Source organism: Pseudomonas sp. MSSRFD41 (genome assembly GCF_014230245.1).
Taxonomy (GTDB): Bacteria; Pseudomonadota; Gammaproteobacteria; order Pseudomonadales; family Pseudomonadaceae; genus Aquipseudomonas; species Aquipseudomonas piscis.
Map to the genome: position 1 here is coordinate 1 of NZ_JACKZK010000004.1, position 55,395 is coordinate 55,395.

The window sequence follows — 55,395 nt, forward strand, 5'->3', positions numbered from 1 at the left end:
TTTGTCTTTGCGCGGACGAAAAACCATAGCGGCCCGATATTTACCGGGGCTGACCTGGTTCGGGGTAAGTGTCCGGCTCTGACGTGCATTTTGTCCCGCAATCCCGTGGTCGTGGCCAGCAGGGTTCTCCACGGCGATTTCTATGCAATGAACCTGAGCATGGCTATGATGCCTGCCTCACTATGAGGCGGAACCTGATGTCAACGTTGTTAGAGCTTCTTAAAGATGGACGCTTTCACTCGGGGCAAGCCCTTGGGGAAGCACTGGGCGTTAGCCGTAGTGCTATCTGGAAACAGTTGCAGCTTCTTGAGGTCGAGTTGGGCCTTGTCATTCATAAGGTGCGAGGCCGGGGGTATCAATTGGCCTCTCCAATTGCCTTGCTTAGTTCTTCAGAGATTATCCGGCACTCTTCGGGCGATGCCTGGTGTATTCAGATCCACGACTCAATCGACTCTACGAATGCCGAGGCCTTGCGCTCTATCGAGCGCGGAATTCCAGCGCCACTCCTTGTATTGGCAGAACGCCAGACTGCAGGGCGTGGTCGGCGAGGTCGTAAGTGGGTGAGTCCCTTTGCTGAAAACATCTATTACAGCCTTGTGCTGCGTATTGAGCGAGGCATGCGTCAGCTTGAAGGGCTTAGCCTAGTTGTCGGGCTGGCTGTTATGCATACCCTCAAAGAGTGTGGAGTACCAGGGGCTGGATTGAAGTGGCCAAATGACATTCTGGTTGGTCAAAAGAAGATTGCCGGAGTTCTTTTGGAGTTGGTTGGAGATCCGGCAGACGTGTGTCATGTGGTTCTAGGGGTCGGGATTAATGTGAATATGCAGTTGACCGAGGAGGTTGATCAAGAGTGGACCTCGGTCCGGCTTCAGTCTGGCAAGCTGGTCGATCGCAACCATCTGATTGCCCGTTTGAATGAGGTTTTAGCAGGTTACCTGGAGCGCCACCGTTCTGAAGGCTTCTCTGCTATCCAGGAAGAGTGGGAAAGGCACCATCTTTGGCAGGGGCGCTCAGTGACTCTCATTGCGGGGGTGCACAGTGTTACCGGCACTGTACTGGGTATCGATCGACAGGGTGCCTTGCGCTTGAATGTTGCTGATGAAGAGAAGGTGTTCAGTGGTGGTGAGCTCAGTTTGAGGCTGCGCGACGAATCCTGATCGCCAGGCTATAAGAAGGAAGCTGTCGAGCCGAGTCGCTCTGTTCAGTGGAGGTATCCAGGATGCGGGCTTTGGGGCGCCGATTCGTTGGGGCTTGAGAGAGCGGTATGCAGCGCGGTCCTCTGGTTAAGGCTGGAGGCATTTGGCTCAGGGTATGCTCAAGTATTAGTCGGAACGGTTCTCCATAGTGGTGAAATGCTGTCCCGAGAGCGCTTTTGTCTGATCTATGTTGGGGGCAAATCTTGCTCCTTCTCTTGAGGTTTTTATGCGCTGGCTGTTTCTTTTGTTGTTGGTCCTCAATGGTTTTTACTACATCTGGCATCAGCAGGAAGCGCCGCTTCGTGCAAAAGAAGTCATGCCTTTGTCGTTGTATCGGGGGGACCAGCAGGATATTCGCTTGCTGAGCGAGTCTGCGGCCTCAATGGAGAGGCGGGATAGAGGAAAAGAAGTGCAGGTTGATGCGGGGTGTCTCTACCTTGGTGGCTTCGCTCGTCGAGAGCTTGCATTTTCTCTTGAGCAGCGTCTGGTAGGGTTGGGAGTGGAGGCACGGGTGCAGTCTTTGAATATTGCTACAGCGCCGGGGTTCTGGGTGCGTATTGCCCCTGAAAGCAAGCATTTGCTGGATGATTCCCAGCTTCAGAACCTTGCTAAGGAATTCAATGAGTTAAAACATAAAATAATGCCCTGCGAGGGGGTTGCAACTGTCGAATAGGTTGCATAGAATGGCGCCCGCTCCGCAGCGAAGACCTCTAGAGGTTGAAGCAGTAGGGCAGCGTCAACGCAGCTAACCTCAAGATTTTATTGAGAAAATGCTTGACAGAAGGGTGGCATGATGTAGAATGTCGCCTCGCTTAGGAGGGGTTCCCGAGCGGCCAAAGGGATCAGACTGTAAATCTGACGTCTACGACTTCGAAGGTTCGAATCCTTCCCCCTCCACCAGATTTAGCGAGAGCTGCAGGCTCCGCGGGTATAGTTTAGTGGTAGAACCTCAGCCTTCCAAGCTGATGATGCGGGTTCGATTCCCGCTACCCGCTCCAAGTTTGCAGGTTTTGCAAAGTGTTACGCTCTTGTAGCTCAGTTGGTAGAGCACACCCTTGGTAAGGGTGAGGTCAGCGGTTCAAATCCGCTCAAGAGCTCCATATGACAAGGCAGATATGAAAATATCTGCCTTTGTTTTAATGGCTTGGGTGACTTGCTTAATTCTTCTCCTAGGGGTGACTTCGATGGCTAAGGAAAAGTTCGAACGTAATAAGCCGCACGTTAACGTGGGTACTATTGGTCACGTTGACCACGGTAAAACCACTTTGACTGCTGCTCTGACTCGCGTTTGCTCCGAAGTTTTCGGTTCGGCTCGTGTTGACTTCGACAAGATCGACAGCGCTCCAGAAGAAAAAGCTCGTGGTATCACCATCAACACTGCGCACGTAGAGTACGACTCGAACATTCGTCACTACGCGCACGTTGACTGCCCAGGTCACGCCGACTACGTCAAAAACATGATCACCGGTGCTGCCCAGATGGACGGCGCGATCCTGGTTTGCTCGGCTGCCGATGGTCCGATGCCGCAAACTCGTGAGCACATCCTGCTGTCCCGTCAGGTAGGTGTTCCGTACATCGTTGTCTTCCTGAACAAGGCTGACATGGTGGACGACGCTGAGCTGCTGGAACTGGTTGAGATGGAAGTGCGCGATCTGCTGAGCACTTACGACTTCCCAGGTGATGACACTCCGATCATCATCGGTTCGGCTCTGATGGCTCTGAGCGGCCAAGACGACAACGAAATGGGTACCACCGCTGTTAAGCGTCTGGTAGAAACTCTGGATACCTACATCCCAGAGCCAGAGCGTGCTATCGACAAGCCGTTCCTGATGCCAATCGAAGACGTGTTCTCGATCTCCGGTCGTGGCACTGTGGTAACTGGCCGTGTTGAGCGTGGTATCGTTCGCATCCAGGAAGAAGTTGAGATCGTGGGGCTGCGCGAGACTCAGAAGACTACCTGCACCGGCGTTGAAATGTTCCGCAAGCTGCTGGACGAAGGTCGTGCTGGTGAGAACTGCGGCGTTCTGCTGCGTGGCACCAAGCGTGACGACGTTGAGCGTGGCCAGGTTCTGGTTAAGCCAGGTACCGTTAAGCCGCACACCAAGTTCACCGCTGAAGTTTACGTTCTGAGCAAAGAAGAAGGTGGTCGTCATACTCCGTTCTTCAAAGGCTACCGTCCACAGTTCTACTTCCGTACTACTGACGTGACTGGTAACTGCGAACTGCCAGAAGGCGTTGAAATGGTAATGCCAGGTGACAACATCCAGATGACTGTCACTCTGATCAAGACCATCGCGATGGAAGATGGCCTGCGTTTCGCTATCCGTGAAGGCGGTCGTACCGTCGGCGCTGGCGTCGTAGCCAAAGTCATCGAGTAATTTCTTGCAAAGTCCCTGTCAGGCCGATATAGTGGTCGGCCTGATTTTGTTTTTAGGTCAGTAGCTCAATTGGCAGAGCGACGGTCTCCAAAACCGTAGGTTGGGGGTTCGATTCCCTCCTGACCTGCCAGATTCACTCGGTGTGTCTGGCTTTCTTTTCACAGGATCTTCATAGATGACTCCTAAGGCTGAAGCTCAAGGTTCTCGCTTCGATCTGCTGAAGTGGCTCGTTGTTGTCGCTTTGGTGGTCGTTGGTGTTGTTGGTAATCAGTATTACTCTGGTCTGCCGATCCTGTACCGCGTCTTGGCGCTGCTTGTCATCGCTGCTGTCGCTGCCTTTGTGGGCTTGCAGACTGCAAAGGGCAAGTCGTTCTTTGTCCTGGTTAAGGAAGCTCGCACAGAGATTCGTAAAGTCGTATGGCCAACCCGTCAAGAAACCACTCAGACCACGCTGATTGTCGTGGCTGTAGTTTTGGTTATGGCGTTGCTCTTGTGGGGGCTTGACTCCCTGCTGGGTTGGATCGTTTCCTTGATTGTTGGCTAAGGGTGTCCCGTGGCTAAGCGTTGGTACGTTGTGCATGCTTACTCGGGTTACGAGAAGCATGTAATGCGCTCGCTGATCGAGCGTGTAAAACTGGCTGGCATGGAAGATGGCTTCGGCGAAATTCTGGTCCCCACTGAAGAAGTGGTTGAGATGCGTAATGGCCAGAAGCGCAAGAGTGAGCGTAAATTCTTCCCTGGTTATGTGCTGGTCCAGATGGATATGAATGAGGGGACTTGGCACTTGGTCAAGGATACCCCTCGTGTAATGGGCTTTATTGGTGGTACCGCTGACAAGCCGGCGCCGATCACTGATAAGGAGGCAGAAGCAATTCTGCGTCGCGTCGCTGATGGTAGCGACAAGCCCAAGCCCAAGACCTTGTTTGAGCCAGGTGAGGTGGTCCGGGTTACTGACGGTCCATTCGCTGATTTCAATGGTACGGTCGAAGAGGTTAATTACGAAAAGAGCCGGATCCAGGTGGCCGTGCTCATTTTCGGTCGCTCTACTCCGGTAGAGTTGGAGTTCAGTCAGGTCGAGAAGGCATAACTGAACGAGAATCCCATACCCCGCAGCCCTAGGCTGTGGGGTTTTGTCGTCACTGGGATAAACGCGCAAGTAACCGGGGAGCCTTTATAGGCGTCTGAACCCGTAATTGGAGTGCCTCATGGCTAAGAAGATTACTGCTTACATCAAGCTGCAAGTTAAGGCCGCTCAGGCCAACCCAAGCCCGCCCGTTGGCCCTGCTCTGGGTCAGCATGGCGTGAACATCATGGAATTCTGCAAGGCCTTCAACGCCCGTACTCAGGGTCTTGAGCCAGGTCTGCCGACTCCAGTGATCATCACTGTGTACAGTGACCGTAGCTTTACTTTCGAAACCAAGAGCACGCCTGCTTCGGTTCTGCTGAAGAAGGCTGCTGGTTTGACTAGCGGCTCCGCTCGTCCGAACACCGTTAAGGTTGGCACTGTTACCCGTGCTCAGCTGGAAGAGATCGCGAAAACCAAAAACGCTGATCTGACCGCAGCTGATATGGATGCAGCCGTGCGTACTATCGCCGGTTCTGCTCGTAGCATGGGCCTTAACGTGGAGGGTGTGTAATGGCTAAGCTGACCAAGCGCCAAAAGGCTATCGCCGGCAAGATTGAAGCAGGCAAAGCCTACAATTTCGTAGATGCCGCCGCTCTCCTGACCGAACTGTCGACCGTTAAGTTCAACGAGTCCGTAGACGTCGCTGTGAACCTGGGCGTAGACCCACGTAAGTCTGATCAGGTTGTTCGCAGCGCTACTGTGCTGCCACACGGCACTGGCAAGACCGTTCGTGTTGCTGTGTTTACCCAGGGGCCAGCTGCTGAAGCTGCTCTGGCTGCCGGTGCTGACCGTGTAGGTATGGATGAGCTGGCTGCCGAAATGAAAGGCGGCGACCTGAACTACGACGTGGTTATCGCTTCTCCGGACGCGATGCGCGTTGTAGGTCAGCTGGGTCAGGTTCTGGGTCCTCGTGGTCTGATGCCTAACCCGAAGGTAGGTACCGTGACTCCAGACGTCGCTTCGGCTGTTAAAAACGCCAAGGCTGGTCAGGTTCGCTATCGTACCGACAAGAACGGCATTATCCACACCTCCGTTGGCAAGGTCGGCTTCGACGCCGTCAAGCTGAAGGAGAACGTTGAAGCTCTGATCGCTGACCTGAAGCGTATCAAGCCAGCTTCTTCGAAAGGTATCTACGTCAAGCGCGTTACCCTGAGCACTACCATGGGCCCAGGCCTGGTCATCGACCAAAGCTCGCTGGACGTATAAGGCACGAACTGACGCGAGCGATTGCGTCAGTTGTAAAAATTGGGGTCCCTGCCTGGCGGGGGCTATCCAAGACCGTAGGCGACGCAAGTCTTAAACCACAAGCCTACGCAGATGGTGCTCCCGGTTCCTTACCGAATCAGACACCAAAACGACATCCAGCCCAGGTTGGATGAAACGGTAACAAGCAGGAGTTAAACCCGTGGCAATTAAACTCGAAGACAAGAAGGCCATCGTCGCTGAAGTCAACGAGGCTGCCAAAGTTGCCCTGTCCGCTGTCGTGGCTGATGCCCGTGGTGTGACAGTAGGCGCTATGACCGGACTCCGTAAAGAGGCCCGCGAAGCTGGTGTTTATGTACGCGTTGTACGTAACACCTTGCTCAAGCGCGCTGTTGAAGGCACTCAATATGACGTGCTCAACGACGCGTTCGTCGGCCCTACCCTGATTGCATTCTCCAAGGAACATCCGGGCGCTGCTGCTCGTATTTTCAAAGAGTTCGCAAAGGGTCAGGAAAAGTTCGAGATCAAGGCAGCTGCGTTCGAGGGCAAGTACCTCGCAGCAAACGAGATCGACGTGTTGGCTTCTCTGCCAACTCGCGACGAGGCTATTGCGAAGCTGATGAGCGTGATCCAAGGCGCTACCAGCAAGCTGGCTCGTACTCTGGCGGCTATTCGCGACCAGAAAGAAGCTGCTGCAGCCTAAGGCTCGGCAAGCTCTTTCTAAATCATACGTTTAATTTGATGGCTGCGTAGGCTGTCACCCCAATACAGGAATCTATAGTCATGTCTCTGACTAACGAGCAAATCATCGAAGCGATCGGCCAGAAAACCGTTCTGGAAGTTGTTGAGCTGATCAAAGCGATGGAAGAAACCTTCGGCGTTACTGCTGCTGTTGCCGCTGCCGGCCCAGCTGTTGCCGCTGCCGTTGTTGAAGAGCAAACCGAGTTCAACGTTATCCTGGCTGACGCTGGCGATAAGAAAGTGAACGTGATCAAGGCTGTACGTGAGCTGACCGGTCTGGGCCTGAAAGAAGCCAAGGCTGTAGTTGACGGTGCTCCTGCCATGGTTCTGGAAGGCGTTGCTAAAGAAGCCGCTGACAAAGCCAAAGCAGCTCTGGAAGAAGCAGGCGCTAAAGTCGAGCTCAAGTAAGCATCGACTTTGTGTCTCCAGCCCGAGCGTTGAGCGAACGGCTGATGGCTGGTGGCTTTTGCCACCGGCCTTTTTCCGTTATTGGCTACCGACTGGGTCGGTGCCTTTAACGTGCTGTAACCACCCTGTGCGGTGGCGCAAACCAAAGGGTTTGCACGATTTTCTGGCTGTCCCCGTCGGGGGCAGCCGAATAAGCAGGTGACCAAGCTGGGGAACGCTGATGGCTTACTCATACACTGAGAAAAAACGTATCCGCAAGGACTTTAGCAAGTTGCCGGACGTCATGGATGTGCCTTACCTCCTGGCCATCCAGCTGGATTCGTATCGTGAATTCTTGCAAGCGGGAGCGACTAAAGATCAGTTCCGCGACGTGGGCCTGCATGCGGCCTTCAAATCCGTTTTCCCGATCATCAGCTACTCCGGCAATGCTGCGTTGGAGTATGTCGGTTATCGCTTGGGCGAACCGGCGTTTGATGTCAAAGAATGCGTGTTGCGTGGCGTAACTTACGCCGTACCTTTGCGGGTAAAAGTTCGTCTGATCATTTTCGACAAAGAATCGTCGAACAAAGCGATCAAGGACATCAAAGAGCAAGAAGTCTACATGGGTGAAATTCCCCTGATGACTGAGAACGGTACCTTCGTTATTAACGGTACCGAGCGTGTGATCGTTTCCCAGTTGCACCGTTCCCCTGGCGTATTCTTCGACCACGACCGTGGCAAGACGCACAGCTCCGGTAAGCTCCTGTACTCCGCGCGAATCATTCCTTACCGCGGTTCGTGGTTGGACTTCGAGTTCGACCCGAAAGACTGCGTGTTCGTACGTATCGACCGTCGTCGCAAACTGCCTGCGTCGGTACTGCTGCGTGCGCTGGGCTACACCACTGAAGAAGTGCTGGACGCGTTCTACACCACCAACGTATTCCACGTGAAAGGCGAGAGCCTGAGCCTGGAGCTGGTGCCTCAGCGCCTGCGTGGTGAAGTAGCGGTTCTGGACATTCAGGACGACAAAGGCAAGGTTATTGTCGAGCAAGGTCGTCGTATCACCGCTCGCCATATCAACCAGCTGGAAAAGGCCGGTATCAAGGAACTCGACGTGCCTCTGGACTACGTCCTGGGTCGTACCACCGCCAAGGCCATCGTGCACCCGGCTACCGGCGAGATCCTGGCAGAGTGCAACACCGAGCTGAACACCGAACTGCTGGCGAAGATCGCCAAGGCTCAGGTCGTTCGCATCGAGACCCTGTACACCAACGATATCGACTGCGGTCCGTTCATTTCCGACACGTTGAAGATCGACTCCACTGGCAACCAACTGGAAGCGCTGGTCGAGATTTATCGCATGATGCGTCCTGGTGAGCCGCCAACCAAGGATGCCGCCGAGACGCTGTTCAACAACCTGTTCTTCAGCCCAGAGCGCTATGACCTCTCCGCCGTTGGTCGGATGAAGTTCAACCGTCGTATCGGTCGTACCGAGATCGAAGGTTCGGGCGTACTGTGCAAGGAAGACATCGTTGCTGTTCTGAAGACCCTGGTCGACATCCGTAACGGTAAAGGCATCGTCGACGACATCGACCACCTGGGTAACCGCCGCGTGCGTTGTGTAGGCGAGATGGCCGAGAACCAGTTCCGCGTAGGCCTGGTGCGTGTTGAGCGTGCGGTCAAGGAACGTCTGTCGATGGCCGAAAGCGAAGGCCTGATGCCGCAGGACCTGATCAATGCCAAGCCTGTGGCTGCGGCTGTGAAGGAGTTCTTCGGTTCCAGCCAGCTGTCGCAGTTCATGGACCAGAACAACCCGCTGTCGGAGATCACCCACAAGCGCCGTGTTTCTGCACTCGGCCCAGGCGGTTTGACCCGTGAGCGTGCAGGCTTCGAAGTCCGTGACGTACACCCGACCCACTACGGTCGCGTATGCCCGATCGAAACGCCTGAAGGTCCGAACATCGGTCTGATCAACTCCCTGGCAGCCTATGCCCGCACCAACCAGTATGGCTTCCTGGAAAGCCCGTACCGCGTGGTGAAGGAAGGTCTGGTAACCGACGAGATCGTGTTCCTGTCTGCCATTGAAGAGGCCGATCATGTGATCGCCCAGGCTTCGGCGACCATGAACGAAAAAGGCCAATTGGTCGATGAACTGGTAGCTGTTCGTCACCTGAACGAATTCACCGTCAAGGCGCCGGAAGACGTCACCCTGATGGACGTTTCGCCTAAGCAGGTAGTTTCGGTCGCAGCATCGCTGATTCCGTTCCTCGAGCACGACGACGCCAACCGTGCATTGATGGGTTCCAACATGCAGCGTCAAGCTGTGCCAACCCTGCGTGCCGACAAGCCGCTGGTAGGTACCGGTATGGAGCGCAACGTTGCCCGTGACTCCGGCGTTTGCGTGGTTGCTCGCCGCGGCGGCGTGATCGACTCGGTCGATGCCAGCCGTATCGTTGTTCGCGTAGCTGATGATGAAGTCGAAACCGGTGAAGCTGGTGTGGATATCTACAACCTCACCAAGTACACCCGGTCGAACCAGAACACCTGCATCAACCAGCGTCCGCTGGTGAGCAAGGGTGACAAGGTCCAGCGTGGCGACATCATGGCCGACGGCCCGTCCACCGACATGGGTGAACTGGCTCTGGGTCAGAACATGCGCATCGCGTTCATGGCATGGAACGGCTTCAACTTCGAAGACTCCATCTGTCTCTCCGAGCGCGTGGTTCAAGAAGACCGCTTCACCACGATCCACATCCAGGAACTGACCTGCGTGGCGCGTGACACCAAGCTTGGTCCAGAGGAAATCACCGCGGACATCCCGAACGTGGGTGAGGCTGCGCTGAACAAGCTGGACGAGGCCGGTATCGTTTATGTGGGTGCTGAAGTCGGCGCCGGCGACATCCTGGTTGGTAAGGTCACTCCGAAAGGCGAGACCCAGCTGACTCCGGAAGAGAAGCTGCTGCGTGCGATCTTCGGTGAAAAGGCCAGCGACGTTAAAGACACCTCCCTGCGCGTGCCTACCGGTACCAAAGGTACTGTCATCGACGTTCAGGTCTTCACTCGTGACGGCGTTGAGCGTGACTCGCGTGCGCTGTCGATCGAGAAGAGCCAGCTGGACGAGATCCGTAAGGATCTGAACGAAGAGTTCCGCATCGTTGAGGGCGCGACCTTCGAACGTTTGCGTGCAGCCCTGGTCGGCCATAAGGCCGAAGGTGGTGCAGGCCTGAAGAAAGGCCAGGACATCACTGATGAAGTGCTCGATGGTCTTGAGCGCGGCCAGTGGTTCAAGCTGCGTATGGCGGAAGATGCTCTGAACGAGCAGCTCGAGAAGGCGCAGGCCTACATCGTCGATCGCCGTCGCTTGCTGGACGACAAGTTCGAAGACAAGAAACGCAAGCTGCAGCAGGGCGATGACCTGGCTCCGGGCGTGCTGAAAATCGTCAAGGTCTACCTGGCAATCCGTCGTCGCATCCAGCCTGGCGACAAGATGGCCGGTCGCCACGGTAACAAGGGTGTGGTCTCCGTGATCATGCCGGTCGAAGATATGCCGCACGACGCCAACGGTACTCCGGTCGATGTCGTACTGAACCCTCTGGGCGTACCTTCGCGTATGAACGTTGGTCAGATTCTCGAAACTCACCTTGGCCTGGCGGCCAAAGGGCTGGGCGAGAAGATCAACCGCATGGTCGAAGAGCAGCGTAAGGTCGCAGAACTGCGTACTTTCCTGGACGAGATCTACAACCAGATCGGTGGTCGCAACGAAGACCTGGACAGCTTCTCGGATCAGGAGATCCTGGACCTGGCGAACAACCTGCGCGGCGGTGTGCCGATGGCCACTCCGGTGTTCGACGGTGCCAAGGAAAGCGAAATCAAGGCCATGCTGAAACTGGCGGACCTGCCAGAAAGCGGCCAGATGCAGCTGACCGACGGCCGTACCGGCAACAAGTTCGAGCGTCCAGTTACCGTTGGCTACATGTACATGCTGAAACTGAACCACTTGGTAGACGACAAGATGCACGCTCGTTCTACCGGTTCGTACAGCCTGGTTACCCAGCAGCCGCTGGGTGGTAAGGCGCAGTTCGGTGGTCAGCGTTTCGGGGAGATGGAGGTCTGGGCACTGGAAGCATACGGTGCTGCATACACTCTGCAAGAAATGCTCACAGTGAAGTCGGACGATGTGAACGGCCGTACCAAGATGTACAAGAACATCGTGGATGGCGATCACCGTATGGAGCCGGGCATGCCCGAGTCCTTCAACGTGTTGATCAAGGAAATTCGTTCCCTCGGCATCGATATCGATCTGGAAACCGAATAACACGTGACGCGAAGGGGAGCGGGGCAGGTATTGCCCGCTTCCTGCTCCGCCAGGAGGAAAGGCCTTGAAAGACCTACTGAATTTGCTGAAAAACCAGGGTCAAGTCGAAGAGTTCGACGCCATCCGTATCGGATTGGCCTCGCCTGAGATGATCCGTTCGTGGTCGTTCGGTGAAGTTAAAAAGCCGGAAACCATCAACTACCGTACGTTCAAACCTGAGCGCGACGGCCTGTTCTGCGCCAAGATTTTTGGTCCAGTGAAGGATTACGAGTGCCTGTGCGGTAAGTACAAGCGCTTGAAGCATCGTGGTGTGATCTGCGAGAAGTGCGGCGTTGAAGTCGCGCTGGCCAAGGTTCGTCGTGAGCGCATGGCGCACATCGAACTGGCCTCTCCAGTCGCCCACATCTGGTTCCTGAAGTCGCTGCCGTCCCGTATCGGCCTGCTGATGGACATGACCCTGCGTGATATCGAGCGCGTGCTCTACTTCGAGAGCTACGTCGTTATCGACCCGGGCATGACCACCCTGGAGAAGGGCCAGCTGCTGAACGACGAGCAGTACTTCGAGGCGTTGGAAGAGTTCGGTGATGACTTCGATGCCCGCATGGGTGCCGAAGCTGTCCGCGAACTGCTGCACGCTATCGACCTGGAGCACGAGATTGGCCGCCTGCGTGAAGAGATTCCGCAAACCAACTCGGAAACCAAGATCAAGAAGCTGTCCAAGCGCCTGAAGTTGATGGAAGCCTTCCAGGGCTCCGGCAACCTGCCTGAGTGGATGGTGCTGACCGTTCTGCCGGTTCTGCCGCCAGATCTGCGTCCACTGGTTCCGCTGGATGGCGGTCGCTTCGCGACTTCCGACCTCAACGATCTGTATCGTCGAGTGATCAACCGTAACAACCGTCTGAAGCGCCTGCTGGATCTGTCGGCACCTGACATCATCGTGCGCAACGAAAAGCGCATGCTGCAGGAAGCGGTCGATGCACTGCTCGACAACGGTCGTCGCGGTCGCGCCATTACCGGTTCGAACAAGCGTCCTCTGAAATCCCTGGCCGACATGATCAAGGGTAAGCAAGGTCGTTTCCGTCAGAACCTGCTCGGCAAGCGTGTTGACTACTCCGGCCGTTCGGTAATTACCGTAGGCCCGACCCTGCGTCTGCACCAGTGCGGCCTGCCGAAGAAGATGGCTCTCGAGCTGTTCAAGCCGTTCATTTTCGGCAAGCTGGAAATGCGTGGTCTGGCGACCACCATCAAGGCCGCCAAGAAGATGGTCGAGCGCGAGCTGCCAGAGGTCTGGGACGTTCTCGCCGAAGTGATTCGCGAACACCCCGTGCTGCTCAACCGTGCACCGACCCTGCACCGTCTGGGTATCCAAGCCTTTGAGCCGGTACTGATCGAAGGCAAGGCTATCCAACTGCACCCGCTGGTCTGCGCCGCGTACAACGCCGACTTCGACGGAGACCAAATGGCTGTGCACGTACCGCTGACGCTGGAAGCCCAGCTTGAAGCGCGTGCGCTGATGATGTCGACCAACAACATCCTGTCGCCAGCCAACGGTGAGCCAATCATCGTTCCGTCGCAGGACGTGGTACTGGGTCTGTACTACATGACCCGTGAAGCCATCAACGCCAAGGGCGAAGGTCGTGTATTCGCGGACCTGCAGGAAGTCGACCGCGTATTCCGCGCTGGTGAAGCCGCGTTGCATGCGAAGATCAAGGTGCGTATCACTGAAACCGTCAATGATCGTGACGGCAGCAGTGTGACCAACACTCGTATCGTAGACACCACTGTCGGTCGTGCGCTGTTGTTCCAGGTTGTGCCAAAAGGCCTGTCGTTCGATGTCGTCAACCTGCCGATGAAGAAGAAGGCGATCTCCAAGCTGATCAACCAGTGCTACCGCGTGGTTGGTCTGAAAGAGACCGTGATCTTCGCTGACCAGTTGATGTACACCGGTTTTGCCTACTCGACCATTTCCGGCGTTTCCATCGGTGTTAACGACTTCGTTATCCCTGAGGAAAAAGCCCGCATCATCGGTGCAGCCACTGATGAAGTGAAGGAGATCGAGAGCCAGTACGCTTCCGGCCTGGTAACCCAGGGTGAGAAGTACAACAAGGTGATCGACCTGTGGTCGAAGGCCAACGACGAGGTTTCCAAGGCGATGATGGCCAACCTCTCGAAGGAGAAGGTCGTCGACCGGAATGGCGATGAAGTCGAGCAAGAATCGTTCAACTCGATGTACATGATGGCCGACTCGGGGGCGCGGGGCTCCGCGGCTCAGATCCGTCAGCTGGCCGGTATGCGTGGCCTGATGGCCAAGCCCGACGGCTCCATCATTGAAACGCCGATCACTGCGAACTTCCGTGAAGGTCTGAGCGTACTCCAGTACTTCATCTCGACCCACGGTGCTCGTAAAGGTCTGGCGGATACCGCGTTGAAAACTGCGAACTCCGGTTACCTGACTCGTCGTCTGGTAGACGTAGCGCAAGACCTGGTTGTAACCGAGATCGATTGCGGCACCGAACACGGTCTGCTGATGACTCCGCACATTGAAGGCGGTGACGTAGTAGAACCTCTGGGTGAGCGCGTATTGGGTCGTGTTATCGCCCGTGACGTATTCAAGCCAGGGACCGAGGACGTCATCGTTCCTGCCGGCACCCTGGTAGACGAGAAGTGGGTCGAGTTCATCGAACTCAACAGCATCGACGAAGTGGTTGTACGTTCGCCGATCAGCTGCGAAACCCGTTACGGTATCTGCGCCAAGTGCTACGGTCGCGACCTGGCCCGTGGTCACCTGGTGAACATTGGTGAGGCGGTCGGTGTTATCGCTGCCCAGTCCATCGGTGAGCCGGGTACCCAGCTGACCATGCGTACGTTCCACATCGGTGGTGCGGCAAGCCGGACCTCGGCAGCCGACAGCGTCCAGGTGAAGAACGGCGGTACCGTGCGTCTGCATAACCTGAAGCACGTAGAGCGTGTCGACGGTCACCTGGTGGCCGTGTCTCGTTCCGGTGAGCTGGCGATTGCCGACGACTTCGGTCGTGAGCGCGAGCGCTACAAGCTGCCTTACGGTGCGGTGATTTCGGTGAAGGAAGGCGACAAGGTCGACGCTGGCGCCATCGTGGCCAAGTGGGACCCGCACACCCACCCGATCGTTACCGAAATGAAAGGTACCGTGACCTACGTGGGCATGGAAGAAGGCATCACCATCAAGCGTCAGACCGACGAATTGACCGGTATGACCAACATCGAAGTGCTTGATGTGAAAGACCGTCCAGCGGCCGGTAAGGACATCCGTCCTGCCGTGAAGATGGTGGGTATGGATGGTAAGGATCTACTGCTGCCAGGTACCGATGTACCGGCCCAGTATTTCCTGCCGGCTAACGCCCTGGTTGGTGTTGCTGACGGTGCGCAGATTGCGATCGGTGATGTTATCGCTCGTATTCCGCAGGAAACCTCGAAGACTCGTGACATCACCGGTGGTCTGCCGCGTGTTGCCGACTTGTTCGAGGCTCGTCGTCCGAAAGAGGCGTCGATCCTGGCAGAAGTCAGCGGCACTATTGCGTTTGGTAAAGAAACCAAGGGCAAGCGCCGCCTGGTCATTACCCCGAACGACGGTAGCGATCCGTATGAAGAGCTGATTCCAAAGTGGCGTCACCTGAACGTCTTCGAAGGCGAACAAGTGAACCGCGGCGAAGTCATCTCCGACGGTCCGAGCGATCCGCACGACATCCTGCGTCTGCTGGGTGTGAGTGCGCTGGCCAAGTACATTGTCAACGAGATCCAGGACGTTTACCGTCTGCAGGGCGTGAAGATCAACGACAAGCACATCGAGACGATCCTGCGTCAGATGCTGCGTAAGGTCGAGATCTCCGAGTCCGGTGATTCCAGCTTCATCAAGGGTGACCAGATGGAATTGACTCACGTGCTGGTGGAAAACGAGCGCCTGAGTACCGAGGACAAGTTCATCGCCAAGTTCACCCGCGTGCTGCTGGGTATCACCAAGGCGTCCTTGTCTACCGAGTCGTTCATTTCGGCGGCCTCTTTCCAAGAGACCACTCGCGTACTGACCGAAGCGGCGGTAACCGGCAAGCGCGACTACCTGCGCGGCCTGAAAGAAAACGTGGTCGTGGGTCGTCTGATCCCGGCCGGTACTGGCCTGGCTTACCACAACGAGCGTAAGCGTCGTCGTGATGCCGACAAACCTCTGCGTGTGAGCGCAAGTGAAGTCGAAGCAGCACTGACCGAAGCGCTGAACTCCAGCGGTAGCTGATGCCTGCAGTAGATTGAGATCGAGGCCCCGACCTTTCCGATTGAGAAACGAGACAAATATGTCGAGTTTCACTGATCGGGGAGGTCGGGGCCTTGTCTTGACTGGGGCCAAGATCCTCTTTAGACTCTTGTACCCCTAAAATTGGTAGAGCGTGTGCTTTGCCATTTTGTTTATGTCGAAAGACAACAGTGGAGCTAGTAGATGGCAACTATCAACCAGCTGGTACGTCAGCCGCGCAAGCGTATCGTCGAGAAATCCGACGTGCCTGCGCTGCAGAACTGCCCGCAACGTCGTGGCGTGTGCACTCGCGTGTACACCACTACGCCGAAAAAACCTAACTCGGCACTGCGTAAAGTATGCCGTGTGCGCCTGACCAACGGTTTCGAGGTTTCCTCGTACATCGGTGGTGAAGGCCACAACCTGCAAGAGCACAGCGTCGTCCTGATCCGTGGCGGCCGTGTAAAAGACTTGCCAGGTGTTCGTTACCACACCGTTCGCGGCTCCCTGGATACTTCCGGCGTTAAAGGTCGTAACCAAGGTCGTTCGAAGTACGGTACCAAACGTCCGAAGTAATCGGTCGTTTTGCAGATTTTATTTATATTGAGTCGATAAGAGTAAGGTCGGGCACGTTTCCTTCTGGATCAACTGTCCCGAGCTAACCTGAAGACCGTTTGAGGGCTTATCAATGCCAAGACGTCGCGTAGCAGCCAAGCGTGAGATTCTGGACGATCCAAAATACGGAAGCCAGATCCTCGCCAAGTTCATGAACCACGTTATGGAGAGCGGCAAGAAAGCCGTTGCCGAGCGTATCGTTTATGGCGCGCTGGAAAAAGTTAAAGAACGCAAGAACAGCGATCCCCTGGAAATCTTCGAGAAAGCTCTCGACGCCATCGCTCCGCTGGTCGAAGTGAAGTCGCGCCGTGTAGGCGGTGCTACTTACCAGGTTCCGGTCGAAGTTCGTCCGTCCCGTCGTAACGCTCTGGCAATGCGCTGGTTGGTAGACTTCGCGCGCAAGCGCGGCGAGAAGTCTATGGCTCTGCGTTTGGCTGGCGAACTGCTGGACGCTGCCGAAGGCAAAGGTGCTGCAGTTAAGAAGCGTGAAGACGTACACCGTATGGCTGAGGCCAACAAGGCTTTCTCGCACTACCGCTTCTAATATCGGCATCATTCAATTTGCGAGGGCTTTATGGCTCGTACTACAGCAATCAACCGCTACCGTAACATCGGTATCTGTGCCCACGTTGACGCGGGCAAGACTACCACCACTGAGCGGATCCTGTTCTACACAGGTCTCAGCCACAAGATGGGTGAGGTGCATGACGGCGCTGCTACCACCGACTGGATGGTGCAGGAGCAGGAGCGTGGGATTACCATTACCTCCGCTGCTGTAACTACCTTCTGGAAAGGTTCGCGCGGTCAATACGATAACTATCGTGTAAACGTTATCGATACCCCTGGTCACGTAGACTTCACCATTGAAGTAGAGCGTTCTCTGCGTGTGCTTGACGGCGCGGTCGTGGTGTTCTGCGGTACTTCCGGTGTTGAGCCACAGTCCGAAACCGTATGGCGTCAAGCCAACAAGTACGGCGTTCCACGTGTTGTTTACGTGAACAAGATGGACCGTGCTGGTGCCAACTTCCTGCGTGTTGTTGGTCAGATCAAGAACCGCCTGGGTCACACTCCGGTTCCGGTTCAGTTGGCTATCGGCTCGGAAGATAACTTCCAGGGTCAGGTCGATCTGATCAAGATGAAGGCTATCTACTGGAACGACGACGACAAGGGTACTACCTATCGCGAGGAAGAAATTCCTGCCGATATGCTGGACCTGGCTAACGAGTGGCGCTCCAACATGGTTGAAGCTGCTGCCGAAGCCAACGAAGAGCTGATGAACAAGTACCTTGAAGAAGGTGACTTGACTCCTGAGGAGATCAAGGCTGGTCTGCGTGCACGCACCCTGGCTAGCGAGATCGTTCCAGCTGTCTGCGGTTCTTCGTTCAAGAACAAGGGCGTTCCCCTGGTTCTCGACGCCGTTATCGACTTCCTGCCTGCTCCAACCGAGATCCCTGCGATCAAGGGTATCCATCCGGACCTCATCGAGAAGCCGAAGGATGAGCTGGTAGAAGCGGATTACGATGAGCGTCATGCGGACGATGCTGAGCCGTTCTCGGCTCTGGCGTTCAAGATCGCTACCGACCCGTTCGTTGGTACTCTGACCTTCGTTCGCGTTTACTCGGGTTTCCTGACCTCCGGCGACTCCGTGATCAACTCGGTCAAGGGTAAGAAGGAGCGTGTTGGTCGTATGGTGCAAATGCACGCGAACCAGCGCGAAGAAATCAAAGAAGTGCGTGCAGGTGATATCGCTGCTCTGATCGGCATGAAGGACGTCACTACTGGTGACACCCTGTGCGATATCGAGAAGCAGATCATCCTTGAGCGTATGGATTTCCCGGAGCCTGTGATTTCGGTAGCGGTAGAGCCGAAAACCAAGCAGGACCAGGAGAAGATGGGTATCGCGCTGGGCAAGCTGGCTCAGGAAGACCCGTCGTTCCGCGTCAAGACCGACGAAGAGACTGGTCAGACCATCATCTCCGGTATGGGTGAGCTGCACCTGGACATTCTCGTTGATCGCATGAAGCGCGAGTTCAACGTCGAGGCCAACATCGGCAAGCCGCAGGTTTCGTACCGCGAGAAGATCAGCAAGAGCAACGTCGAGATCGAAGGCAAATTCGTTCGCCAGTCCGGCGGTCGCGGTCAGTTCGGTCATTGCTGGATCCGTTTCTCGGAGCCAGACGTTGATGCGAACGGTAACATCACCGAAGGTCTGGTCTTCACCAACGAAGTTGTTGGTGGTGTGGTTCCTAAGGAATACATCCCGGCTATCCAGAAGGGTATCGAAGAGCAGATGAAGAACGGCGTCGTTGCCGGCTATCCGCTGATCGGCCTGAAGGCTACTGTGTTTGATGGTTCCTACCACGACGTCGACTCTAACGAGATGGCGTTCAAGGTAGCTGCCTCCATGGCGACCAAGCAGCTGGCCCAGAAGGGCGGCGGTGTTGTGCTTGAGCCGATCATGAAGGTTGAAGTAGTAACCCCAGAGGACTACATGGGTGACGTGATGGGTGACCTGAACCGTCGTCGTGGTCTGATCCAGGGTATGGATGACTCGGTGTCCGGCAAGGTTATCCGTGCCGAAGTGCCGCTGGGTGAGATGTTCGGTTATGCAACCGACGTTCGTTCCATGTCTCAGGGTCGCGCGAGCTACTCCATGGAATTCTCCAAATACGCCGAAGCTCCGTCGAACATCGTCGAAGCTCTCGTTAAAAAACAAGGCTGATTCAGCCTCCCCTTTAGGCTAGGAGTTAATAGTCGTGGCTAAAGAAAAATTTGAACGTAACAAACCGCACGTCAACGTTGGCACCATTGGTCACGTTGACCACGGTAAAACCACTCTGACCGCTGCTCTGACTCGCGTTTGCTCCGAAGTTTTCGGTTCGGCTCGTGTTGACTTCGACAAGATCGACAGCGCTCCAGAAGAAAAAGCTCGTGGTATCACCATCAACACTGCGCACGTAGAGTACGACTCGAACATTCGTCACTACGCGCACGTTGACTGCCCAGGTCACGCCGACTACGTCAAAAACATGATCACCGGTGCTGCCCAGATGGACGGCGCGATCCTGGTTTGCTCGGCTGCCGATGGTCCGATGCCGCAAACTCGTGAGCACATCCTGCTGTCCCGTCAGGTAGGTGTTCCGTACATCGTTGTCTTCCTGAACAAGGCTGACATGGTGGACGACGCTGAGCTGCTGGAACTGGTTGAGATGGAAGTGCGCGATCTGCTGAGCACTTACGACTTCCCAGGTGATGACACTCCGATCATCATCGGTTCGGCTCTGATGGCTCTGAGCGGCCAAGACGACAACGAAATGGGTACCACCGCTGTTAAGCGTCTGGTAGAAACTCTGGATACCTACATCCCAGAGCCAGAGCGTGCTATCGACAAGCCGTTCCTGATGCCAATCGAAGACGTGTTCTCGATCTCCGGTCGTGGCACTGTGGTAACTGGCCGTGTTGAGCGTGGTATCGTTCGCATCCAGGAAGAAGTTGAGATCGTGGGGCTGCGCGAGACTCAGAAGACTACCTGCACCGGCGTTGAAATGTTCCGCAAGCTGCTGGACGAAGGTCGTGCTGGTGAGAACTGCGGCGTTCTGCTGCGTGGCACCAAGCGTGACGACGTTGAGCGTGGCCAGGTTCTGGTTAAGCCAGGTACCGTTAAGCCGCACACCAAGTTCACCGCTGAAGTTTACGTTCTGAGCAAAGAAGAAGGTGGTCGTCATACTCCGTTCTTCAAAGGCTACCGTCCACAGTTCTACTTCCGTACTACTGACGTGACTGGTAACTGCGAACTGCCAGAAGGCGTTGAAATGGTAATGCCAGGTGACAACATCCAGATGACTGTCACTCTGATCAAGACCATCGCGATGGAAGATGGCCTGCGTTTCGCTATCCGTGAAGGCGGTCGTACCGTCGGCGCTGGCGTCGTAGCCAAAGTCATCGAGTAATCGAAGACTCATTGAAGAAGCCCCCGCTTGCGGGGGCTTTTTTATTGGGTTGACACTCTGTGGGGCCGTCTATAGAATTGCGCCTCCTTTTAACGGGCGTATTGCGCCCGGTGGGAATAGCAGCCTGGAGTCTGAAATCCAATGCAAAATCAGCAAATCCGTATCAGGTTGAAGGCTTTCGACCATCGCCTGATCGACCAATCCACCCAGGAAATCGTGGAAACCGCGAAACGTACTGGTGCTCAAGTGCGTGGTCCAATTCCACTGCCTACTCGTAAAGAGCGGTTCACCGTTCTGGTCTCCCCGCACGTCAACAAAGACGCGCGTGACCAGTACGAGATCCGTACTCATAAGCGCGTGCTGGACATCGTTCAGCCAACGGATAAAACCGTTGATGCACTTATGAAGCTTGATCTTGCGGCAGGCGTGGAAGTGCAGATCAGCCTCGGCTAAGACTCGGTCTTGGTCGTGTAACGCTCTGAAATGGGCGGCCATAGCGGGTGAAAGCCCCGTACACTCATGAGGTTTACAACATGACTATTGGTGTAGTCGGTCGTAAGTGCGGTATGACCCGCATTTTCACCGAAGAAGGTGTCTCCATTCCGGTCACGGTCATCGAGATCGAGCCGAATCGTGTCACCCAGTTCAAAACTGAAGAAACCGATGGCTATCGTGCAGTGCAAGTCACTGTAGGTGAGCGTCGTGCTTCGCGCGTGACTGCTGCTCAGGCAGGTCACTTCGCTAAAGCAAATGTTGCTGCTGGTCGTGGCGTTTGGGAATTCCGCCTTGAAGAAGGCGAGTACCAAGCTGGCGATCTGATCAGCGCAGAAATCTTCGCAGCTGGCCAGTTGGTAGATGTTACCGGTCAGTCGAAAGGTAAAGGCTTCGCCGGTACCATCAAGCGTTGGAATTTCCGCGGTCAAGATAACACCCACGGTAACTCCGTTTCCCACCGCGTCCCGGGCTCTATTGGCCAGTGCCAGACTCCTGGTCGTGTATTCAAGGGCAAAAAAATGTCCGGTCATATGGGCGCTGAGCGCGTGACCGTGCAGTCCCTCGAAGTAGTGCGCGTCGACGCTGAACGCAATCTGTTGTTGGTCAAGGGCGCTGTTCCTGGCGCTACTGGCGGCAACCTGGTTGTGCGTCCGGCGGCCAAGGCTCGCGGTTAAGGGGAAGCTGACATGCAATTAAATGTAAATGGCGCTCAAGCGATCGAAGTTTCCGAACTGACATTTGGCGGCGAATTCAACGAGACGCTGGTTCACCAAGCAGTCGTGGCCTACATGGCTGGCGGCCGTCAGGGTAGCAAGCAGCAAAAGACCCGTTCCGACGTTTCTGGTGGCGGCAAGCGCCCATGGCGTCAGAAAGGTACTGGCCGTGCTCGTGCTGGTACTCTCCGTAGCCCAATCTGGCGCGGCGGCGGCACCACTTTCGCAGCTCGTCCTCAAGATCACTCCCAGAAGCTGAACAAGAAGATGTATCGCGCAGCAATGCGTTCCATCCTTGCTGAGCTGGTGCGTACTGATCGTCTGGTCGTGGTTCAGGATTTTGCTGTTGAAACTCCGAAAACCAAAGATCTGCTGGGTAAGCTGAATGGCATGAGTCTGACCGATGTTCTGATCGTGTCTGACGCTGTTGATCAGAACCTGTACCTGGCTGCTCGCAACCTGCCTCACGTTGATGTTCGTGATGTGCGAGGTTCCGATCCAGTTAGTCTGATCGCATACGACAAAGTGTTGATCACTGTGTCGGCCGTGAAGAAATTCGAGGAGCTGCTGGGATGAACCAGGAACGCGTATTTAAAGTTCTGCTTGGCCCGCATGTTTCCGAGAAGGCTACGGTTCTGGCGGACAAGAAAGGCCAGTTCGTTTTCAAGGTTGCTACCGATGCAACCAAGCTGGAAATCAAGAAGGCCGTCGAAAGCCTGTTCAGCGTGAAAGTGGAGCGCGTTACTACCCTGAACGTTCTGGGTAAGAGCAAGCGCACCGCGCGTGGTCTGGGCAAGCGTAATGACTGGAAGAAGGCAGTTATCTCCCTTCAGCCAGGCCAAGATCTCGATTTCAGCAGCAGTGCTGAGTAAGGAAGGGGCGCATCATGGCAATCGTTAAATGCAAACCGACTTCCCCTGGCCGCCGTTTTGTGGTCAAGGTGGTCAACCAGGAGCTGCATAAAGGCGCTCCTCACGCACCGCTGATCGAGAAGAAATCGAAGTCTGGTGGTCGTAACAACAATGGCCGTATCACTACTCGTCACGTTGGTGGCGGTCATAAGCAGCATTATCGTCTGGTCGACTTCCGTCGCAACGACAAGGATGGCATCGCTGCCACCGTCGAGCGTATCGAATACGATCCAAACCGTACTGCTCACATTGCTCTGCTGTGCTATGCCGACGGCGAGCGTCGCTACATCATTGCCCCTAAAGGCGTGAGCGCTGGCGACCAGTTGATCGCGGGTGCCCTGGCACCGATCAAGCCAGGCAACACTCTGCAGCTGCGCAACATTCCAGTTGGTAGCACCGTACACGGCATCGAACTGAAGCCAGGTAAAGGCGCGCAAATCGCTCGTTCGGCTGGTGCTTCGGCTCAGCTGGTCGCTCGTGAAGGTGTCTACGTGACCCTGCGTCTGCGTTCTGGTGAGATGCGTAAAGTGCTGGCTGAATGCCGTGCGACCCTGGGCGAAGTCTCGAACTCCGAGCATAGCCTGCGTTCGCTGGGTAAAGCCGGTGCCAAACGCTGGCGTGGCGTTCGCCCAACCGTTCGTGGCGTTGCCATGAACCCGGTTGACCACCCGCATGGTGGTGGTGAAGGTCGTACCTCCGGTGGTCGTCATCCGGTATCGCCATGGGGCTTCCCGACTAAGGGCGCGAAGACTCGTGGTAATAAGCGTACCGACAAAATGATCGTCCGTCGTCGCAAGTAAATAGAGGGATACGACAGTGCCACGTTCTCTGAAAAAAGGTCCTTTTATTGATCTTCACCTACTGAAGAAGATCGAAGTGGCGGCGGAAAAGAACGATCGCAAACCAGTTAAGACCTGGTCGCGTCGTTCCATGATCCTGCCACAAATGGTCGGTCTGACCATTGCTGTGCATAACGGTCGTCAGCATGTTCCAGTTCTCGTGAACGAAGACATGGTCGGCCACAAACTGGGCGAGTTCGCCGGTACCCGTACATATCGCGGGCACGTGGCTGACAAGAAAGCCAAGCGTTAAGGGGTAAGGAACGATGGAAGTAGCCGCTAAGCTGTCGGGCGCTCGAATCTCCGCCCAGAAAGCCCGCTTGGTCGCCGACCAGATCCGCGGGAAGAAGGTGGGCGACGCGCTCAACCTGTTGGCTTTCAGCAGTAAGAAAGCCGCCGAGATCATGAAGAAAGTGCTGGAGTCGGCCGTAGCCAACGCCGAGCATAACGAAGGCGCAGACGTTGATGACCTGAAGGTCTCCACCGTTTTCGTCAACGAAGGGCGTTCGCTGAAGCGCATCATGCCACGTGCCAAAGGCCGTGCTGATCGCATCGTCAAGCGGTCTTGCCATATCACTGTCAAGGTTGCTGACAAGTAACGGAGTCGAAGAGATGGGTCAGAAAGTACATCCCATTGGCATTCGCCTGGGAATCGTCAAGGAGCACACCTCCGTCTGGTACGCAGACGGTCGGACTTATGCGGACTATTTGCTCGCAGATCTGAATGTGCGTGAGTATCTCCAAGACAAACTAAAAAGCGCGTCCGTAAGCCGTATCGATATTCATCGTCCGGCTCAAACTGCACGCATCACCATCCACACCGCTCGTCCCGGCATCGTGATCGGCAAGAAAGGTGAAGATGTTGAAAAACTGCGTCAGGACCTGACCAAGCAAATGGGTGTGCCTGTGCACATCAATATCGAAGAGATCCGCAAGCCGGAGCTCGACGGTATGCTGGTTGCGCAGAGCGTAGCTCAGCAGCTGGAGCGTCGCGTAATGTTCCGTCGTGCCATGAAGCGCGCCGTACAGAACGCCATGCGCATTGGTGCCAAAGGCATCAAAATCCAAGTGAGCGGTCGTCTCGGCGGTGCTGAAATCGCACGTACTGAATGGTATCGCGAAGGTCGTGTGCCACTGCACACCCTGCGTGCCGATATCGACTATGCCACCTACGAAGCTCACACCACCTACGGTGTGATCGGTGTGAAGGTTTGGATCTTCAAAGGCGAAGTAATTGGTGGTCGCCAAGAAGAGCTGAAGCCGCAAGCGCCAGCGCCTCGTAAAAAAGCTGCTAAGTAAGGGGTACGCCAAATGTTGCAACCAAAGCGTACGAAGTTCCGCAAGCAAATGACCGGCCACAACCGTGGTCTGGCTCTGCGCGGTAGCAAGGTCAGCTTCGGCGAGTTCGCGCTGAAGTCTGTTGCTCGTGGTCGTCTCACCGCTCGTCAGATCGAGTCGGCACGTCGTGCCTTGACCCGTCACGTAAAACGTGGCGGCAAGATCTGGATCCGTGTATTCCCGGACAAGCCTATTTCCAAGAAGCCACTCGAAGTTCGGATGGGTAAAGGTAAGGGTAACGTCGAATACTGGGTTGCCCAGATTCAGCCAGGCAAAGTCCTGTATGAAATCGAGGGTGTTTCTGAAGAGCTGGCGCGTGAGGCTTTCGCCCTGGCTGCTGCAAAGCTGCCGCTCGCCACCTCCTTTGTTAAGCGGACGGTGATGTGATGAAAGCGAATGAACTTCGTGAAAAATCCGCACAGCAGCTGAACGAGCAACTGCTCGGCCTGCTGCGCGACCAGTTCAATCTGCGTATGCAGAAAGCAACTGGCCAGTTGGGGCAGTCTCATCTGCTCTCGCAAGTTAAGCGTGACATCGCTCGCGTGAAGACTGTGCTCAACCAGCAGGCAGGTAAGTAATCATGGCTGAAGCCGAAAAAACTGTCCGTACGCTGACTGGCCGTGTTGTCAGCGACAAGATGGACAAGACCATCACCGTTCTGATCGAGCGTCGCGTTAAGCACCCTATCTACGGTAAATACGTTAAGCGTTCGACTAAGCTGCACGCGCACGACGAAACCAATCAGTGCCACATCGGCGACAAGGTCACTATCCGTGAGACCCGTCCGATGGCCAAGACCAAGTCCTGGGCCCTGGTTGATGTTCTCGAACGCGCTGTGGAAGTCTAAGGGCTAGGGGTCGGAGAAATTATATGATTCAGACTCAATCCATGCTCGATGTGGCCGATAACAGCGGCGCTCGCCGCGTTATGTGCATCAAGGTGCTGGGTGGCTCCCATCGTCGTTACGCTGGTATCGGTGACATCATCAAGGTTACCGTCAAGGAAGCAATTCCTCGCGGTAAGGTGAAAAAAGGCCAAGTGATGACTGCTGTCGTAGTCCGCACTCGCCACGGCGTTCGCCGTGCAGATGGCTCCATCATCCGCTTTGATGGCAACGCTGCTGTTCTGCTGAACAACAAGCAAGAGCCGATCGGTACCCGTATCTTTGGGCCAGTGACCCGTGAGCTTCGTACTGAGAAGTTCATGAAGATCGTCTCGCTCGCCCCAGAAGTGCTGTAAGGAGATCCGACATGCAAAAGATTCGTCGTGACGACGAGATCATCGTGATCGCCGGCAAAGACAAAGGTAAGCGCGGTAAGGTGCTTAAGGTTCTGGCTGACGACCGTCTGGTCGTAGGTGGTCTGAACCTGGTCAAGCGTCATACCAAGCCTAACCCGATGTCGGGCGTACAAGGCGGTATCGTCGAGAAAGAAGCGCCACTGCACGCTTCCAACGTTGCTATTTTCAACAGCGAAACCAACAAGGCTGACCGCGTTGGCTTCAAAGTAGAAGACGGCAAGAAAATTCGTGTCTTCAAGTCGACCCAAAAAGCGGTTGATGCTTGAACACTGCTAGGTAGAAGACCATGGCACGACTCCAAGAGATTTACCGGAAGGAAATCGCCCCGAAACTTAAGGAAGAACTTAAGCTTTCGAACGTGATGGAAGTTCCGCGCGTTACCAAGATCACCCTGAACATGGGTCTGGGCGAGGCGATCGGTGACAAGAAAGTCATCGAGCACGCTGTTGCTGACCTGGAAAAGATCACCGGCCAGAAAGTCGTTGTGACTCACGCTCGTAAATCCATCGCTGGCTTCAAAGTCCGCGAAGGATGGCCGATCGGCGTCAAAGTGACCCTGCGCCGTGAGCGTATGTATGAGTTCCTGGATCGTCTGCTGTCGATCTCCCTGCCTCGGGTTCGCGACTTCCGCGGCCTGAATGCCAAGTCCTTCGATGGTCGTGGTAACTACAGCATGGGCGTGAAAGAGCAGATCATTTTCCCGGAAATCGATTACGACAAGATCGATGCTCTCCGCGGTCTGGACATTACCCTGACCACCACTGCCAAGAACGATGACGAAGGCCGCGCTCTGCTGCGTGCTTTCAAATTCCCGTTCCGCAACTGATTGGAGTAGGAAAATGGCCAAGAAGAGCATGAAGAACCGTGAGCTGAAGCGTCAGCTCACCGTTGCCAAGTACGCCGCCAAGCGTGCAGCGCTGAAAGCGATCATCGTGGATCTGAACGCAAGTCCAGAAGCCCGTTGGGAAGCGACCGTAGCTCTGCAAAAGCAACCACGTGACGCAAGTGCTTCGCGCATGCGTAACCGTTGCCGTCTGACCGGTCGTCCGCATGGCGTTTACCGCAAGTTCGGCCTGGGCCGTAACAAACTGCGTGAAGCCGCAATGCGTGGTGACGTTCCAGGTCTGGTAAAAGCCAGCTGGTAATGGCTATAAGCCTATGGTGGCTGGGGTTGCAAGATCCCGATCATCGGTGAGCTCAAGCATGAATCAAGCCCCTTCTGGGGCTTGATTCATTTCTAGGGTGTGTCTAGAATGACCGGCTCGCCTGAGCCCGTGTTTTTTGCCCGGGTATCTTTGGTGAAAGCTGTAGCCGCAAGGCTAATTCTTTTTGTATCAGGAGCATCTAGCCCATGAGTATGCAGGACCCGTTAGCGGACATGCTAACTCGAATCCGTAATGCCCAGATGGCTGAAAAGTCCGTCGTGAGCATGCCGTCTTCCACTTTGAAGGTGGCTGTAGCAAAAGTCCTGAAGGACGAAGGTTACATTGCGGGTTATCAGATCAGCAGCGAAATCAAGCCTCTGCTGTCCATCGAGCTGAAGTACTTCGAAGGCCGTCCGGTCATCGAGGAAGTGAAGCGCGTTAGTCGTCCAGGCCTGCGTCAGTACAAGTCCGTTGAAGAGCTGCCGAAAGTACGTGGCGGCCTCGGCGTATCTATCGTCTCCACCAACAAAGGTGTGATGACTGATCGTGCTGCGCGCGCTGCCGGTGTCGGCGGCGAAGTTCTTTGCACTGTGTTCTAAGGGGGGATAAGCATGTCTCGCGTCGCTAAGAACCCCGTTAAGCTGCCAGCTGGCGTCGAAGTGAAATTCGCCGGTCAACAGCTTTCGGTGAAGGGTGCCAAGGGTACTCTCGAACTGAACGTACACGCCTCCGTTGAAATTGTTCAGGAAGCCGGTGAGCTGCGTTTTGCTGCTCGCAATGGCGACCAGCAAACTCGCGCAATGGCCGGTACCACTCGTGCACTGGTTAACAACATGGTCCAGGGCGTAAGCCAAGGCTTCGAGCGTAAGCTCCAGCTGGTCGGTGTTGGTTACAAGGCACAGGCAAAAGGCACAGTGCTGAACCTGGCCCTCGGCTTCTCGCATCCAGTGGATTACGAACTGCCGGCAGGCATCACCGCTGAGACTCCTAGCCAGACCGATATCCTGATCAAGGGCATCGACAAACAGCTGGTAGGTCAAGTGGCCGCTGAGATCCGCGACTTCCGTCCACCAGAGCCTTACAAAGGTAAAGGTGTGCGCTACGCGGACGAAGTCGTCCGTCGTAAAGAAGCCAAGAAGAAGTAGGGCATAGCAAATGACCGACAAAAAAGTTACTCGACTGCGTCGCGCTCGCAAAGCACGCCTGAAAATGCACGAACTCGAAGTCGTGCGTCTCTGCGTGTTCCGCTCTTCGCAGCACATCTACGCCCAGGTCATTTCGGCCGACGGCAACAAGGTCCTGGCAAGCGCCTCGACTTTGGATAAAGAACTGCGTGATGGCGCCACTGGCAACATCGACGCGGCTACTAAGGTTGGCCAGCTGGTCGCTACGCGTGCAAAAGCCGCTGGTGTCTCGCAAGTGGCTTTCGACCGTTCCGGCTTCAAGTACCACGGCCGCGTCAAGGCGCTGGCTGAGGCTGCTCGTGAAGCTGGGCTGGAGTTCTAAGTTATGTCCAATAACGACCAAAAGCGCGACGAAGGCTACATCGAGAAGCTGGTTCAAGTTAACCGCGTAGCCAAAACCGTAAAAGGTGGCCGTATCTTCACTTTCACCGCGTTGACCGTGGTTGGTGATGGTAAGGGCCGTGTTGGCTTCGGCCGTGGCAAGTCGCGTGAAGTGCCTGCTGCGATCCAGAAGGCAATGGAAGCTGCTCGCCGCAACATGATCCAGGTTGATCTGGACGGCACTACTCTGCAATACGCAATGAAGTCTGCCCATGGCGCTTCCAAGGTGTACATGCAGCCTGCTTCTGAAGGTACCGGTATCATCGCTGGCGGCGCCATGCGTGCTGTCCTCGAGGTTGCTGGTGTTCAGAACGTTCTGGCCAAGTGCTACGGCTCGACTAACCCGGTAAACGTGGTTCACGCCACTTTCAAGGGTTTGAAAGCAATGCAGTCCCCTGAATCCATTGCCGCCAAGCGTGGCAAAAGCGTCCAGGAGATCATCTGATCATGGCTACCGTTAAAGTAACGCTGATCAAAAGCATGACCGGCCGTATCCCTAACCACAAGTTGTGCGTTAAGGGTCTGGGCCTGCGTCGCATCGGTCACACTGTAGAAGTCCAGGATACTCCCGAGAACCGCGGGATGATCAACAAGGCTTACTACATGCTGCGTGTCGAGGGTTAATCGATGAAACTCAATGATCTGAGTCCAGCGCCGGGTTCCCGTCGCGAAAAGCATCGTCCGGGCCGTGGTATCGGTAGTGGTTTGGGTAAGACTGGTGGCCGTGGTCACAAAGGTCAGACTTCCCGCTCCGGTGGCACCATTGCTCCAGGCTTTGAAGGCGGCCAACAGCCGCTGCATCGTCGCCTGCCGAAGTTCGGTTTCGTTTCCCTGAAGGCCATGGATCGCGCAGAAGTGCGTCTGTCCGAGCTGGCTAAAGTCGAAGGCGACATCGTCACCGTGCAGTCCCTGAAAGATGCCAGCGTGATTAACCAGAGCGTTCAGCGTGTGAAAATCATGCTGTCCGGTGAAGTTACTCGCGCTGTGACTATCAAGGGCATCGCAGCCACCAAAGGTGCGCGTGCGGCTATCGAAGCAGCTGGCGGCAAGTTCGAGGAATAAATGGCTAAGCAAGGTGCTCTCTCTGCGCTCGGCAAAGGCGGTATGTCTGAACTCTGGGCTCGTCTGCGTTTTCTGTTCATGGCGATTATCGTCTATCGGATAGGTGCGCACATCCCGGTTCCAGGTATCAACCCTGATCGACTCGCAGACCTGTTTCGACAGAATGAGGGGACCATTCTTAGCTTGTTCAACATGTTTTCCGGTGGTGCGCTGGAGCGTATGAGCATCTTTGCACTGGGGATCATGCCGTACATCTCGGCATCGATCATCATGCAGCTCATGACCGCTGTCAGCCCACAGCTGGAGCAGTTGAAGAAGGAAGGTGAAGCTGGCCGTCGCAAGATCAGCCAGTACACCCGCTACGGCACTGTCGTCCTCGCTCTAGTTCAGGCCATCGGCATGTCCGTTGGCCTGGCTGGGCAGGGCGTTGCGTTCACTGGTGACTTCGGCTTCCATTTCGTTGCGGTATCCACTTTCGTGGCTGGCGCGATGTTCATGATGTGGCTGGGTGAGCAGATTACTGAGCGTGGTGTTGGCAACGGTATCTCGATGTTGATCTTCGCGGGTATCGTCGCCGGTCTTCCGAGAGCGATCGGGCAGTCTTTCGAGTCTGCGCGTCAGGGCGATATCAACATTTTCGCCTTGGTTGCGATCGGTTTGCTGGCAGTAGCGATTATCGGTTTTGTGGTGTTCATTGAGCGTGGCCAGCGTCGTATTGCTGTTCACTACGCCAAGCGTCAGCAGGGCCGTAAGGTGTTTGCTGCGCAGACCAGCCACTTGCCGCTGAAAGTGAATATGGCCGGTGTTATTCCTGCTATTTTCGCGAGCAGCATTTTGCTGTTTCCGGCTTCGTTGGGTGCCTGGTTCGGTCAGTCTGAAGGTATGGGCTGGTTGCAGGACATCTCGCAGTCGATCGCTCCTGGTCAGCCGTTGAATATTCTGCTGTTTAGTGCAGGGATTATTTTCTTCTGCTTCTTCTATACGGCGTTGATGTTCAATCCGAAAGACGTAGCGGAAAACCTGAAGAAGTCCGGTGCCTTTATTCCGGGCATCCGTCCAGGTGAGCAATCGGCACGCTACATTGATGGCGTTCTGACCCGCTTGACTATGTTCGGTGCTCTATATATGACGGCCGTCTGCCTGTTGCCACAGTTCCTGGTGGTTGCTGCAAACGTTCCGTTCTACCTTGGCGGGACCTCGTTGCTGATCGTGGTCGTGGTTGTTATGGACTTCATGTCGCAAGTACAATCGCACCTCGTTTCCCACCAGTACGAATCCCTGATGAAGAAAGCCAACCTGAAGGGTTACGGCAGCGGCATGCTGCGCTAATCCATAAGGTTCGAGGAGTTGGTGATGAAAGTTCGTGCATCGGTGAAAAAGCTGTGCCGCAACTGCAAGATTATTCGCCGCGAAGGTGTTGTTCGAGTAATTTGCAGCGCGGAACCACGTCACAAGCAGCGCCAAGGCTGAGTGTGATTGTGCTTCAAGCCCGGCAGCTAGTGCGCTGCCGGGTTGATTATTTGTTATTACAGCGATATTATCTCGCGCCCTATTTCTTGGCTTCCGGGGCGTAGGTAGCTGTCAATTGGAGTCCCACTGAATGGCCCGTATTGCAGGCGTTAACATTCCAGATAACAAACATACTGTTATCTCGCTGACCTACATCTATGGTGTTGGTCGCACTACTGCACACAAAATCTGTGCAGTGACTGGGGTCAACCCAGCTGCGAAGATCAAGGATCTGAGCGACGAGCAAATTGAACAGCTGCGTGGCGAAGTGGCGAAGTTCACCACTGAAGGTGACCTGCGTCGCGAAAACAACATGAAAATCAAACGCTTGATGGACCTGGGCTGCTATCGCGGTCTGCGCCATCGTCGTGGTCTGCCAGTACGCGGTCAGCGTACCAAGACCAACGCGCGTACTCGCAAAGGTCCGCGTAAGCCGATCCGCAAGTAATCGCACCAGCGAATCGACAGGAATTTAGTCATGGCAAAACCTGCTGCTCGTCCTCGTAAGAAAATCAAAAAGACAGTGGTTGATGGCATCGCCCATATCCACGCGTCTTTCAACAACACCATCGTGACCATCACCGACCGTCAGGGTAATGCTCTTTCCTGGGCAACCTCCGGTGGTTCGGGTTTCCGCGGTTCTCGTAAGTCCACTCCGTTCGCTGCTCAAGTAGCTGCTGAGCGTGCTGGCCAAGCTGCGCTGGAATATGGCCTGAAGAACCTCGACGTTAACGTCAAGGGCCCGGGTCCAGGTCGTGAATCCGCAGTTCGTGCTCTGAACGGCTGTGGCTACAAGATCGCCAGCATCACCGACGTGACGCCAATCCCGCACAACGGGTGCCGTCCGCCGAAGAAGCGCCGCGTGTAATCCAGGAGATTGTAAAGAATGGCTCGTTACATTGGTCCAAAATGCAAACTGGCTCGTCGCGAAGGCACCGATCTCTTCCTGAAGAGCGGTGTGCGCGCTATCGAATCCAAGTGCAACATCGAAGCAGCTCCTGGCATCCACGGCCAGCGTCGTGGTCGTCAATCCGACTACGGTACCCAGCTGCGTGAAAAGCAAAAGGTTCGTCGCATCTACGGCGTTCTGGAGCGTCAATTCAGCGGTTACTACAAACAAGCCGCCGGCAAGAAGGGCGCAACTGGTGAGAACCTGTTGCAACTGCTGGAATGCCGTCTGGACAACGTTGTATACCGCATGGGCTTCGGTTCCACTCGTGCCGAATCCCGTCAGCTGGTATCGCACAAGTCGATCAGCGTAAACGGTCAGACCGTTAACGTTCCGTCCTACCAGGTTCGTGCTGGTGACGTGGTTGCTGTTCGCGAGAAAGCAAAAAACCAACTTCGCATTGTCCAAGCTCTCGATCTGTGTGCTCAACGTGGCCGCGTAGAATGGGTAGAAGTAGACACTGAGAAGAAGTCGGGCGTTTTCAAGAACGTTCCAGCTCGCAGTGATCTGTCCGCCGACATCAACGAAAGCCTGATTGTCGAGCTCTACTCCAAGTAAGGGCTAGAAAATAGGTGCATCCATGCAGATTTCGGTAAATGAGTTCCTGACACCCCGCCATATTGATGTGCAGGTTGTCAGTCCAACCCGCGCCAAGATCACTCTCGAGCCTCTCGAGCGTGGTTTCGGCCACACCCTGGGCAACGCGCTGCGCCGCATCCTGTTGTCCTCAATGCCCGGCTGTGCAGTAGTCGAGGCCGAGATTGACGGTGTGCTCCACGAGTACAGCGCCATCGAAGGTGTACAGGAAGACGTAATTGAAATCCTGTTGAACCTTAAAGGTCTGGCTATCAAGCTGCACGGCCGTGACGAAGTTACGCTGACCTTGTCGAAGAAGGGTTCGGGGGTGGTTACCGCTGCCGATATTCAGCTGGATCATGATGTCGAGATCGTTAATCCCGATCACGTAATCGCTAACCTGGCGTCTAACGGCGCTCTGAACATGAAGCTCGTAGTAGCTCGTGGTCGTGGTTATGAGCCGGCCGACTCGCGTCAAAGCGATGAAGACGAAAGCCGCAGCATTGGTCGCTTGCAGCTCGACTCTTCGTTCAGCCCGGTTCGCCGTATCGCCTACGTGGTGGAAAACGCCCGTGTCGAGCAGCGTACCAACCTGGACAAGCTGGTTATTGATCTGGAAACCAACGGTACTCTGGATCCTGAAGAGGCTATCCGCCGTGCTGCAACCATCCTGCAACAGCAGTTGGCTGCGTTCGTCGACCTCAAAGGTGACAGTGAGCCAGTGGTAGTCGAGCAGGAAGACGAGATCGATCCGATCCTGCTTCGCCCGGTTGACGATCTGGAACTGACTGTACGTTCGGCTAACTGCCTTAAGGCGGAAAACATTTACTACATCGGCGACCTGATTCAGCGTACCGAAGTAGAACTGTTGAAGACTCCGAACCTGGGCAAGAAGTCCTTGACCGAAATCAAGGATGTTCTGGCCTCCCGCGGTCTGTCCCTCGGCATGCGCCTCGATAACTGGCCGCCTGCAAGTCTTAAGAAGGACGACAAGGCGACTGCCTGATCGTCGTAATCACCGAACGTTGTGTTTGGTAAGGAATGAACCATGCGTCATCGTAAAAGTGGGCGTCACCTGAGCCGCACCAGCTCGCACCGCAAGGCCATGTTCCAGAACATGGCGGTGTCGCTGTTCGAGCACGAGCTGATCAAAACTACCCTGCCGAAAGCCAAGGAACTGCGCCGCGTTGCCGAGCCGCTGATCACTCTGGCTAAGACAGACAGCGTTGCTAACCGTCGCCTGGCTTTCGACCGTACTCGTTCGAAAGCTATCGTTGGTAAGCTCTTCAACGACCTGGGCAAGCGTTACGCTACCCGTGAGGGTGGCTACCTGCGCATCCTCAAGTGCGGTTTCCGCGCTGGCGACAACGCTCCTATGGCGTACGTTGAACTGGTTGATCGTGCTGTTGGCGGCGAAGCTGTATCCGCTGAATAAGACGTCAGTCTGAAACAAGGAACCGGGCCTAGTGCCCGGTTTTTTGTATGTCTATCCATTGTTGATTTCTATCGCTTTGCGAAATCTAATGCATTGGATGTGGTAGTAATCATGATCAATACTCTTTCTCAGCCGATTAGCCGGCAGTTCCCAGACAGATAGAGGAATATTGAGCATGAGCCAGACCAAAGTTCTTACGACCGCAAGTGGTGCTCCGGTCGCTGACAATCAGAATTCCCGCTCTGCTGGCCCTCGTGGCCCGCTGCTTCTCGATGATTTCCACCTGATCGAAAAGCTTGCCCATTTCAACCGCGAAAATATTCCTGAGCGCCGTGTACATGCCAAGGGCTCGGGTGCCTATGGCACCTTCACGGTTTCCCGCAACATCACGCAGTACACCAGTGCCAAGCTGTTCGAGTCGGTGGGCAAGAAGACTCCGACCTTCCTGCGCTTTTCTACCGTAGGCGGTGAGCGTGGTTCGGCCGATACCGAGCGTGACCCGCGTGGTTTTGCTCTGAAGTTCTATACCGAAGAAGGTAACTGGGACATCGTTGGGAACAATACCCCGGTGTTCTTCATTCGAGATCCGCTGAAGTTTCCGGACTTCATCCACACCCAGAAGCGCCTTCCCCAGAGCAACCTGAAGAGCGCCCAGGCAATGTGGGACTTCTGGTCGCATTCGCCAGAGGCTCTGCACCAGGTCACCATCCTGTTCTCCGACCGGGGTATTCCGGATGGCTACCGTCATATGCATGGTTTTGGCAGCCACACCTATAGCCTGATCAACGCCAAGGGTGAACGGCACTGGGTGAAGTGGCACTACAAGACCAAGCAAGGAATCAAGAACCTGGCTCCGGCAGAGGCTGCTCGCTTGGCTGGCACCGATCCGGATTACGCCCAGCGCGACCTGTTCAATGCCATCGAGCGTGGCGACTTCCCGAAATGGAGCGTTTGCATCCAGATCATGACCGAGGCCCAGGCGGCAGCGCACTACGAGAATCCCTTCGATGTGACCAAGACCTGGTCGCAAAAAGAGTTCCCGCTGATCGAGGTTGGTGAACTGGAGTTGAACCGCAACCCGTTGAACTACTTCGCCGAGGTCGAGCAGGCGGCATTTGGTCCAAGCAACATGGTCCCCGGTGTCGGCCTGTCGCCAGATCGCATGCTGCAGGGCCGGGTGTTTGCCTACGCGGATGCACATCGCTACCGCGTTGGTACCAATCACCAGCAACTGCCGGTGAATGCGCCGCTGAGCCCGGTCAATAGCTACCAGCGCGATGGAGCGATGGCGTTTGGCACTAATGGTGGTGCAGCGCCGAACTATGAGCCGAACAGCTATAGCGACGCGCCGAAACAAGCGCCACGTTATGCAGAGCCAGCCCTGGCTTTGAGTGGCGCAGCCGATCGCTACGATCATCGCGAGGACACGGACTACTACAGCCACGCAGGTGCCCTGTTCCGCCTGATGGATGATGGGCAGAAGTCTCTGTTGATCAACAACATCGCTGGTGCCATGGCTGGGGTGACAGCCGATGTAGTACAGCGTCAGTTGCAACACTTCTTCAAGGCTGATCCAGCCTATGGAGAAGGTATCGCCAAAGCGTTGGGCGTATCGCTCAAGTAAGTCTAAATAAGAAGCGGAACCGCCCTCATTTGGGCGGTTTTTGCGTTATTTGTACTGCTTTTCTCAGATAATCTTCACTTTTCCTGCTGTTCTTGAGTGACCTGCGAGTCAGCTTGGTTCAAACTATCCACTTTCAAGCAGGGAGATGTAGGGCGATGCAGGGTCATCCCGACGTAATCGATTACCTCAACACGTTGCTGACGGGAGAACTGGCAGCACGCGACCAATATTTCATTCATTCGCGGATGTACGAAGACTGGGGCTTCACCAAGCTCTATGAGCGCATCAACCACGAGATGGAGGAAGAGGCACAACACGCCGACGCCTTGATCCGACGGATCCTGATGCTCGAAGGCACGCCGCGCATGCGCCCCGATGATCTCGACACCGGCACCACCGTGCCGGATATGTTGGCCAGTGACCTGCGCCTGGAATACAAGGTGCGCGCGGCACTGTGCAAAGGCATCGAGTTGTGCGAGTTGCACAAGGACTACATCAGCCGCGACATCCTTCGGATCCAGCTGGCGGACACCGAGGAAGACCATACCTACTGGCTGGAGAAGCAACTGGGCCTGATCAAGTCCATCGGCCTGGAGAACTACCTGCAATCGCAGTTCTGATCGCAGGCGGCGTTGGCCTTCGGCGAATGCAAGAAATAAAGAAGCCCCTGGCGCCCTAAGGTGCCAGGGGCTTTTTCATGGGCCTCAGGCCCGGTCGCGGATCAGCAACGGCTTGAGATAGTGCCCGGTGTGGGATTGAGACATCTCGGCCACCTGTTCCGGTGTACCCACCGCGATGATCTGGCCGCCTTTGGAGCCGCCTTCCGGACCCAGGTCCACCAGCCAGTCAGCGGTCTTGATCACATCCAGGTTGTGCTCGATCACCACTACGGTGTTGCCGTGGTCGCGCAGGCGGTGCAGGACATCCAGCAACTGCTGGATATCGGCGAAATGCAGGCCGGTGGTCGGTTCGTCGAGGATGTACAGGGTCTTGCCGGTATCGCGCTTGGACAGCTCGCGGGATAGCTTGACCCGCTGCGCCTCGCCTCCGGACAAGGTCGTCGCCGACTGCCCCAGCTTGATATAGGACAGCCCCACGTCCATCAGCGTCTGCAGCTTGCGCGCCAAGGCCGGTACCGGATCGAAGAACTCCCGGGCTTCCTCGATGGTCATTTCCAGGACCTCGTGGATGCTCTTGCCCTTGTACTTGATCTCCAGGGTCTCGCGGTTGTAGCGCTTGCTCTTGCACACATCGCAAGGCACGTAGATGTCCGGCAGGAAGTGCATTTCCACCTTGATCAGACCATCGCCCTGGCACGCCTCGCAGCGACCGCCCTTGACGTTGAAGGAGAAGCGTCCAGGGCCGTAGCCGCGGGAGCGAGACTCCGGCACGCCAGCGAACAGCTCGCGGATCGGGGTGAACAACCCGGTGTAGGTGGCCGGGTTGGAACGGGGCGTGCGACCGATCGGGCTTTGGTCGATATCCACCACCTTGTCCAGATGCTGCAGTCCATTGATGCTGTCGTGCGGTGCGGCTTCCAGGGTGGTGGCGCCGTTCAGCGCGGTGGCGCTCAGCGGGAACAGGGTGTTGTTGATCAGCGTCGACTTGCCCGAGCCGGATACCCCGGTGACGCAGGTCAGCAGGCCGATTGGAATCTCCAGGTCGACATTGCGCAGATTGTTGCCACGGGCGCCCTTGAGGGTCAGGGACAGCTTCTTGTTGCGCGGCGTGCGCTTGGCCGGGACCACGATCTTCACCCGTCCCGACAGGTACTTGCCGGTCAGCGAGTCCGGGTGCTCCATGACCTGGGCGGCGGTGCCTTCGGCGACGATCTGGCCACCATGCACTCCGGCTCCCGGGCCGATGTCCACTACATAGTCGGCCAGACGGATGGCGTCTTCGTCGTGTTCGACCACGATCACCGTGTTGCCGATGTCCCGCAAGTGCTTGAGGGTGCCCAGCAGGCGATCGTTGTCCCGCTGGTGCAGGCCGATGGATGGCTCGTCGAGGATGTACATCACCCCCACCAGGCCCGCGCCGATCTGGCTGGCCAGGCGGATACGCTGGGCCTCGCCGCCGGACAGGGTGTCGGCACTGCGATCCAGGGTCAGGTAGTCGAGCCCGACATTGACCAGAAACTGCAGGCGTTCGCGGATTTCCTTGAGGATCTTGTCGGCGATCTCGCCACGGCGCCCGGTGAGCTTGATGGTGCCGAAATAATTGGTGGCATCGCCGATGGGCAGGCTGGTGACCGCCGGCAGGGTCTTCTCTCCGACCCAGACATGCCGCGCCTCGCGCCGCAGCCGCGTGCCCCGGCAGTCCGGGCAGGGCTGGGTGCTGAGGAACTTGGCCAGCTCCTCGCGCACGGTGGCCGATTCGGTTTCGCGGTAGCGGCGCTCCAGGTTCGGCACGATGCCTTCGAACGGGTGGGAGCGCTTGACGATGTCGCCGCGATCGTTCAGGTACTTGAAGTCGACGTTCTGCGTACCGCTGCCATTGAGGATGACCTTCTGCTGGTCGGCCGGCAGCTGGTTGAACGGCACCTCCAGGCTGAAACCATAGTGCGCGGCCAATGAGCCGAGCATCTGGAAGTAATAGACGTTGCGCCGGTCCCAGCCGCGGATCGCGCCTTCGGCCAGGGTCAGTTCGCCATTGACCAGGCGCTTGATGTCGAAGAACTGCTTGACCCCCAGGCCATCGCAGGTCGGGCAGGCGCCGGCCGGATTGTTGAAGGAGAACAGCTTGGGTTCCAGTTCGCTGATGGCATGGCCGCAGATCGGGCAGGCGAAGCGGGCGGAGAAGATCATTTCTTCCCCGGGCTCGTCGTCCATCGGCGCTACCAGCGCGATGCCGTCCGCCAGCTTCAACGCCGTCTCGAAGGACTCGGCCAGGCGCTGCTGCAGGTCGGCCCGCACCTTGAAGCGGTCGACCACGACATCGATCGAATGCTTCTTCTGTTTATCCAGCTTCGGCAACTCGTCCAGTTCGAACAGCTTGCCGTTGACCCGGGCACGGACGAAGCCCTGGGCCCGCAGTTCCTCGAATACCGACAGGTGTTCACCCTTGCGCTCGCGGATCACCGGCGCCAGCAACATCAGCTTGCTGCCCTCGGGCTGGGTCAGCACCAGATCGACCATCTGGCTGACGGTCTGGGCTTCCAGCGGGATATCGTGGTCCGGGCAGCGCGGAGTACCGACGCGGGCATAGAGCAGGCGCAGGTAGTCGTAGATCTCGGTGATGGTGCCGACCGTCGAGCGCGGGTTGTGGGAAGTGGATTTCTGTTCGATGGAAATCGCCGGGGACAGCCCTTCGATGGTGTCCACATCGGGCTTTTCCATCATCGACAGGAACTGCCGGGCGTAGGCCGACAGCGACTCGACATAGCGGCGCTGGCCCTCGGCGTACAAGGTGTCGAAAGCCAGGGATGACTTGCCGGACCCAGACAGACCGGTGATGACGATCAACTTGTCCCGGGGCAGGGTCAGGTCGATGTTCTTCAGGTTGTGGGTGCGGGCCCCACGAATCAGAATCTTGTCCAAAAGAGGCCTCGATCGGCGGGCGTAAAGGCAGGAGTATAAAACTAAATACTGGATGGATGCACACTATCGGCGGCGGTTTTTCCATCGTCGGGAAGGGCTGCGCGGCAAAGCGTCGCCATATATCCCCTCAATCGATCGGACTGGTAGAATCGCCGCCGGTTCATACGAGGTTATTCCATGCACGATCCCCACAGCGAACGCATGAGTGGTGGCGAGACCCGCGCGGCAAGCGGCCTGGCCCTGGTGTTCGCCTTCCGTATGCTTGGCATGTTCATGGTGCTGCCGGTCTTGGCGACCTATGGAATGGATCTGGCGGGTGCCACCCCGGCCCTGATCGGCCTGGCGATCGGCGCGTACGGCCTGACCCAGGCGTTGTTCCAGATTCCCTTCGGCATCATTTCCGACCGCATCGGGCGGCGCCCGGTGATCTACCTCGGACTGATCGTGTTCGCCCTGGGTAGCCTGCTGGCAGCCAACGCGGATTCGATCTGGGGCGTGATCGCCGGACGTATCCTGCAAGGCGCGGGAGCGATTTCCGCGGCGGTGATGGCGCTGTTGTCGGACCTGACCCGCGAGCAACACCGGACCAAGGCCATGGCCATGATCGGCATGACCATCGGCCTGTCCTTCGCCGTGGCGATGGTGGTCGGCCCGCTGCTGACCCGTAGCTTCGGTCTTTCGGGACTGTTCCTGGCCACCGGGGCCATGGCCCTGGTTGGCATTTTCATCATCGCCTTCATCGTGCCGCGTTCTACCGGGCCGCTGCAGCACCGCGAGTCCGGTGTGGCGCGCCAGGCCCTGGTGCCCACGCTCAAGCACCCCGACCTGCTGCGCCTGGACCTGGGTATCTTCGTGCTCCACGCGATGCTGATGTCGAGCTTCGTCGCCTTGCCCCTGGCTCTGGTGGAAAAAGCCGGTCTGCCCAAGGAGCAGCATTGGTGGGTGTACCTGACCGCGCTGCTGATTTCGTTCTTCGCCATGATCCCGTTCATCATCTATGGCGAGAAGAAACGCAAAATGAAACGAGTTCTGCTGGGCGCGGTCAGTACGCTGCTGCTCACCGAGCTATTCTTCTGGGCGTTCGGCAGCGGCTTGCAAGCGCTGGTGATCGGCACCGTGGTGTTCTTCACCGCTTTCAACCTGCTGGAGGCTTCCCTGCCATCGCTGATCAGCAAGGTCTCGCCGGCGGGCGGCAAGGGGACGGCGATGGGGGTGTACTCCACCAGCCAGTTCCTCGGTTCGGCATTGGGCGGCATCCTCGGCGGCTGGTTGTTCCAGCATGGCGGTTTGTCGGTTGTGTTCCTCGGATGCGCAGGTCTGGCTGCACTCTGGCTGGCCTTTGCTGTTACCATGCGCGAGCCCCCGTATGTGACGAGCCTGCGCTTGCCGTTATCGCCCGAAGCGATCCGCGAAGCCGGCCTGGTCGAGCGCCTGAAGGCTGTCGTAGGGGTAACAGATGCCGTGGTGGTGGCCGAGGAGGCTGCCATTTACATCAAATTGGATACCGAATTATTGGATCGCGCGACCCTCGAGCAGCTGGTCAATCCAGCGCCGCCGTCGCGCGAAGCCTAGGAGAACGTTATGGCCCGTGGGGTTAACAAAGTCATATTGGTCGGCACTTGCGGCCAGGATCCCGAAGTTCGCTACCTGCCTAACGGTAACGCCGTGACCAACCTGAGCCTGGCCACCAGCGAACAGTGGACCGACAAGCAGACCGGCCAGAAGGTCGAGCGTACCGAGTGGCACCGCGTATCGATGTTCGGCAAGGTCGCGGAGATCGCCGGCGAATACCTGCGCAAGGGTTCGCAGGTGTACATCGAAGGCAAGCTGCAGACCCGCGAGTGGGAAAAAGACGGCATCAAGCGCTACACCACCGAGATCATCGTCGACATGCAGGGCACCATGCAGTTGCTGGGCGGCCGTCCTCAACAGGGCGACCAACAGGGCGGCGGCAATAACTACCAGCAGTCCGCACCTCGCCAGCAGGCGCCACGTCCGCAACAGGCTCCGCAGCGTCCAGCGCCACAACAACCTGCCCCTCAGCCGGCACCGGACTTCGACAGCTTCGATGACGATATTCCGTTCTAAGCTGCTCCCCGGAACTTCTCCCTGAAGTCTCCTGCGAAACCCCCGCCTAGCGGGGGTTTTCATTTCTGGCCTCTACCCCGAGGCTTTCGCGGATTGATGCTGGCGCACCGCTCGAGTATCGCTGCTACGCCGTGAGCCACAGCTCCTGAAAGCCGCCGCTGCGCACAGCCAGTTCACCCATGTTGGCCGACTGGTATTGCCCCGACCGACCGGGCTCCTACAGCTCCACCCGCCGCAGCCACCCATCCAGTGCCACCACCTGCTGGTCCGGCGCGGGAATCGCCCGGCCACTCAGGCCCATGCCTTCGCTGACCAGCACCGCGCCCTCGACACAACACAGGTTGGAGGGCGTATCCAGGCCGCTGGCCAGCACCTGTACGCTGCGCTGTTGCAGGTCGCAGCGCAGCAGGCGCCCGCTGAAACGGGCGAAGCCGCCGTGCAGCACTTCGCCGGACCAGTCGGGCGGCAGGGGCTGCAACAGCCGGTCGCACAGTTCCAGCACCAGGATCCGTCCCTGCGGATCCAGCGCCAGCCCGGTGGGCAGTTGCAGTCCACGAATCAGCACTTCGATCCTGCCGCTGGCAGGCCAGACCCGAATCACCTGGCCGGCCTTGTTGGCGAAGTCGATGCCCTTGCGCGCCGGATCGCTATGCAATTCTCCGGAGAACAGGCTGACCAGCACGGCATCGGTCTGGGGTTCGTGGACCAGGGTGACCGGCACGGCTTCCTGGCCCTGGTCCAGGTCGGGCAATTGCGCCAGGACCTGTTCGCCGTCACCGACGAACTCCACCAGCTGGTTGGTATCGGGCTTGACCGCCAGCCAGCTTTGGCGCGAGGGGTGGTAGCACAGTGAGTTGAGGTTGCCGTGGCTGTGGAATACCGGTTCGGGCGGGCTGTATTGCAGGTCCAGCAGCTTGGATCCGGCCACGTAGTCGGTCTGGCTCGCCAGGCAACGCCCGGCTCCCAGGGCGATGTCCGACAGGCCCATGATTTCATCGCGCAACATGCGCGACTGCATGTTCATCGAGCGAAAACCCTGGGCCAGGACCTCGGGTGGCAAGTATTCACCGGGAGCTTGCGGGTCCGGACGCAGGCGGCTGATGCGCCCACTGAAGGGCTGGTCCGCCAGCCCGGAGCCGGCTTCGGCCAGCAGTAGGCTGCCGTCGGCTTGCAGGCAGAGGCCGCGGGGGTTCACCAACCCTTCGACGACCACCTTGCTGGGGCGCAGGTTTTCCTGGGCTTGGCCGGGGATGAGCAATGCAATTGGCATACGGGTTCTCCCTCACAATTAGCGCGACCCATCACTGCAGCGGCTGCCAGGGTTCATTGGTGAACCAGCACTTGAGCAGGGCTCTCTGGCTGGCGGACATCGAGCGCACCACCGGCATGTACAAGGTGGTGCCGAGGTATTCCTGGGAGGTGCGTGCCAGGATCATCTGGCGTGATCCCCAGACGGCGTCCTGCTGATCGAGTGCGATGTAGCGGGACATGGCGGGGAAGGCCAGGTAGTGAAAACGCAGCACGTGCTTGTACACCTGGTCCCAGGTGACAGTACTACCCGGCGCAATACCGAAATCGGTGATGGCATATTTGCGCAGGTTGATGAAAAAACCGTTGTCGTCGCTGTTTTCGACCGCGCAGTTCAAGGTGACAAAACCGGCCTGCGCCGCGGAACCGGGCTTGAGGCTGACCTTGAAACTCACGCTGGATTGGCCTGCCTTGACCGTTTGCCGGGGGGCGAAGTCCAGGAAGTCCCAGAACTCGGGGCTTATGTAGGGGGCTTTCGGATCGTCGTTGCAGGGGCCGGGAGTGATGATGATCACCGTGTCCTTGGTCACCGGTTGGCCCAGTTGACTCAAGCTCAAGGTGATATCGAGGCCCTCGGGGTAATCCTCCAGATACAGATTGCGTTGATTGGAACTCAGGCGATAAGTCTGTTCGATGGCGTCGATGTTGATCGGTCTGGGCTTGGGCTTGGAGGGGTAGTAACGCGTCAGCGGTGCCTTGATGGCAATTGGCTCCTGGCTGGCCAACTGGCGTTGTGCGGGCGTCAGCGGCAGGTCAAGGATGCCGCCATATACGTAGTAGTCCGCTAGCGGAGTCTTGAGCGGATCCAGGGTAGCCAGTGTCGTCGAGCCAAGGTTGATCGAGACATTGCCGAAGTTCGCATTGGGGCCGATGGGCGAGGTGTTGTCGGTTCGAACGCTGCGAAACGCCTGCTTGGGAATGATATTGAGCATGTCGAGGCTCAGCAGGTTGTTGTCGAGCACGCTCGCGTAGCCGGCGCTGCCTGTGGACGGATTGATGAGCTGGCGCCCGGCGGTGACGATCAGTGGTTCCCCGGCAAAGGCGGGAGCCAGGGTGCCGACCACGCGGCCGATGCTTGGGTTGGAGGTGTACTGGTGGGCGGCGTAGTCGGCGTCCAGTTGCGCCGTGGTCATTTTCGGGCACATCTCGAACATGACGAAGCGCACGACGATGCCGGTCGCGCCGGGGGCCTCGACGATGGAGCGCAGGAGCGGGTTGTCCTTGTTGTAGCTGACGATCTGGTCGCGAGAGAAAGTGACCTGAAAACTGCCGCTGATACGGTTGGAGCCCGGCGCATCCTGCTCTGGGTCGAGAATCCGGATGGCCACGTCATAACTGCTGCATACCGTATTGCCCTTGACCAGCAACTGCGGGGGCGTGCTGTTGCCGATCTGCAGGCCGCCGAGGAAAATCTGCGAGCTGATGGTGCCGGTCGGGTCCAGGTCGACCATCATCGGCCCGGTCACCGGTGCCGCGCCGGTGACCGGGTCCACCGACCCCAGCAGGTAGAACGGTTCGCCGACAAGATCCCCCTGGGTGCTGATGTTGCCGGGCGTGCCCTGGGAACTGATGGCGACGCTGTCCAGGGTGACGACATGCTGCCCGTAGTGGTTCCAGCCACCGGCGGTGTAGTAGGTGCCTGTCGGCGCATTGATCATTTCGGTCAGTTGGTCGTCGCTATAGACCTCGGCCTCGGGGTACAGGGTCGAGGTGGTCAGGTCGAAAAGTGACAGTGTTGCTTTGCTGTCGGGATTGGTGGGATCGCTGGGAATGGTGGGCGAGTTGTTGGGCAGGCTGACGTTGGCCTCGATCCCGCCCCAGAAGTTCAGCCGCGGTCCATTGAGAATACTCATGATTCACTCCTTGCCCTTGGTGGCTGGGCTGCTGGGGGATTGGGCGAACTTGAACAGGTAGGAAAAATCGGCCTTTTGCAGGCTGTTGATCGGCGTTGCCATGGAGTGGCAGTTGGTGCAGCTGCTGTTGGGCTGGATGTAGCTCTCCATGGTCACGTTGGCCGACAGTTCAGGGGTCGTCTGGCCCATGGGCGCGCCAGGGTTGGGCGTAGTACTCCATTGGGTGGTGATCAACTGGTAGTACTTGAATACCGAGGCCTGAACCTGCGGCAGCGCCTGGTACTCGCTGTTGAGCTTGGTCGTGGCGTCGGTCAATGGGGTAAAACGGTCCAGTGGGTTGGGGGTGGTGAAACTCATCCCCGGCTTCGGCGTGCAGGTCATGTGGCCATTGTTCAGGGTCCAGTTGCAGGGGCTCTGATTGACCTTGTCGGCAGGCGCCTTGGCATCGAAGTAGGAGTACGCGATTCCTGGCTGCGGTTGATTGACCCACTGGTCCCCTTGCTTGACCTTGGGCGGCACATTGTCGACCTGCTCGAAGGTCGACCAGATCCACTGTGGAAACCCCTCGACCTTGTTGACGATGTGCAGCCCCACCAGGCCTAGCGTCGCTTGAGCCGTACCGTTGGCCACGCCTTGTGCATCGAACGTGGTGATCTGGGCCTGCATGTGCAGGTAGCGGCTGGGATCATCCTTTGAGGTGAGTATTCGCCAGCTGGATTTGATCTCGTTGGTCGCATTGGGAAAGTTGATGTTGCTGGCCTTTGCAACGACATCGGCGTTGTAGAACTGGTTGTTGACGATGTAGTCGTAGGAAACCTGATTGGCGGCAATCTGGTAATAGGTCGGATTGCCGTTCTGGTCGATCAGCCAGCCGCCCACGGCCTGGTTGTCGTTGGCCGTTGCGGTGTTCTTGCGCCCTGCGATATTGATCAGCTTGAGGACCTTGGCCATAGGTGGCGAATTCCATGGACCGGGGTCCTGCCCTTGAGGCAGGAAGACCTCATTCACGCCCTTGTAGCTCTGCCACACAGTATCGCCAGGACTGCCCAGGGTTTTGCTGCAATCGGCGACGCCGCGCTGCCCGGCCAGGGCCGGCCAGTTCAAGGTGATGAACAGCTGCCAGCTGTATTGATCGAAAGCCTGCTGCGACGCCCCGGCCGGGGGGACCACCGGCAGCGGCGGGCACTGGCCGACGGTCTGCGAGGTCACCGCCGTGGGCTGCAGGGCACTGGCCGGCAGGCTGGCGGCGGTCAACAGCAGCAGGGCGGTGAAACGGCTCCAATGATTCATGAGGCGGCTCCTGTCACTGCGAAATGGGCGCGAGTTGGTTCCACTGCGGCCGCGCACCGTTCTTCAGCGATGGCGGTGGGGTGAAGAGCTGGCAGTCCGGTGGGTTGGCCGGGCACATTTGCGCCACCTGGTCCCAGGTCTTGGCCGGGTCCGGTTTGGCGTTGCTCCAGTTGCGGTAGTTCTGGCTGACAATCGGGGCGTTGGCCACGCTGGCATCGCCGGAGAAGTAGAACGACTGCGGATGCTGGTAGGCCGGCTGGCCCGGGCCGTCGCTGGTGGCCTGCTTGTTGAAGGCATAGCCGAACAGGATCGGTGGCTGGCCCTGGGGTTTGAGCTCCAGGGCATAGGCCAGCACGCTGCCGCCCAGGTTCTGGCTGCGGCTGGCGCTGTAGGGCAGGTGCTTGACGAAGTCCTGGCGCGGCGGGTGGTTCATTGGCGAGAACATGCAGCAGGCCGGCATGTCCTTGGGCCGGTCCTCGGGGTAGGTGAGGAAGTAGGCCTTGTTGCCCAGAGAAACGAAGGAGCAGGTGTAGTTGTTGTCCTTGATCGGGAAGATCGGCAGGCAGTACTTCTCGTAGTGCTCCATCATCGCCCCGGTGCCGTCGCCGTCGGCCGGGACATAGGTGTTGTCGTAATAGCTGGTGCCCTGGGACATCGTGTAGTCGTTCGGTTGCAGGGTGCTGGGCGGGCTGCTGTAGGGCGGCGGGTTCTTCTCGTAGTTGTTGGTGACCCGGTACATGGTCCAGTCGCTGATCCAGGTCGCGGGGAACTGCGGGTCGGTCGGCTCACCGGCCTTGCGCTTGGCGATGCAGTTGTTGTTGAGGGCGGTGCAGCCCTTGGTGTTGTGCACGCCCATGTTGAAATACACGTTATCGCCGTTCTGGTCGGCCAGTACCGCCTGGCTGGCGCAGAGCAAGGTGGCGGCTGCCAGCAGGTGCCTGAAGATACGGATTCGCATCGCAACGCTCCTTGGGATGGACCGGGCGCGCATGGCGCGCTCGGCATCCGTTCAGTGATGGTCGTAGTTGGGGATCACGGGCACTCGGTGAGATTGAGCTCCTGGGGCGGGTATCCCTGTTTCACCAACTGGTTGGCCCAGGTCTCCAGCACCCTGCGCCGGCTTTGCGGCAGATCCCGGGTGATGGGCATCGCCAGGGTGCTTTCCTCCTGGTACTTCTGGCTGATCAGGCGGGTGAACTGATCGATCGCTCCTTCGATGCGCTGCAGCGAGTCCAGCGGCATGAACTTGTTCATGATCGGGTACAGGTAGTAGAAGGGCCGGAGGATCCTGGGAAAGATGAACTGGTTCCAGATCCGCACGTTGGAGTCGGTGTACTTGTACACCTGGTTCCAGGTCTCGACGAACTCCTCGAGCAGGTTTGGTTCCTCCGGCAGCACCCGGATCGGTGCCAGGAAGTCGGTGTAGGCGTCGTTGACGTTGAAGCTGAACGACACCGGTTCATCCGCCAAGAAGAAGCGCAGGGTCGGGAAGCCAGGCGCTATGCCTTTCACCGAGATTTGCGCCACCCCTTGGTCGTCGGTCTCGATCAGCGCCACGCTGTAGTTCACGTTGATGTTCGAACCATCCAAAGGGGTCTGCTGGGGCTGGCCGCCGACGAGTTGCAGGCAGGCCTTCAAGGACACGGCCGAGGGCTTGCCGAGGAACGCCTTGTAGGTGATCGGCACGGACGCTTGCTTCTCGGCCTTCGACAAGGCCTGGAGCCTGCGACCACTGCCCACGGCCAGGAAGTTGGCAGTAACCTGGCTGTTGACGAACCGCGGCAGGTTCTCGGTGTTTTGACTGCGATCCTCCGGATAGTCATTGATCAGGGTGAAATCGACTTCATCGTTGGTGAACCCCAGGTAGTAGTTACTAGTGGTTGCGCTGAAGGCGTTGTTGTATTCGGTGACTCGCAGCCGGGTGCCCTTGGGCGCAGGCTTGCCGTTGCATTGCACCATGATCTTCAGGGTCAGCGGCTGGGGATCGCCGACATTGATGAAGCTGCCGCTTTCGATGACCTCGGCGGTCCAGGTCTGTTGCGCGGCGGCGACCAGTGTCGGGGAACTGCCCTGCAAGTGCAGCTCTAGCCGGCCTTCCTGCTTCAGCTGCTCCTGGGCCTGCGGGCTCAGCGGCAGGTCGAGCAGACCGGCCCGCTTGTCGTACTCGCTCTGGCGGTAATGCTCGAAACCGAAGCTGGCCAGGGTAATGGGCGTCGGGCTGTCCGTGGTGCGATAGACCACGTCGTAGCTGCCGACGTTGAACTTGCCGGGAACCGGGACCCCCTTGTTCGCCTCAACGATCGCTGGAGGCACCAGTGGATCGTCACCGACCGGAAAGAACGGAAAGGTATTGCCCAGGTCCAGGGACAGCACATCGCCATTGGCCTGGGCGCTGATGACACCGAGGGTGACCGTCTGATCCCGGGTCGGCGGGTAGATGATCGAGTCGCCCGGAACCGCCTTGAAGAACGGTACCGGCTCCTTGGGAGCCAGGCGCAGCCCGGCCGGCGCCGTGGGGTATTCCTTGTCGGCGAACCACAGGCCCAGCGTACCGACGGTACGGCTGTAGGCCGGGTTGTAGAAGATATCGGCCACGTTGTTCAGGCCCTTCTGGTACATGTCATGCATCGCCTGCAGGGCCGCTTCACTCTTGGAGTGGCTGTTCACCGGCGGGAAGTCGTTGAAGATGCCGTTCAGGTCGTAGAAGGTCAGGAAGGTGGTGAATCTGAACATCAGGCCCTGGGCGCCTTGTTTATTCATCTGCTCGAACAAGGTCTGCAACAGCACGGAATGACCGACGTTCCATTGCAGGGTCTCTTTCGGGAAGCAGGTCTGCCAGGTGGTGGTCACGTAGTTCAGGCCACCGAAAGCCCCCCAGTTGAAGTTAAGGAAGCGGTCGAGCATGCGGTACTGGCGCGGCATGACCAGCCCGCACTGATCATCGCCGATGGTCATGTTGTCGAAATACAGCGCGGTAAAGGTGTTCTGCCAGGGGCTGATATCGACGAAGCGCGCGGGGGTCGGTTCGGTACCGCCGAAGGGGGCGCCATAGAACTGGTAGCCCTTGTTGATCAGCGCGTCGTTGGAAATGTAGTTGCTGGCCTGGAGTTCACCGCCAACGACGGTCGAGCGGATGTTCTTGTAGTCGACCGTGCCGCAGGAGTTATCGCCGAACAGGTCCCATTCGGCGGGGATCATCGGGTAGCCCTTTGGACTGCCGTTACCGGGCACCTGCAAGACATAGTCCGGCACATCCTCGTACTTCAGGCCCGTGATCATCCAGGGCAGCAGCTGGCTGCTGGCGTTGGCATCGTTGATGCCGAATGTGTTGAGGAACTTCCAGTTCATGCACATGTTCACCGCGTCGTACAGCGGGAACACGTCGTTGTTGTTGGCCGTTGGCGGGTTCCAGTACATGTGGCCGTTGAAGTAGATCCGTGGAAAGTTCAAGACGCTCATGAGCTGCTCCTTAGCGTTGCCATTGGGCGCGTTTCAGCGACCAGACATAGTCCAGTTTGTGGTAGCCAACGAAGTCGGAAGGCGGCAGTACGGTGGTGGGATAGACGATGCCGTCGTTCTGCGGGATGGCGAAGTCGAAGAAGGTGTTCTTCTTGATGGCGGCGGTGTTATGGCAGGCCAGGCACGAGGAGCTGCTCTGGAAAGCCGACTCCAACTGCGAGTTGGCCAGCAGCTTGGGCTCTGGATTATCGGGGTTGTACTGCACGCCGATGAGCTCGTAGTTGGCCAGCGTCGGGTTTTGCTGCTGGAACTGCGGATTCACCTTCTGGGCGGCCTCGGTCGGACCGGTGGTGTTGGTCATTGGCTGCGGTTTGGGCTGGTTGGTTACGGTGTAGTCGGGGTTGTGGCTGTTCTCGAAGGTGGTCCAGACCCAACCCTCGGTCAGCTTGTTGATCACATGCATGCCGCTGAGCCCGGCAAAACCTGTGTGGTAGTTACCTCCCTTGTCGATGTAATAGCCCTGGGCGATGTAGTAGCCCTGGGTGGCGAGTTGCTGCTTGAAGGTGACATCGCCACCGATCCACAGCCAGGAGGTCTTCAGTTCCCAGGCGGTGTAGGGAAACTCCAGGTCGCTGGTCAGGGCCGCGAGGCCGTTACGGTTGTAGACCTTCTGGTCGACGATGTAGTTGTAGGTCTGCTCGCCCATCAACAGGTGGAAGCGCACGGGCTGGCCAGCCTGCGCCGGTGGCGCCTTGTTGCCCATGTAGAGCGCCAGGCCATCGACCTGCTGGATACCGTTGTTGGTGCTGCCGTCACGGTCGTCGCCCAGGTTGAGGAACAGCCCGTTGGGGTCCATTCCGGGGATGCCACCGGCTGCCTGGGTCACCTGGAGCGGAACGTTGGCCGGCATGTCGTAGGGCAGGGGCGGCCCACCGTTGCTGAGGTACACCTCGTTGGAGGGCTTGAAGGATTCCCAGAGCAGTTGCGAGCTCTTGGATGGATCGGGCTTGTTCAGGCACACGAACCAGTTCCAGGCCATGGTGTCCGGGTCTTGCTGGAAGGTCTGGAAGGTGCCCTCCCGGTCACCCGCGAAATTGAGGAAGTCTTTGCACTCGAAAGAGCTGGCTGCCTGGGCTTGCGCAAGGCAACCCAGCATACCGAGCACTATAGGGATGGTTCGCCGCATGGAATCTCCTTGGCCTGAGCCGTATCGTCATAGGGGCGCCCTAGGAAATGCGCTAGGAGCAGGTGCTTTACCGCAGTGGCCGGCAACTGCTCCGGCAGTGGTAAATCGCAATCGGTGATCAACAGGGGGCCGACCTGCTCGTTGCTCGGCAAGCGTCCATGGCTGCCGCGAATCAGTCCGGTGTCCAGGGGGATCAAGTCCATGTAGTAGCGAAAGCCGAGCTTCTTCTGCAGCAGGCGGCGCGCCACTCGCAGCTTGGGGAAGCGGATCGCCGGATCGACGAACAGCTCCAGTGGGTCGTAGCCCGGCTTGCGGTGGATATCCACGGTGCGGGCGAAGTCCGGGGCCAGGCGGTCGTCCAGCCAGTAGTAGTAATCGAACCAGAAGCCCGGCGCGGCCACCGCCACCAGCTCGCCGCTGCGCGGATGGTCGAGCTGCCAGGCCCGTTGCTCGTGCTTGTCCAGCACCTGCTCGATGCCGGGCTGGCGTTGCAGCAGCGTCTTGACCCGGGCGACGTCTTGCGCACGGTGCACATACACGTGGGCAATCTGGTGGTCGGCCACCGCAAAGGCAGCGCTGGCACCGGCGTCCAGCAGTTCCCAGGCCACCGAGTGGCGCACGTGCAACAGGCCCTGTTCGCGCAGGATGCGGTTGATGGAGATCGACTGCTGCACCGCCTCGATGCCGTATTCGGAAACCAGCATCACCGCCGCATCCTGTGCCCGGGCGAAGTCCAGCAAACGCCCGACCTCATGATCGATGGCCCGCACCTCATCGGCGATGGACGGGTGCTCGGGGCCTACCCGTTGCAGGCTGTAGTCCAGGTGCGGCAGGTAGATCAATTGCAGGTCGGGACGGGTGATCTGGAACTCGGCCATGGCGCAATCGACGATCCAGCGGCTGGAGGCGATCCCGGCGGCCGGCCCCCAGAAGCCCGGGAACGGAAACTCGCCGATCTGCCGCTCGATGCGCTGGTGCAGGTCCGGAGGCGAGGAGTACAGGCCGAACAACTTGCGCCCGTCGGCCGGGTAGTGGGGGCGCGGGGTGATCGCGGCGTCCACCTCGGCGTACATGTTGAACCACCAGAACAACTGGCTGCAGCGCAGGCCGGGGATTTCCCGTTGCAGGGCCTGCCAGACCTTCTCACCCTGGACCAGGGCATTGGGTTGCAGCCAGAAGCGCACTTCGGCCTGGTCGCGAAAGTACCAGCCGTTGCCGACGATGCCGTGCCCCGAAGGGGGCAGGCCGGTGAGGAACGAGGCTTGCACCGTCGAGGTCACCGCCGGGAAAACCGGGCGCAGGCTGGTCATCCGCGCCCGTTGCAACAAGGCGTTGATCCGTGGCGTGGCCGCTCCCAGCAGGCTGGAGGTCAGGCCCACCACGTTGATCAACAGCAGCGGCTGGCGGGCGCGCTCAGTAGGCATGGGCGGACCTCTCCAGGGGGCTGGATTGGGCACGCAACAGCTGGCGCTGGCGCAGTTGTCCCTCGACCCACTGCAATTCCGCGGCAATACCCCGCAGCAGCGCCTGCTGGCCATCCGGACGCAGGATGTCGGGCAGCACGTTCCAGCTGTAGGTCTCGACTTCCAGAACCGGCTGGAAGTGTGGGTGCTCGGCGAGGAAGTCGAAGGTGCGCAGCAGGGCCTGCTGGCTGCCGTGGAGCTCGGCCAGCAGGAACTGCTCGCTGAACAGCGGCACATGGAAATGGATCCGCAGCTCCGGACATTGTCCCAGCGCCGGTGCCGTTGCCTTTAGCGCAGCGGGCAGGTCGGCCCAGGCCAACAGCTGTCCGCTGGCATCCCGGGCCTTGACCTGATGCAGGTAGGTGGCTTCGACGAAATTGCCCAGGGCTTGCAGGACCTGCTCGCGGCGCCGGCGATCGGCGAATGGCAGCTGGCAGACCAGGGCGTTGGACAACTGGATCTTGCCCACCGGCACCCGGGCCGCCAGCAGGCGTTCAAGGGACCGGTAGCAGTCTTCGAACATCACCGCCTGGTGGCAGACATCGAAGCACAAGGCCAGGTAGCGGTGATGGGGATCGACGCTGCGCCAGTGCTTGAAGAAGGCGATGGCCTGCTCGGTATTCTCCAGCACGCAGTCCGGCTCCATCTCCAGGCACACCAGGATTCGCTTGCCACTCTGGCGATGCAGGCTGGCCAGAGCGGCGGTCAGTTGCCGCAGTTGCTCCTCGGCCTGCTGTTGCTGGGCCGGGTCCCAGCTGGCGGCATAGCCCAGGGGCACGCTGGAGATCACCCCCTGGTGACAGTCCAGGGGCAGCGCGGCAGCCAGCAAATGGGCCAGTTGCAGGCTGTATTCCAGGCGCGGCGGCTCGGCCCAGGTTGGCCGGTAGACCTCGGCCTTCACCACGCCCCCATGGAACTGGCCATAGGGGAAGCCATTGAGCGAGGTCAGGCGCAGCCCGCACTCGTGCAGCAGGTCGAGGAAGGCCTCGCGGGCCTCTGGCTGCTGCAACTCGGCGGCGGCCCGGGCGCTGATCCACAGGCCGCTGTCCTGGACCGCCAACCCTCGTTGCCGGCGCACGTCCTGGAACTGTTCCTGGATCGACGCCCGCAGGGCCGCCAGGTCCGGCGCCGGGTGCACGTTGCCGCAATAGCCCAGTTGCGCAGCGCTCCAGCCGCTCCGGCTGCTCATTTGACCACCGGCTCCTGGCCCCGCAGGGCAGAGTTGTCTTGCCACTGGCGACGCTGGTCGATGGGTAGCGCAGTGCTGACCAACTGCTTGTCCAGTTGCCCGCTCTGGGCGAAGAAATCCACCGGATTGTGGAACAGCACCTGCTCCACCTGGGCTTCGCTGAAGCCGGCGGCGAGCATCGCCTGTCCGGTTTTGGGCACCTTGAGCGGGTCGCTGATGCCCCAGTCGGCGGCGCTGTTGACCACCATCTTCTCGGTGCCGTACTGCTGCAGCAGGGCCACCATGCGCTGCTCGGACATCTTGGTGTTGGGGTAGATGGAGTGCCCGCGCCAGCAGTCGCTGTCCAGCACCAGGGGCAGGGTCAGCTCATTGAGGTGGTCGATGATCACCAGGTGTTCGGCGACCCCCACCTCGCGGATCACCGCCAGGGTGCGCTTGGTGCCGCCGATCTTGTCCCGGTGCGGGGTGTGCACCAGCACCGGCAGGTTGAATTGCCTGGCCAGTTCGAGCTGGGCGGCGAGAAAGCGATCCTCTTCGGGGGTGATGTCGTCGTAGCCGATCTCGCCGACGGCCACCACGCCGTCCTTGACCAGGTAGCGCGGCAGGATCTCCAGCACCTCGTTGGCCACCGACAGGTCGTTGGCCTCCTTGGGATTCAGGCCGATGGTGCAGAAATGGTGGATGCCGAACATGCTGGCGCGAAAACGCTCCCAGCCCAGCAGGGTGTCGAAGTAGTCGATGAAACTGCCGACGCTGGTGCGCGCCTGGCCTTGCCAGAAGGCCGGCTCGATGACGGCGGTGATGCCGGCGGCGGCCATGTTCTGGTAGTCGTCGGTGGTGCGGCTGACCATATGGATATGCGGATCGAAATACTTGGCCATGGTGAATCCTTGAGGTAGGGGTGGAGAGAGCTCGATAGGTACGGGCGCTTCAGGTGCCAGGCGGGAAATGCCCCAGCCATTGCGCCGGCAGGCGTTGCTGCTGGCAGAAACCGCGCAAGCGCTGGAGTTGGGCCGGGCTCAAGAGCTCGAAGGCGATGGCCTGGGGCAGGTTGTCATTGACGCTGCGGCCCGCGGCCAGCTGTTCTTCCATGTGCTCCAGGGCCAGCTGGTTGAGGTCGACGCTGCGCCGCTGTTCCAGGCCGGCGATGCGCCCGCAGTCCAGGCCCATGCCCAGGGCCTTGAGCAGCAGCTGGTGGAAGGCCCGGCCCTGGTAGTGGCGGGCGACGAAGGGGTTGTCCAGGGCGATGGCGGCGAACACCTCGCGGTTGTTGGTGCGCCCCGCCTGCAGTGCCAGCTCCAGGCTGCGGCCCTGGCTGTCGAGGTCGTCCAGGACCTTGAGCAGCACGCATTTCTCCTGGTCGTCGCCCCACAGGAACAACTGGCGCAGCAGTGGCAGTTGTCCTGCGGCGTCTTGCTGTTCGAGCAGCTGTCCCAGCAGCACCGCGCGGGCCAGTTGGGCCAGGTTCCAGCCCGCGGCTTGCGGTACTGGCGTATCGCCAAGCCGGCGCCGGCATTGGCTGCTGAGCAGTACCAGGGTATTGGCCGATGGCTGGCTGGCCAGTTGCTCCAGGGCTTGCCGCCACCAGTGGTGGGTGTCGCTGTCCAGTTGCTGCTCCAGCAACTGGCGGCGCTCGGCAAAGGCCTCATGGCGCATGGCCAGGGCTGGCGCGGAAGCGGTGACGTCCATGTTCATGTCGGCTTGATCCAACGTTGAAGGTGGGGGAGCAGGAAGAACACCAGCACGCACAGCAGGCTGCCCAGCGGCTGGTTGGCCAGGGCCAGTACCAGGGCATCGAACAGCGGCAGGGCTGCCAGTCCTGCACCGATGAAGGCACGGATCTGCCGCTGGCGCGGATTGGCCAGGTGGCGCTGGTAGTGCCAGCCCAGCCAGCCCAGCCACAGCAGCAGTACCAGCCAGAACACGCGGTTGTCGGCATAGGCGGCCAGGGCCAGGGGGCTGAGCATCAGCAACAGCGGCAGGCGGCTGAGCAGCTGGTTGCGGTGTTCCAGGCGGGCCAGGTAGGTCAGGCCGGCGATGTAGATGCCCAGCAGCGCGGCGCACAGCCACAACGGCTGCGGCGGCATGGCCAGGCAGGCGGCGGCGGTCAGGTACAGGGCCGAGCGGCAGCCGCCCATCAGCCAGACGCTATGGGGGTACCTCTTGTGCAGCAGGTCGTAGGCCAGGATGAACAGCAGCAGCAAGCCAGCGCTGGCCAGCAGCCAATGGGGCTGGGCGATCAGGCGGCTGAGGCCGAGCACCGCCAGGGCCGCCAGCGCCAGCAGGGCGGCGGTGGCCAGGCTGACCTGGGTACTGCTGACCAGCCCCAGGACGATCGGCCGCGGATTCTGGTGGCGGCGGTCCCAGTCGGCGTCGAGCAAGTCATTG

General features: G+C 58.2%; 59 protein-coding genes and 4 tRNA genes (1 of these 63 only partly in view). 51 read left to right on the forward strand and 12 right to left on the reverse strand.

Translation table 11 applies throughout. From position 1 onward, the window contains the following. The first annotated feature begins 197 nt into the window (after positions 1 to 197). From birA to bfr, 49 genes are all read left to right on the forward strand, one after another. Entirely contained in the window at positions 198 to 1,157 is a 960-nt protein-coding gene (gene birA / locus H7A76_RS08800; RefSeq protein ID WP_185698157.1) for a bifunctional biotin--[acetyl-CoA-carboxylase] ligase/biotin operon repressor BirA, read from the forward strand. A 265-nt stretch (positions 1,158 to 1,422) separates the two neighbouring features. Further along, complete coding sequence (locus H7A76_RS08805; RefSeq protein WP_185698158.1) at positions 1,423 to 1,869, forward strand: hypothetical protein; 447 nt, start codon at positions 1,423 to 1,425, stop codon at positions 1,867 to 1,869. Positions 1,870 to 2,011: 142 nt separating this feature from the next. After that, positions 2,012 to 2,096: transfer RNA gene (locus H7A76_RS08810), tRNA-Tyr, on the forward strand. Between the two features lie 24 nt (positions 2,097 to 2,120). Continuing rightward, a tRNA-Gly gene (locus tag H7A76_RS08815) sits at positions 2,121 to 2,194 on the forward strand. 26 nt (positions 2,195 to 2,220) lie between these two features. Then, positions 2,221 to 2,296 (forward strand) — tRNA-Thr (locus H7A76_RS08820). 84 nt (positions 2,297 to 2,380) lie between these two features. Continuing rightward, positions 2,381 to 3,574: an elongation factor Tu gene (tuf, locus tag H7A76_RS08825; protein ID WP_110175871.1), complete on the forward strand. Its 1,194-nt coding sequence runs from the start codon at positions 2,381 to 2,383 to the stop codon at positions 3,572 to 3,574. A 54-nt stretch (positions 3,575 to 3,628) separates the two neighbouring features. Continuing rightward, a tRNA-Trp gene (locus H7A76_RS08830) sits at positions 3,629 to 3,704 on the forward strand. Between the two features lie 45 nt (positions 3,705 to 3,749). Continuing rightward, complete coding sequence (gene secE / locus H7A76_RS08835) at positions 3,750 to 4,118, forward strand: preprotein translocase subunit SecE (protein ID WP_053138903.1); 369 nt, start codon at positions 3,750 to 3,752, stop codon at positions 4,116 to 4,118. 9 nt (positions 4,119 to 4,127) lie between these two features. After that, on the forward strand, positions 4,128 to 4,661 hold the full coding sequence (gene nusG, locus H7A76_RS08840; RefSeq protein ID WP_002555501.1) for a transcription termination/antitermination protein NusG: 534 nt from the start codon (positions 4,128 to 4,130) through the stop codon (positions 4,659 to 4,661). Positions 4,662 to 4,779: 118 nt separating this feature from the next. After that, entirely contained in the window at positions 4,780 to 5,211 is a 432-nt protein-coding gene (gene rplK, locus H7A76_RS08845) for a 50S ribosomal protein L11 (protein WP_003176435.1), read from the forward strand. After that, positions 5,211 to 5,906, forward strand: a complete 696-nt coding sequence (gene rplA, locus H7A76_RS08850) for a 50S ribosomal protein L1 (protein ID WP_053138906.1) — start codon at positions 5,211 to 5,213, stop codon at positions 5,904 to 5,906. Before rplK ends, rplA begins: the two co-directional genes overlap by 1 nt. Before the next feature lie 199 nt (positions 5,907 to 6,105). Then, positions 6,106 to 6,606, forward strand: a complete 501-nt coding sequence (gene rplJ, locus H7A76_RS08855) for a 50S ribosomal protein L10 (RefSeq protein WP_053138910.1) — start codon at positions 6,106 to 6,108, stop codon at positions 6,604 to 6,606. An 80-nt stretch (positions 6,607 to 6,686) separates the two neighbouring features. Continuing rightward, the gene (rplL, locus tag H7A76_RS08860; protein WP_185698159.1) at positions 6,687 to 7,052 is read left to right on the forward strand and encodes a 50S ribosomal protein L7/L12; all 366 of its coding nucleotides are present in this window, start codon (positions 6,687 to 6,689) and stop codon (positions 7,050 to 7,052) included. Between the two features lie 220 nt (positions 7,053 to 7,272). Beyond that, positions 7,273 to 11,346, forward strand: coding sequence for a DNA-directed RNA polymerase subunit beta (rpoB, locus tag H7A76_RS08865; protein ID WP_185698160.1), 4,074 nt, complete (start codon positions 7,273 to 7,275; stop codon positions 11,344 to 11,346). Between the two features lie 64 nt (positions 11,347 to 11,410). Continuing rightward, positions 11,411 to 15,610, forward strand: a complete 4,200-nt coding sequence (gene rpoC, locus H7A76_RS08870; protein ID WP_185698161.1) for a DNA-directed RNA polymerase subunit beta' — start codon at positions 11,411 to 11,413, stop codon at positions 15,608 to 15,610. A 201-nt stretch (positions 15,611 to 15,811) separates the two neighbouring features. After that, on the forward strand, positions 15,812 to 16,183 hold the full coding sequence (rpsL, locus tag H7A76_RS08875) for a 30S ribosomal protein S12 (protein ID WP_003186084.1): 372 nt from the start codon (positions 15,812 to 15,814) through the stop codon (positions 16,181 to 16,183). Between the two features lie 112 nt (positions 16,184 to 16,295). Beyond that, positions 16,296 to 16,766: a 30S ribosomal protein S7 gene (gene rpsG, locus H7A76_RS08880; protein WP_007925959.1), complete on the forward strand. Its 471-nt coding sequence runs from the start codon at positions 16,296 to 16,298 to the stop codon at positions 16,764 to 16,766. A gap of 30 nt (positions 16,767 to 16,796) precedes the next feature. Continuing rightward, positions 16,797 to 18,944: an elongation factor G gene (fusA, locus tag H7A76_RS08885; protein ID WP_185698162.1), complete on the forward strand. Its 2,148-nt coding sequence runs from the start codon at positions 16,797 to 16,799 to the stop codon at positions 18,942 to 18,944. A 34-nt stretch (positions 18,945 to 18,978) separates the two neighbouring features. Beyond that, entirely contained in the window at positions 18,979 to 20,172 is a 1,194-nt protein-coding gene (gene tuf / locus H7A76_RS08890; RefSeq protein ID WP_110175871.1) for an elongation factor Tu, read from the forward strand. Between the two features lie 141 nt (positions 20,173 to 20,313). After that, a complete protein-coding gene (rpsJ, locus tag H7A76_RS08895; RefSeq protein ID WP_003186070.1) occupies positions 20,314 to 20,625 on the forward strand; it encodes a 30S ribosomal protein S10 in 312 nt (103 codons plus the stop codon). A gap of 80 nt (positions 20,626 to 20,705) precedes the next feature. Next, positions 20,706 to 21,341, forward strand: a complete 636-nt coding sequence (rplC, locus tag H7A76_RS08900; RefSeq protein WP_022641381.1) for a 50S ribosomal protein L3 — start codon at positions 20,706 to 20,708, stop codon at positions 21,339 to 21,341. 12 nt (positions 21,342 to 21,353) lie between these two features. Next, positions 21,354 to 21,956, forward strand: coding sequence for a 50S ribosomal protein L4 (gene rplD, locus H7A76_RS08905; RefSeq protein WP_185698163.1), 603 nt, complete (start codon positions 21,354 to 21,356; stop codon positions 21,954 to 21,956). Next, a complete protein-coding gene (rplW, locus tag H7A76_RS08910) occupies positions 21,953 to 22,252 on the forward strand; it encodes a 50S ribosomal protein L23 (RefSeq protein ID WP_002555488.1) in 300 nt (99 codons plus the stop codon). Before rplD ends, rplW begins: the two co-directional genes overlap by 4 nt. 14 nt (positions 22,253 to 22,266) lie before the next feature. After that, on the forward strand, positions 22,267 to 23,091 hold the full coding sequence (rplB, locus tag H7A76_RS08915) for a 50S ribosomal protein L2 (protein ID WP_185698164.1): 825 nt from the start codon (positions 22,267 to 22,269) through the stop codon (positions 23,089 to 23,091). Positions 23,092 to 23,107: 16 nt separating this feature from the next. Next, on the forward strand, positions 23,108 to 23,383 hold the full coding sequence (rpsS, locus tag H7A76_RS08920; RefSeq protein WP_002555486.1) for a 30S ribosomal protein S19: 276 nt from the start codon (positions 23,108 to 23,110) through the stop codon (positions 23,381 to 23,383). A gap of 13 nt (positions 23,384 to 23,396) precedes the next feature. Continuing rightward, on the forward strand, positions 23,397 to 23,729 hold the full coding sequence (gene rplV / locus H7A76_RS08925) for a 50S ribosomal protein L22 (protein ID WP_003304070.1): 333 nt from the start codon (positions 23,397 to 23,399) through the stop codon (positions 23,727 to 23,729). Positions 23,730 to 23,742: 13 nt separating this feature from the next. Beyond that, positions 23,743 to 24,429, forward strand: a complete 687-nt coding sequence (gene rpsC / locus H7A76_RS08930) for a 30S ribosomal protein S3 (protein WP_007924192.1) — start codon at positions 23,743 to 23,745, stop codon at positions 24,427 to 24,429. A 12-nt stretch (positions 24,430 to 24,441) separates the two neighbouring features. Beyond that, the gene (rplP, locus tag H7A76_RS08935; RefSeq protein WP_003228729.1) at positions 24,442 to 24,855 is read left to right on the forward strand and encodes a 50S ribosomal protein L16; all 414 of its coding nucleotides are present in this window, start codon (positions 24,442 to 24,444) and stop codon (positions 24,853 to 24,855) included. Beyond that, complete coding sequence (gene rpmC, locus H7A76_RS08940) at positions 24,855 to 25,046, forward strand: 50S ribosomal protein L29 (protein WP_002555481.1); 192 nt, start codon at positions 24,855 to 24,857, stop codon at positions 25,044 to 25,046. Before rplP ends, rpmC begins: the two co-directional genes overlap by 1 nt. 2 nt (positions 25,047 to 25,048) lie before the next feature. After that, a complete protein-coding gene (gene rpsQ, locus H7A76_RS08945) occupies positions 25,049 to 25,315 on the forward strand; it encodes a 30S ribosomal protein S17 (RefSeq protein WP_003194644.1) in 267 nt (88 codons plus the stop codon). A 23-nt stretch (positions 25,316 to 25,338) separates the two neighbouring features. Further along, positions 25,339 to 25,707, forward strand: coding sequence for a 50S ribosomal protein L14 (gene rplN, locus H7A76_RS08950; RefSeq protein WP_002555479.1), 369 nt, complete (start codon positions 25,339 to 25,341; stop codon positions 25,705 to 25,707). Between the two features lie 11 nt (positions 25,708 to 25,718). Continuing rightward, a complete protein-coding gene (gene rplX / locus H7A76_RS08955) occupies positions 25,719 to 26,033 on the forward strand; it encodes a 50S ribosomal protein L24 (protein WP_010443924.1) in 315 nt (104 codons plus the stop codon). A gap of 20 nt (positions 26,034 to 26,053) precedes the next feature. Next, complete coding sequence (rplE, locus tag H7A76_RS08960) at positions 26,054 to 26,593, forward strand: 50S ribosomal protein L5 (RefSeq protein ID WP_022641376.1); 540 nt, start codon at positions 26,054 to 26,056, stop codon at positions 26,591 to 26,593. Between the two features lie 13 nt (positions 26,594 to 26,606). Further along, positions 26,607 to 26,912, forward strand: coding sequence for a 30S ribosomal protein S14 (gene rpsN, locus H7A76_RS08965; RefSeq protein WP_022641375.1), 306 nt, complete (start codon positions 26,607 to 26,609; stop codon positions 26,910 to 26,912). A 206-nt stretch (positions 26,913 to 27,118) separates the two neighbouring features. Beyond that, positions 27,119 to 27,511, forward strand: a complete 393-nt coding sequence (gene rpsH, locus H7A76_RS08970; protein WP_011063773.1) for a 30S ribosomal protein S8 — start codon at positions 27,119 to 27,121, stop codon at positions 27,509 to 27,511. Between the two features lie 12 nt (positions 27,512 to 27,523). After that, positions 27,524 to 28,057, forward strand: coding sequence for a 50S ribosomal protein L6 (rplF, locus tag H7A76_RS08975; protein WP_068577548.1), 534 nt, complete (start codon positions 27,524 to 27,526; stop codon positions 28,055 to 28,057). Positions 28,058 to 28,067: 10 nt separating this feature from the next. Continuing rightward, a complete protein-coding gene (gene rplR / locus H7A76_RS08980; protein WP_022641372.1) occupies positions 28,068 to 28,418 on the forward strand; it encodes a 50S ribosomal protein L18 in 351 nt (116 codons plus the stop codon). A 3-nt stretch (positions 28,419 to 28,421) separates the two neighbouring features. Continuing rightward, positions 28,422 to 28,922, forward strand: coding sequence for a 30S ribosomal protein S5 (rpsE, locus tag H7A76_RS08985; RefSeq protein ID WP_022641371.1), 501 nt, complete (start codon positions 28,422 to 28,424; stop codon positions 28,920 to 28,922). A 2-nt stretch (positions 28,923 to 28,924) separates the two neighbouring features. Continuing rightward, positions 28,925 to 29,101, forward strand: coding sequence for a 50S ribosomal protein L30 (gene rpmD / locus H7A76_RS08990; protein ID WP_003176408.1), 177 nt, complete (start codon positions 28,925 to 28,927; stop codon positions 29,099 to 29,101). Between the two features lie 3 nt (positions 29,102 to 29,104). Further along, positions 29,105 to 29,539 (forward strand): 50S ribosomal protein L15, encoded by a 435-nt coding sequence (gene rplO, locus H7A76_RS08995; RefSeq protein WP_185698165.1) that lies wholly within the window; start codon positions 29,105 to 29,107, stop codon positions 29,537 to 29,539. Then, positions 29,540 to 30,868, forward strand: coding sequence for a preprotein translocase subunit SecY (gene secY, locus H7A76_RS09000; protein WP_022641370.1), 1,329 nt, complete (start codon positions 29,540 to 29,542; stop codon positions 30,866 to 30,868). Positions 30,869 to 30,892: 24 nt separating this feature from the next. Further along, positions 30,893 to 31,009, forward strand: a complete 117-nt coding sequence (rpmJ, locus tag H7A76_RS09005; RefSeq protein WP_002555468.1) for a 50S ribosomal protein L36 — start codon at positions 30,893 to 30,895, stop codon at positions 31,007 to 31,009. Between the two features lie 130 nt (positions 31,010 to 31,139). Then, positions 31,140 to 31,496: a 30S ribosomal protein S13 gene (gene rpsM / locus H7A76_RS09010; RefSeq protein WP_022641369.1), complete on the forward strand. Its 357-nt coding sequence runs from the start codon at positions 31,140 to 31,142 to the stop codon at positions 31,494 to 31,496. Between the two features lie 30 nt (positions 31,497 to 31,526). Beyond that, entirely contained in the window at positions 31,527 to 31,916 is a 390-nt protein-coding gene (gene rpsK, locus H7A76_RS09015) for a 30S ribosomal protein S11 (protein WP_007924177.1), read from the forward strand. Positions 31,917 to 31,934: 18 nt separating this feature from the next. Continuing rightward, positions 31,935 to 32,555, forward strand: coding sequence for a 30S ribosomal protein S4 (rpsD, locus tag H7A76_RS09020; RefSeq protein WP_011063772.1), 621 nt, complete (start codon positions 31,935 to 31,937; stop codon positions 32,553 to 32,555). A 22-nt stretch (positions 32,556 to 32,577) separates the two neighbouring features. After that, positions 32,578 to 33,579, forward strand: coding sequence for a DNA-directed RNA polymerase subunit alpha (locus tag H7A76_RS09025; RefSeq protein WP_007970428.1), 1,002 nt, complete (start codon positions 32,578 to 32,580; stop codon positions 33,577 to 33,579). A 42-nt stretch (positions 33,580 to 33,621) separates the two neighbouring features. Beyond that, the gene (gene rplQ, locus H7A76_RS09030; RefSeq protein ID WP_007955635.1) at positions 33,622 to 34,008 is read left to right on the forward strand and encodes a 50S ribosomal protein L17; all 387 of its coding nucleotides are present in this window, start codon (positions 33,622 to 33,624) and stop codon (positions 34,006 to 34,008) included. Between the two features lie 175 nt (positions 34,009 to 34,183). Beyond that, the gene (locus H7A76_RS09035; RefSeq protein ID WP_185698166.1) at positions 34,184 to 35,632 is read left to right on the forward strand and encodes a catalase; all 1,449 of its coding nucleotides are present in this window, start codon (positions 34,184 to 34,186) and stop codon (positions 35,630 to 35,632) included. A 155-nt stretch (positions 35,633 to 35,787) separates the two neighbouring features. Then, positions 35,788 to 36,252 carry a bacterioferritin gene (gene bfr, locus H7A76_RS09040; RefSeq protein ID WP_185698167.1) on the forward strand — a complete coding sequence of 155 codons (465 nt, stop codon included), beginning with the start codon at positions 35,788 to 35,790 and terminating at the stop codon, positions 36,250 to 36,252. Between the two features lie 84 nt (positions 36,253 to 36,336). On the opposite strand, the gene uvrA is transcribed toward bfr, so the two are convergent. Continuing rightward, entirely contained in the window at positions 36,337 to 39,171 is a 2,835-nt protein-coding gene (gene uvrA, locus H7A76_RS09045; protein ID WP_185698168.1) for an excinuclease ABC subunit UvrA, read from the reverse strand. Between the two features lie 177 nt (positions 39,172 to 39,348). On the opposite strand from uvrA, the gene H7A76_RS09050 reads away from it, so the two are divergent. Together H7A76_RS09050 and H7A76_RS09055 are read left to right on the forward strand one after the other, a co-directional pair. Continuing rightward, a complete protein-coding gene (locus H7A76_RS09050; protein ID WP_185698169.1) occupies positions 39,349 to 40,743 on the forward strand; it encodes an MFS transporter in 1,395 nt (464 codons plus the stop codon). 9 nt (positions 40,744 to 40,752) lie between these two features. After that, a complete protein-coding gene (locus H7A76_RS09055) occupies positions 40,753 to 41,259 on the forward strand; it encodes a single-stranded DNA-binding protein (protein WP_022641321.1) in 507 nt (168 codons plus the stop codon). 217 nt (positions 41,260 to 41,476) lie between these two features. On the opposite strand, the gene H7A76_RS09060 is transcribed toward H7A76_RS09055, so the two are convergent. The 11 genes from H7A76_RS09060 to H7A76_RS09110 all read right to left on the reverse strand — a co-directional run. Continuing rightward, positions 41,477 to 42,529 (reverse strand): hypothetical protein, encoded by a 1,053-nt coding sequence (locus H7A76_RS09060; RefSeq protein WP_185698170.1) that lies wholly within the window; start codon positions 42,527 to 42,529, stop codon positions 41,477 to 41,479. A 31-nt stretch (positions 42,530 to 42,560) separates the two neighbouring features. After that, positions 42,561 to 44,420 carry a hypothetical protein gene (locus tag H7A76_RS09065; RefSeq protein WP_185698171.1) on the reverse strand — a complete coding sequence of 620 codons (1,860 nt, stop codon included), beginning with the start codon at positions 44,418 to 44,420 and terminating at the stop codon, positions 42,561 to 42,563. Positions 44,421 to 44,423: 3 nt separating this feature from the next. Next, positions 44,424 to 45,710, reverse strand: a complete 1,287-nt coding sequence (locus H7A76_RS09070; protein WP_185698172.1) for a hypothetical protein — start codon at positions 45,708 to 45,710, stop codon at positions 44,424 to 44,426. A gap of 13 nt (positions 45,711 to 45,723) precedes the next feature. Further along, complete coding sequence (locus H7A76_RS09075) at positions 45,724 to 46,668, reverse strand: hypothetical protein (RefSeq protein WP_185698173.1); 945 nt, start codon at positions 46,666 to 46,668, stop codon at positions 45,724 to 45,726. Positions 46,669 to 46,742: 74 nt separating this feature from the next. Further along, positions 46,743 to 49,169 carry a hypothetical protein gene (locus H7A76_RS09080; protein ID WP_185698174.1) on the reverse strand — a complete coding sequence of 809 codons (2,427 nt, stop codon included), beginning with the start codon at positions 49,167 to 49,169 and terminating at the stop codon, positions 46,743 to 46,745. A 10-nt stretch (positions 49,170 to 49,179) separates the two neighbouring features. Beyond that, entirely contained in the window at positions 49,180 to 50,355 is a 1,176-nt protein-coding gene (locus tag H7A76_RS09085; RefSeq protein ID WP_185698175.1) for a hypothetical protein, read from the reverse strand. Beyond that, the gene (locus tag H7A76_RS09090) at positions 50,334 to 51,779 is read right to left on the reverse strand and encodes an alkaline phosphatase family protein (protein WP_185698176.1); all 1,446 of its coding nucleotides are present in this window, start codon (positions 51,777 to 51,779) and stop codon (positions 50,334 to 50,336) included. The genes H7A76_RS09085 and H7A76_RS09090 overlap by 22 nt, the downstream gene beginning before the upstream one ends. Then, a complete protein-coding gene (gene eboE, locus H7A76_RS09095; RefSeq protein ID WP_185698177.1) occupies positions 51,769 to 53,007 on the reverse strand; it encodes a metabolite traffic protein EboE in 1,239 nt (412 codons plus the stop codon). Before eboE ends, H7A76_RS09090 begins: the two co-directional genes overlap by 11 nt. Further along, positions 53,004 to 53,888, reverse strand: coding sequence for a TatD family hydrolase (locus H7A76_RS09100; protein WP_185698178.1), 885 nt, complete (start codon positions 53,886 to 53,888; stop codon positions 53,004 to 53,006). The genes eboE and H7A76_RS09100 overlap by 4 nt, the downstream gene beginning before the upstream one ends. A 49-nt stretch (positions 53,889 to 53,937) precedes the next feature. Next, positions 53,938 to 54,702 carry an EboA domain-containing protein gene (locus H7A76_RS09105; RefSeq protein ID WP_185698179.1) on the reverse strand — a complete coding sequence of 255 codons (765 nt, stop codon included), beginning with the start codon at positions 54,700 to 54,702 and terminating at the stop codon, positions 53,938 to 53,940. Next, positions 54,699 to 55,395: the 3' portion of a UbiA family prenyltransferase gene (locus H7A76_RS09110; RefSeq protein ID WP_185698180.1), read on the reverse strand. 188 nt of this gene lie beyond the right edge of the window; the window shows 697 of its 885 coding nt (coding positions 189-885); its start codon lies beyond the right edge, outside the window; its stop codon occupies positions 54,699 to 54,701. The genes H7A76_RS09105 and H7A76_RS09110 overlap by 4 nt, the downstream gene beginning before the upstream one ends.

What these genes read in the sequence shown, in the direction of transcription:
- rplR (WP_022641372.1), top strand. Translation starts at nt 28,068, where the DNA reads ATGACCGACAAAAAAGTTACTCGACTGCGTCGCGCTCGCAAAGCACGC.
- rpmD (WP_003176408.1), top strand. Translation starts at nt 28,925, where the DNA reads ATGGCTACCGTTAAAGTAACGCTGATCAAAAGCATGACCGGCCGTATC.
- birA (WP_185698157.1), top strand. Translation starts at nt 198, where the DNA reads ATGTCAACGTTGTTAGAGCTTCTTAAAGATGGACGCTTTCACTCGGGG.
- secY (WP_022641370.1), top strand. Translation starts at nt 29,540, where the DNA reads ATGGCTAAGCAAGGTGCTCTCTCTGCGCTCGGCAAAGGCGGTATGTCT.
- rplL (WP_185698159.1), top strand. Translation starts at nt 6,687, where the DNA reads ATGTCTCTGACTAACGAGCAAATCATCGAAGCGATCGGCCAGAAAACC.
- rpsK (WP_007924177.1), top strand. Translation starts at nt 31,527, where the DNA reads ATGGCAAAACCTGCTGCTCGTCCTCGTAAGAAAATCAAAAAGACAGTG.
- rplK (WP_003176435.1), top strand. Translation starts at nt 4,780, where the DNA reads ATGGCTAAGAAGATTACTGCTTACATCAAGCTGCAAGTTAAGGCCGCT.
- tuf (WP_110175871.1), top strand. Translation starts at nt 2,381, where the DNA reads ATGGCTAAGGAAAAGTTCGAACGTAATAAGCCGCACGTTAACGTGGGT.
- bfr (WP_185698167.1), top strand. Translation starts at nt 35,788, where the DNA reads ATGCAGGGTCATCCCGACGTAATCGATTACCTCAACACGTTGCTGACG.
- rpsQ (WP_003194644.1), top strand. Translation starts at nt 25,049, where the DNA reads ATGGCTGAAGCCGAAAAAACTGTCCGTACGCTGACTGGCCGTGTTGTC.
- rplF (WP_068577548.1), top strand. Translation starts at nt 27,524, where the DNA reads ATGTCTCGCGTCGCTAAGAACCCCGTTAAGCTGCCAGCTGGCGTCGAA.
- rplP (WP_003228729.1), top strand. Translation starts at nt 24,442, where the DNA reads ATGTTGCAACCAAAGCGTACGAAGTTCCGCAAGCAAATGACCGGCCAC.
- rpsD (WP_011063772.1), top strand. Translation starts at nt 31,935, where the DNA reads ATGGCTCGTTACATTGGTCCAAAATGCAAACTGGCTCGTCGCGAAGGC.
- rplW (WP_002555488.1), top strand. Translation starts at nt 21,953, where the DNA reads ATGAACCAGGAACGCGTATTTAAAGTTCTGCTTGGCCCGCATGTTTCC.
- H7A76_RS09080 (WP_185698174.1), bottom strand. Translation starts at nt 49,169, where the DNA reads ATGAGCGTCTTGAACTTTCCACGGATCTACTTCAACGGCCACATGTAC.
- rpmC (WP_002555481.1), top strand. Translation starts at nt 24,855, where the DNA reads ATGAAAGCGAATGAACTTCGTGAAAAATCCGCACAGCAGCTGAACGAG.
- eboE (WP_185698177.1), bottom strand. Translation starts at nt 53,007, where the DNA reads ATGAGCAGCCGGAGCGGCTGGAGCGCTGCGCAACTGGGCTATTGCGGC.
- H7A76_RS09025 (WP_007970428.1), top strand. Translation starts at nt 32,578, where the DNA reads ATGCAGATTTCGGTAAATGAGTTCCTGACACCCCGCCATATTGATGTG.
- rpsG (WP_007925959.1), top strand. Translation starts at nt 16,296, where the DNA reads ATGCCAAGACGTCGCGTAGCAGCCAAGCGTGAGATTCTGGACGATCCA.
- rpoB (WP_185698160.1), top strand. Translation starts at nt 7,273, where the DNA reads ATGGCTTACTCATACACTGAGAAAAAACGTATCCGCAAGGACTTTAGC.
- rplN (WP_002555479.1), top strand. Translation starts at nt 25,339, where the DNA reads ATGATTCAGACTCAATCCATGCTCGATGTGGCCGATAACAGCGGCGCT.
- rpsN (WP_022641375.1), top strand. Translation starts at nt 26,607, where the DNA reads ATGGCCAAGAAGAGCATGAAGAACCGTGAGCTGAAGCGTCAGCTCACC.
- H7A76_RS09060 (WP_185698170.1), bottom strand. Translation starts at nt 42,529, where the DNA reads ATGCCAATTGCATTGCTCATCCCCGGCCAAGCCCAGGAAAACCTGCGC.
- rpsM (WP_022641369.1), top strand. Translation starts at nt 31,140, where the DNA reads ATGGCCCGTATTGCAGGCGTTAACATTCCAGATAACAAACATACTGTT.
- rplE (WP_022641376.1), top strand. Translation starts at nt 26,054, where the DNA reads ATGGCACGACTCCAAGAGATTTACCGGAAGGAAATCGCCCCGAAACTT.
- H7A76_RS09100 (WP_185698178.1), bottom strand. Translation starts at nt 53,888, where the DNA reads ATGGCCAAGTATTTCGATCCGCATATCCATATGGTCAGCCGCACCACC.
- rpsC (WP_007924192.1), top strand. Translation starts at nt 23,743, where the DNA reads ATGGGTCAGAAAGTACATCCCATTGGCATTCGCCTGGGAATCGTCAAG.
- rplO (WP_185698165.1), top strand. Translation starts at nt 29,105, where the DNA reads ATGAAACTCAATGATCTGAGTCCAGCGCCGGGTTCCCGTCGCGAAAAG.
- rplX (WP_010443924.1), top strand. Translation starts at nt 25,719, where the DNA reads ATGCAAAAGATTCGTCGTGACGACGAGATCATCGTGATCGCCGGCAAA.
- H7A76_RS09065 (WP_185698171.1), bottom strand. Translation starts at nt 44,420, where the DNA reads ATGAGTATTCTCAATGGACCGCGGCTGAACTTCTGGGGCGGGATCGAG.
- H7A76_RS09105 (WP_185698179.1), bottom strand. Translation starts at nt 54,702, where the DNA reads ATGAACATGGACGTCACCGCTTCCGCGCCAGCCCTGGCCATGCGCCAT.
- H7A76_RS08805 (WP_185698158.1), top strand. Translation starts at nt 1,423, where the DNA reads ATGCGCTGGCTGTTTCTTTTGTTGTTGGTCCTCAATGGTTTTTACTAC.
- fusA (WP_185698162.1), top strand. Translation starts at nt 16,797, where the DNA reads ATGGCTCGTACTACAGCAATCAACCGCTACCGTAACATCGGTATCTGT.
- H7A76_RS09070 (WP_185698172.1), bottom strand. Translation starts at nt 45,710, where the DNA reads ATGAATCATTGGAGCCGTTTCACCGCCCTGCTGCTGTTGACCGCCGCC.
- rpsH (WP_011063773.1), top strand. Translation starts at nt 27,119, where the DNA reads ATGAGTATGCAGGACCCGTTAGCGGACATGCTAACTCGAATCCGTAAT.
- rplB (WP_185698164.1), top strand. Translation starts at nt 22,267, where the DNA reads ATGGCAATCGTTAAATGCAAACCGACTTCCCCTGGCCGCCGTTTTGTG.
- H7A76_RS09075 (WP_185698173.1), bottom strand. Translation starts at nt 46,668, where the DNA reads ATGCGAATCCGTATCTTCAGGCACCTGCTGGCAGCCGCCACCTTGCTC.
- rpsL (WP_003186084.1), top strand. Translation starts at nt 15,812, where the DNA reads ATGGCAACTATCAACCAGCTGGTACGTCAGCCGCGCAAGCGTATCGTC.
- H7A76_RS09050 (WP_185698169.1), top strand. Translation starts at nt 39,349, where the DNA reads ATGCACGATCCCCACAGCGAACGCATGAGTGGTGGCGAGACCCGCGCG.
- rplC (WP_022641381.1), top strand. Translation starts at nt 20,706, where the DNA reads ATGACTATTGGTGTAGTCGGTCGTAAGTGCGGTATGACCCGCATTTTC.
- rpmJ (WP_002555468.1), top strand. Translation starts at nt 30,893, where the DNA reads ATGAAAGTTCGTGCATCGGTGAAAAAGCTGTGCCGCAACTGCAAGATT.
- H7A76_RS09035 (WP_185698166.1), top strand. Translation starts at nt 34,184, where the DNA reads ATGAGCCAGACCAAAGTTCTTACGACCGCAAGTGGTGCTCCGGTCGCT.
- rplV (WP_003304070.1), top strand. Translation starts at nt 23,397, where the DNA reads ATGGAAGTAGCCGCTAAGCTGTCGGGCGCTCGAATCTCCGCCCAGAAA.
- H7A76_RS09085 (WP_185698175.1), bottom strand. Translation starts at nt 50,355, where the DNA reads ATGCGGCGAACCATCCCTATAGTGCTCGGTATGCTGGGTTGCCTTGCG.
- rplA (WP_053138906.1), top strand. Translation starts at nt 5,211, where the DNA reads ATGGCTAAGCTGACCAAGCGCCAAAAGGCTATCGCCGGCAAGATTGAA.
- rpsE (WP_022641371.1), top strand. Translation starts at nt 28,422, where the DNA reads ATGTCCAATAACGACCAAAAGCGCGACGAAGGCTACATCGAGAAGCTG.
- rplQ (WP_007955635.1), top strand. Translation starts at nt 33,622, where the DNA reads ATGCGTCATCGTAAAAGTGGGCGTCACCTGAGCCGCACCAGCTCGCAC.
- rplD (WP_185698163.1), top strand. Translation starts at nt 21,354, where the DNA reads ATGCAATTAAATGTAAATGGCGCTCAAGCGATCGAAGTTTCCGAACTG.
- H7A76_RS09090 (WP_185698176.1), bottom strand. Translation starts at nt 51,779, where the DNA reads ATGCCTACTGAGCGCGCCCGCCAGCCGCTGCTGTTGATCAACGTGGTG.
- rpsJ (WP_003186070.1), top strand. Translation starts at nt 20,314, where the DNA reads ATGCAAAATCAGCAAATCCGTATCAGGTTGAAGGCTTTCGACCATCGC.
- H7A76_RS09055 (WP_022641321.1), top strand. Translation starts at nt 40,753, where the DNA reads ATGGCCCGTGGGGTTAACAAAGTCATATTGGTCGGCACTTGCGGCCAG.
- secE (WP_053138903.1), top strand. Translation starts at nt 3,750, where the DNA reads ATGACTCCTAAGGCTGAAGCTCAAGGTTCTCGCTTCGATCTGCTGAAG.